At 39.8% G+C, this 57,671-nt stretch carries 48 protein-coding genes (1 of these 48 only partly in view); 31 read left to right on the top strand and 17 right to left on the bottom strand.

Annotated features, from left to right (window positions below; translation table 11 throughout):
• Positions 1 to 68: 68 nt before the first annotated feature.
• The gene (locus M0R21_03175; GenBank protein MCK9616817.1) at positions 69 to 359 is read left to right on the top strand and encodes a hypothetical protein; all 291 of its coding nucleotides are present in this window, start codon (positions 69 to 71) and stop codon (positions 357 to 359) included.
• A gap of 79 nt (positions 360 to 438) precedes the next feature.
• Here M0R21_03175 and M0R21_03170 read toward each other — a convergent pair whose 3' ends face one another.
• The 6 genes from M0R21_03170 to M0R21_03145 all read right to left on the bottom strand — a co-directional run bounded on the left by M0R21_03170 (position 439) and on the right by M0R21_03145 (position 6,618).
• Positions 439 to 1,596 (bottom strand): site-specific DNA-methyltransferase, encoded by a 1,158-nt coding sequence (locus M0R21_03170; GenBank protein MCK9616816.1) that lies wholly within the window; start codon positions 1,594 to 1,596, stop codon positions 439 to 441.
• 5 nt (positions 1,597 to 1,601) lie between these two features.
• Complete coding sequence (locus M0R21_03165; protein ID MCK9616815.1) at positions 1,602 to 2,384, bottom strand: restriction endonuclease; 783 nt, start codon at positions 2,382 to 2,384, stop codon at positions 1,602 to 1,604.
• A gap of 80 nt (positions 2,385 to 2,464) precedes the next feature.
• Positions 2,465 to 3,223 (bottom strand): succinate dehydrogenase/fumarate reductase iron-sulfur subunit, encoded by a 759-nt coding sequence (locus M0R21_03160; GenBank protein ID MCK9616814.1) that lies wholly within the window; start codon positions 3,221 to 3,223, stop codon positions 2,465 to 2,467.
• Between the two features lie 109 nt (positions 3,224 to 3,332).
• On the bottom strand, positions 3,333 to 3,635 hold the full coding sequence (locus tag M0R21_03155) for a four helix bundle protein (GenBank protein ID MCK9616813.1): 303 nt from the start codon (positions 3,633 to 3,635) through the stop codon (positions 3,333 to 3,335).
• Positions 3,636 to 3,647: 12 nt separating this feature from the next.
• Positions 3,648 to 5,588: a fumarate reductase/succinate dehydrogenase flavoprotein subunit gene (locus M0R21_03150; GenBank protein ID MCK9616812.1), complete on the bottom strand. Its 1,941-nt coding sequence runs from the start codon at positions 5,586 to 5,588 to the stop codon at positions 3,648 to 3,650.
• Positions 5,589 to 5,622: 34 nt separating this feature from the next.
• Entirely contained in the window at positions 5,623 to 6,618 is a 996-nt protein-coding gene (locus M0R21_03145; GenBank protein MCK9616811.1) for a GyrI-like domain-containing protein, read from the bottom strand.
• Between the two features lie 139 nt (positions 6,619 to 6,757).
• On the opposite strand from M0R21_03145, the gene M0R21_03140 reads away from it, so the two are divergent.
• Positions 6,758 to 7,591, top strand: coding sequence for a hypothetical protein (locus tag M0R21_03140; protein MCK9616810.1), 834 nt, complete (start codon positions 6,758 to 6,760; stop codon positions 7,589 to 7,591).
• A gap of 110 nt (positions 7,592 to 7,701) precedes the next feature.
• Positions 7,702 to 8,973 carry an aspartate kinase gene (locus M0R21_03135; GenBank protein ID MCK9616809.1) on the top strand — a complete coding sequence of 424 codons (1,272 nt, stop codon included), beginning with the start codon at positions 7,702 to 7,704 and terminating at the stop codon, positions 8,971 to 8,973.
• 54 nt (positions 8,974 to 9,027) lie between these two features.
• Here M0R21_03135 and M0R21_03130 read toward each other — a convergent pair whose 3' ends face one another.
• Together M0R21_03130 and M0R21_03125 are read right to left on the bottom strand one after the other, a co-directional pair.
• Positions 9,028 to 9,405 carry a RidA family protein gene (locus M0R21_03130; GenBank protein ID MCK9616808.1) on the bottom strand — a complete coding sequence of 126 codons (378 nt, stop codon included), beginning with the start codon at positions 9,403 to 9,405 and terminating at the stop codon, positions 9,028 to 9,030.
• Positions 9,406 to 9,515: 110 nt separating this feature from the next.
• The gene (locus M0R21_03125; GenBank protein ID MCK9616807.1) at positions 9,516 to 12,167 is read right to left on the bottom strand and encodes an LPS-assembly protein LptD; all 2,652 of its coding nucleotides are present in this window, start codon (positions 12,165 to 12,167) and stop codon (positions 9,516 to 9,518) included.
• Between the two features lie 277 nt (positions 12,168 to 12,444).
• On the opposite strand from M0R21_03125, the gene M0R21_03120 reads away from it, so the two are divergent.
• The 4 genes from M0R21_03120 (at position 12,445) to M0R21_03105 (ending at position 16,997) form a co-directional block, all read left to right on the top strand.
• The gene (locus tag M0R21_03120) at positions 12,445 to 13,731 is read left to right on the top strand and encodes an N-acetylmuramoyl-L-alanine amidase (protein MCK9616806.1); all 1,287 of its coding nucleotides are present in this window, start codon (positions 12,445 to 12,447) and stop codon (positions 13,729 to 13,731) included.
• Positions 13,732 to 13,739: 8 nt separating this feature from the next.
• A complete protein-coding gene (locus tag M0R21_03115) occupies positions 13,740 to 14,753 on the top strand; it encodes an MlaD family protein (GenBank protein ID MCK9616805.1) in 1,014 nt (337 codons plus the stop codon).
• An 11-nt stretch (positions 14,754 to 14,764) separates the two neighbouring features.
• Complete coding sequence (gene ade / locus M0R21_03110; GenBank protein ID MCK9616804.1) at positions 14,765 to 16,402, top strand: adenine deaminase; 1,638 nt, start codon at positions 14,765 to 14,767, stop codon at positions 16,400 to 16,402.
• A 295-nt stretch (positions 16,403 to 16,697) separates the two neighbouring features.
• On the top strand, positions 16,698 to 16,997 hold the full coding sequence (locus tag M0R21_03105; GenBank protein MCK9616803.1) for a metalloregulator ArsR/SmtB family transcription factor: 300 nt from the start codon (positions 16,698 to 16,700) through the stop codon (positions 16,995 to 16,997).
• Between the two features lies 1 nt (position 16,998).
• Here the strand turns inward: M0R21_03105 and M0R21_03100 are convergent, their stop codons facing one another.
• Together M0R21_03100 and M0R21_03095 are read right to left on the bottom strand one after the other, a co-directional pair.
• Complete coding sequence (locus M0R21_03100; protein ID MCK9616802.1) at positions 16,999 to 18,684, bottom strand: Ig-like domain-containing protein; 1,686 nt, start codon at positions 18,682 to 18,684, stop codon at positions 16,999 to 17,001.
• Between the two features lie 53 nt (positions 18,685 to 18,737).
• Positions 18,738 to 19,361, bottom strand: a complete 624-nt coding sequence (locus tag M0R21_03095) for a polysaccharide deacetylase family protein (GenBank protein MCK9616801.1) — start codon at positions 19,359 to 19,361, stop codon at positions 18,738 to 18,740.
• 192 nt (positions 19,362 to 19,553) lie between these two features.
• On the opposite strand from M0R21_03095, the gene gpmA reads away from it, so the two are divergent.
• Positions 19,554 to 20,303, top strand: coding sequence for a 2,3-diphosphoglycerate-dependent phosphoglycerate mutase (gene gpmA, locus M0R21_03090; protein MCK9616800.1), 750 nt, complete (start codon positions 19,554 to 19,556; stop codon positions 20,301 to 20,303).
• A 754-nt stretch (positions 20,304 to 21,057) separates the two neighbouring features.
• Positions 21,058 to 21,552, top strand: a complete 495-nt coding sequence (locus tag M0R21_03085; GenBank protein ID MCK9616799.1) for a HAMP domain-containing histidine kinase — start codon at positions 21,058 to 21,060, stop codon at positions 21,550 to 21,552.
• 5 nt (positions 21,553 to 21,557) lie between these two features.
• On the opposite strand, the gene M0R21_03080 is transcribed toward M0R21_03085, so the two are convergent.
• Together M0R21_03080 and M0R21_03075 are read right to left on the bottom strand one after the other, a co-directional pair.
• On the bottom strand, positions 21,558 to 21,818 hold the full coding sequence (locus M0R21_03080; protein ID MCK9616798.1) for a hypothetical protein: 261 nt from the start codon (positions 21,816 to 21,818) through the stop codon (positions 21,558 to 21,560).
• A 36-nt stretch (positions 21,819 to 21,854) separates the two neighbouring features.
• Positions 21,855 to 22,820 (bottom strand): proline iminopeptidase-family hydrolase, encoded by a 966-nt coding sequence (locus tag M0R21_03075; protein MCK9616797.1) that lies wholly within the window; start codon positions 22,818 to 22,820, stop codon positions 21,855 to 21,857.
• A gap of 332 nt (positions 22,821 to 23,152) precedes the next feature.
• On the opposite strand from M0R21_03075, the gene M0R21_03070 reads away from it, so the two are divergent.
• A complete protein-coding gene (locus tag M0R21_03070) occupies positions 23,153 to 23,638 on the top strand; it encodes an RNA polymerase sigma factor (protein MCK9616796.1) in 486 nt (161 codons plus the stop codon).
• 14 nt (positions 23,639 to 23,652) lie between these two features.
• Positions 23,653 to 24,807, top strand: coding sequence for a hypothetical protein (locus tag M0R21_03065; GenBank protein ID MCK9616795.1), 1,155 nt, complete (start codon positions 23,653 to 23,655; stop codon positions 24,805 to 24,807).
• Positions 24,808 to 25,456: 649 nt separating this feature from the next.
• Here M0R21_03065 and M0R21_03060 read toward each other — a convergent pair.
• Together M0R21_03060 and M0R21_03055 are read right to left on the bottom strand one after the other, a co-directional pair.
• Positions 25,457 to 30,058, bottom strand: a complete 4,602-nt coding sequence (locus M0R21_03060; protein MCK9616794.1) for a C25 family cysteine peptidase — start codon at positions 30,056 to 30,058, stop codon at positions 25,457 to 25,459.
• 307 nt (positions 30,059 to 30,365) lie between these two features.
• Positions 30,366 to 31,337: a hypothetical protein gene (locus M0R21_03055; protein MCK9616793.1), complete on the bottom strand. Its 972-nt coding sequence runs from the start codon at positions 31,335 to 31,337 to the stop codon at positions 30,366 to 30,368.
• A 113-nt stretch (positions 31,338 to 31,450) separates the two neighbouring features.
• Here M0R21_03055 and M0R21_03050 point away from each other — a divergent pair, with 113 nt between their 5' ends.
• From M0R21_03050 to M0R21_03030, 5 genes are all read left to right on the top strand, one after another.
• Complete coding sequence (locus tag M0R21_03050) at positions 31,451 to 32,608, top strand: methionine aminotransferase (GenBank protein ID MCK9616792.1); 1,158 nt, start codon at positions 31,451 to 31,453, stop codon at positions 32,606 to 32,608.
• Positions 32,596 to 33,390, top strand: a complete 795-nt coding sequence (locus M0R21_03045) for a nitrilase family protein (protein MCK9616791.1) — start codon at positions 32,596 to 32,598, stop codon at positions 33,388 to 33,390. The genes M0R21_03050 and M0R21_03045 overlap by 13 nt, the downstream gene beginning before the upstream one ends.
• A 98-nt stretch (positions 33,391 to 33,488) precedes the next feature.
• Positions 33,489 to 34,061, top strand: a complete 573-nt coding sequence (gene thiF, locus M0R21_03040) for a sulfur carrier protein ThiS adenylyltransferase ThiF (protein ID MCK9616790.1) — start codon at positions 33,489 to 33,491, stop codon at positions 34,059 to 34,061.
• 30 nt (positions 34,062 to 34,091) lie between these two features.
• Positions 34,092 to 34,298, top strand: a complete 207-nt coding sequence (thiS, locus tag M0R21_03035) for a sulfur carrier protein ThiS (protein ID MCK9616789.1) — start codon at positions 34,092 to 34,094, stop codon at positions 34,296 to 34,298.
• Positions 34,298 to 35,632, top strand: a complete 1,335-nt coding sequence (locus tag M0R21_03030; GenBank protein ID MCK9616788.1) for an MATE family efflux transporter — start codon at positions 34,298 to 34,300, stop codon at positions 35,630 to 35,632. Before thiS ends, M0R21_03030 begins: the two co-directional genes overlap by 1 nt.
• A 50-nt stretch (positions 35,633 to 35,682) precedes the next feature.
• Here M0R21_03030 and M0R21_03025 read toward each other — a convergent pair whose 3' ends face one another.
• Positions 35,683 to 36,618 (bottom strand): metallophosphoesterase, encoded by a 936-nt coding sequence (locus M0R21_03025; GenBank protein MCK9616787.1) that lies wholly within the window; start codon positions 36,616 to 36,618, stop codon positions 35,683 to 35,685.
• 245 nt (positions 36,619 to 36,863) lie between these two features.
• Positions 36,864 to 37,229 carry a helix-turn-helix domain-containing protein gene (locus tag M0R21_03020; GenBank protein MCK9616786.1) on the bottom strand — a complete coding sequence of 122 codons (366 nt, stop codon included), beginning with the start codon at positions 37,227 to 37,229 and terminating at the stop codon, positions 36,864 to 36,866.
• Positions 37,230 to 37,630: 401 nt separating this feature from the next.
• Here M0R21_03020 and M0R21_03015 point away from each other — a divergent pair, with 401 nt between their 5' ends.
• Positions 37,631 to 38,677 (top strand): EFR1 family ferrodoxin, encoded by a 1,047-nt coding sequence (locus M0R21_03015; GenBank protein ID MCK9616785.1) that lies wholly within the window; start codon positions 37,631 to 37,633, stop codon positions 38,675 to 38,677.
• A gap of 557 nt (positions 38,678 to 39,234) precedes the next feature.
• On the opposite strand, the gene M0R21_03010 is transcribed toward M0R21_03015, so the two are convergent.
• The gene (locus tag M0R21_03010) at positions 39,235 to 40,005 is read right to left on the bottom strand and encodes a hypothetical protein (protein MCK9616784.1); all 771 of its coding nucleotides are present in this window, start codon (positions 40,003 to 40,005) and stop codon (positions 39,235 to 39,237) included.
• Between the two features lie 276 nt (positions 40,006 to 40,281).
• Between M0R21_03010 and ung the strand changes: the two genes are divergently transcribed.
• The 14 genes from ung to nrfD form a co-directional block, all read left to right on the top strand.
• Positions 40,282 to 40,959: a uracil-DNA glycosylase gene (gene ung, locus M0R21_03005; GenBank protein ID MCK9616783.1), complete on the top strand. Its 678-nt coding sequence runs from the start codon at positions 40,282 to 40,284 to the stop codon at positions 40,957 to 40,959.
• A 266-nt stretch (positions 40,960 to 41,225) separates the two neighbouring features.
• Positions 41,226 to 42,452: an outer membrane protein transport protein gene (locus M0R21_03000; protein MCK9616782.1), complete on the top strand. Its 1,227-nt coding sequence runs from the start codon at positions 41,226 to 41,228 to the stop codon at positions 42,450 to 42,452.
• Between the two features lie 18 nt (positions 42,453 to 42,470).
• Positions 42,471 to 43,757, top strand: coding sequence for a hypothetical protein (locus tag M0R21_02995; protein MCK9616781.1), 1,287 nt, complete (start codon positions 42,471 to 42,473; stop codon positions 43,755 to 43,757).
• 202 nt (positions 43,758 to 43,959) lie between these two features.
• Complete coding sequence (gene secDF, locus M0R21_02990) at positions 43,960 to 47,157, top strand: protein translocase subunit SecDF (protein MCK9616780.1); 3,198 nt, start codon at positions 43,960 to 43,962, stop codon at positions 47,155 to 47,157.
• Positions 47,158 to 47,265: 108 nt separating this feature from the next.
• Positions 47,266 to 47,706: an IS200/IS605 family transposase gene (tnpA, locus tag M0R21_02985; GenBank protein MCK9616779.1), complete on the top strand. Its 441-nt coding sequence runs from the start codon at positions 47,266 to 47,268 to the stop codon at positions 47,704 to 47,706.
• 299 nt (positions 47,707 to 48,005) lie between these two features.
• Entirely contained in the window at positions 48,006 to 48,443 is a 438-nt protein-coding gene (locus M0R21_02980) for a hypothetical protein (GenBank protein MCK9616778.1), read from the top strand.
• Between the two features lie 128 nt (positions 48,444 to 48,571).
• Positions 48,572 to 49,342, top strand: coding sequence for a glycosyltransferase family 2 protein (locus tag M0R21_02975; GenBank protein ID MCK9616777.1), 771 nt, complete (start codon positions 48,572 to 48,574; stop codon positions 49,340 to 49,342).
• A complete protein-coding gene (locus M0R21_02970; protein MCK9616776.1) occupies positions 49,339 to 50,436 on the top strand; it encodes a glycosyltransferase family 4 protein in 1,098 nt (365 codons plus the stop codon). Before M0R21_02975 ends, M0R21_02970 begins: the two co-directional genes overlap by 4 nt.
• Positions 50,437 to 50,631: 195 nt before the next feature.
• Positions 50,632 to 51,888: a phosphoglycerate kinase gene (locus tag M0R21_02965; protein MCK9616775.1), complete on the top strand. Its 1,257-nt coding sequence runs from the start codon at positions 50,632 to 50,634 to the stop codon at positions 51,886 to 51,888.
• 1 nt (position 51,889) lies between these two features.
• Positions 51,890 to 52,459 carry a molybdenum cofactor guanylyltransferase gene (locus tag M0R21_02960; protein MCK9616774.1) on the top strand — a complete coding sequence of 190 codons (570 nt, stop codon included), beginning with the start codon at positions 51,890 to 51,892 and terminating at the stop codon, positions 52,457 to 52,459.
• Positions 52,460 to 52,472: 13 nt separating this feature from the next.
• The gene (locus tag M0R21_02955; protein ID MCK9616773.1) at positions 52,473 to 53,687 is read left to right on the top strand and encodes a hypothetical protein; all 1,215 of its coding nucleotides are present in this window, start codon (positions 52,473 to 52,475) and stop codon (positions 53,685 to 53,687) included.
• 325 nt (positions 53,688 to 54,012) lie between these two features.
• Positions 54,013 to 56,253: a molybdopterin-dependent oxidoreductase gene (locus M0R21_02950; protein ID MCK9616772.1), complete on the top strand. Its 2,241-nt coding sequence runs from the start codon at positions 54,013 to 54,015 to the stop codon at positions 56,251 to 56,253.
• Positions 56,250 to 56,786, top strand: a complete 537-nt coding sequence (locus tag M0R21_02945; GenBank protein ID MCK9616771.1) for a 4Fe-4S dicluster domain-containing protein — start codon at positions 56,250 to 56,252, stop codon at positions 56,784 to 56,786. The genes M0R21_02950 and M0R21_02945 overlap by 4 nt, the downstream gene beginning before the upstream one ends.
• Positions 56,787 to 56,798: 12 nt before the next feature.
• On the top strand, positions 56,799 to 57,671 hold the 5' portion of the coding sequence (gene nrfD, locus M0R21_02940) for a polysulfide reductase NrfD (protein ID MCK9616770.1). The gene runs 69 nt beyond the window's last position; 873 of the gene's 942 nt are visible here — the first part of the coding sequence; the start codon lies at positions 56,799 to 56,801; the stop codon falls past the right edge of the window.

Below are 57,671 nucleotides of genomic sequence, written 5' to 3'. Positions count from 1 at the left end.
AAAATCTGCCTGCGAAGCGCCCTAAGGAGTAGGGGGACAGGTTATTTTTATGTCTGAACCTTGAAAAGATGGGTACAGATAGACGCAATACATATGCCGACCCGGAAAAAATATATCCCGACAGGCTGTTTGTACATTCTGATATTGAAAATACCTGTCCGGACAGGTGGCACCACCTATTGCGACCTTGCAAGAGCCTATCGGGACAGGCCATCCGACGTATCGCAATCTTAAAAGGACGTGTCAGGATAGGCTCTCTGGTGTATCCCGACCTTGATGGAGCGTGTTCGAATCCTAAGATTACCTATCCCGATGGGTCAACAGCATATCAGAACCGTGATATTGTAGGTTTGGACTAAGGGAAAGTACGTTTGGACATTAAGTTAACCGGAGCGAAAGAAGGAAAAGCAGGAAGAAAGAGAGAATAGTTAGCTTCATTTAAACTGCTTGTACGTTATGGCAAGCGATTTCTGTTTTTTCTATGAGCAGTTGATAATTTGTTTGAGGAGTAAAAAGGTCTCCCGAAATATCGTTTAGTTTGCTCATAGTTACTTTAAGGGCTTCTTCCGACTGATCAATGCCTATCCAATGCCTGCCATTAAGTTGTGCTGCTTTTAGGGTAGTACCTGAGCCACAAAAACAATCGAGCACAATGCTGTTTTCATCGGAAGATGTTTTTATTATCAAATCCAATAAATCAGCATTTTTTTCGGTAGGATACACTGGGTATTGAGGGTCTTTAAACTCCCAGATGTCCTGTATCCGCTTTCCTTCCTGTTCGTCGAAATAAATTTTTTTCCGGGGGTTCCCATTATCACTCCACTCAATGAGTCCCTCCTCATCCCATTGTTCTAATATTTTCACATCACTTCTCCAGTGCCTGCCTTTGGGTGGAAGTATGTCTTTGAAAGGCTTGGAAGAATTTCCTTTTTGTGTTTCGCCGGGAGCATGCAACGGTATAGTAGTATAGCGCCTTCCTTCTTTATCTTTTTTGGGGAAAAGACGAATCTTGTCTTCTTCTGTATAATTGCTTTTAGGTTCGTTCCAGATCAGGTTATCCGTTTTTGAATAAAAAAGAATAAGGTCTTTTATATTGCCGTAGCCTTTCCGGCTAAAATTTTTCGGATTACATTTTATTCTTGTGATATCGTTTCTAAAATTTTCTATTCCGAAAATCTCATCCATCATCACTTTTACATAATGTCCGATTTTATAATCAATATGCAAATAAATAGAGCCACGGTCGGATAAAAGCATTTTAAGCAAAATAAGACGTTCGCGCAAAAATTCGATAAAATCAGCCCCTTTCAGGGTATCTTTGTATGCAATTGTATCATTTGCGCTGTTGCTAATAGTATTAGCCCTTCCTTCCGAAATGGTGAAAGTATTATTGGTTGCAAATGGGGGATCAATATACACCAAATCAATTTTTCCTGCCAGATTGTATCTTGTGATGAGTTGCTTTAATGTGTTTAAATTATTTGCACGGATGAGCAGATTTTTTTCAGAACTGTTATTTACCTGTTCCAATTCAATATCAGGAATATCGTTGAATATTACCTGTTCTGTTTTTTTATGAATATAATGTAGCTTCACGACAATCAAATTTGATAAAGAAATTCACGTAAAACCAAACTACTCATGATGTGAAGATCGGCATGGATGGTAGCGATGTCTTTATACATTTTACTATTATTTCTGATGTAAAGTACACCATCCAGTATGGCTATTTTTATTGCGTTTACATTTTCACTTGTAACGGTGCTGATGGCATCGTTGAACTGGGCGTTTTGATGCCCGCCATAATCTGTAAGAAATTTGGCTTCTCCTATAACGTATTTCCCATTGAAACGGGCAATAAAATCAAGCCCTTTGTTGTGCTTGTAGTTTAATACTTCCGATGCAAAATCCATTAACTGTTTATCACTACCATTTAAAATTGCATCTTCATTATCGTTGATAAATTCATCAAAATTTACCGGTTGAATTCCTAACGCTTTACTGTTTACCCAACGCTTGAAAAAAGGTCCGATTTGCCGGTTGGTTTCCTTTGGCTCGCTACAACGTTCGTAAATCTTGTTAAGTCCCATCTCATAAAGCCGTCCGCATATTCTGTTAATAGTTTTCGGATTACGATCAATAGAAGTTCGGTCTCTTTTCAAATAAGCGATATAGCTGTCTTTAATGGGAAAAAGGTCAAGATTGAGTAGTTCGGTTATCAGCGTTTTATTATTTTTCTTTTCGAATGCCTTTTCTATGTTGTTCCAGGCATTCGTATCTATATTCCTTATGCCTTCCGGGATAGTGGGATATACCTGAAAAAGATCATCAAGATACGATCTTTGATTGGCATATTCTATGCTTAAGTCTGTCCAGTAATTCATTTGTCAAAATTAGTAAAAATAAAGCACCCCGCCACTAACGGCGGGGATATCACTATCAATATTTATTTATAGATTTCTCCCTAACCCACTTTTTTATGTGCACACACTTTTGCTTTGATAAACTCACGGTTCATCCTGGCAATATTGATTACCTTGATGTTTTTGGGACATTCGGCTTCGCAGGCATAGGTATTGGTACAGTTGCCAAAACCTAAGCGGTCCATCTCGGCCACCATGTTTTGTACCCGTTGCATGGTTTCTACTTTGCCTTGCGGCAAAAGAGCTAAGTGTGCCACCTTTGCCGACACAAACAACATAGCCGAAGCATTTTTGCAGGCAGCAACACAGGCACCGCAACCTATGCAGGCAGCGGCATCCATTGCCATATCCGCTTTTTCCTTGGCTATGAGTATGGCATTGGCATCGGGCATACCACCGGTATTCACCGACACAAACCCACCCGCCTGTATTATCTTGTCGAAAGCATAACGGTCCACCATCAGGTCTTTAATCACCGGGAAACCTCTGGCACGCCAGGGTTCTATCACAATGGTGTCGCCATCTTTGAACTTACGCATGTGGAGCTGGCAGGTAGTGATGGCATCGTCAGGCCCGTGCGGGCGCCCGTTGATGTACAGGCTACACATCCCGCAGATACCTTCGCGGCAGTCGTGGTCGAAAGCTACCGGCTCTTCACCTTTTAGTACCAATTGCTCGTTTAAAATGTCGAGCATCTCCAAAAAGGAAGTACTCGAAGGAATATTGTTTATGAAATAGGTAGCAAACTTTCCTTTTGCTTTGGCATCCTTCTGCCTCCATATCTTTAGTGTAAAGTCCATTTGTTTAGGGGTTAGAATTGGGAATTAGGGGAGTTTCAGTTCAAGTTTTTTGATCAGGCTGGATGGCATTTTTCCAACCTCTGTTATTTTATTCAATAAAGAATACAATTCATTTTGAGATATATTTTAAATTAGCAGCTATTTCGAGTTCTGTTTCCAGCTCAAATAAGGAACCTTTAGCAACTCTTAGAAATTGGACATAGGATTTGATATTTTCGCATCCCCAGTCTTCTGCAATATTTGCAGGAATAGAAACGGCAGCTCTGCGAATCTGACTGGATAAACCAAAGATTTCGTCTTTTGGAAATGAGTTGGTAAGGGAATAAACTTCTGTTACCAAAAGCATTCCCTTCTTCCAAACCTCTAAATCCTTATATGAAACAATCTTATTCATCCCTAACTCATAGCTCATAGCACCTAACTCCTACTTATAATTTCTCTGTTTCACTTCAATGGATTCGTAATTCAGAGGTTCCTTGTTCAGCACGGGTTCGTTGTTGTCGCCAGTATATTCCCAGGCAGCTACATACATAAAATCTTTGTCGTCGCGCATGGCTTCTCCTTCCGGGGTTTGATATTCTTCGCGGAAATGTCCACCGCAACTTTCCTGGCGGTGCATGGCATCTTTTGCCAGCAGTTCACCAAGTTCAAGAAAGTCGGCAACACGACCGGCTTTCTCCAGTTCCGGGTTCAGTTCGTTGGCAGTTCCGGGAATCTTTACGTCGTTCCAGAAAGCTTCTCTTACCTCCCGGATTTTTTCAATCGCTTGTTTCATACCAGTTTCATTACGTCCCATGCCCACGTTTTCCCACATTATCTTACCCAATTCCTTGTGGAAATGGTCCACCGTTTTGCTGCCTTTGATGTTTAAAAGCTTTTCAAAATGCTCTTTTACTTTGTTTTCTGCTTCCGCAAACTCAGGCAGGTCGGTACTCATTCTCGGCACATGGATTTCCGGGGAAAGGTAATTTTGAATGGTGTAAGGCAAAACAAAGTATCCATCGGCAAGTCCCTGCATGAGTGCAGAAGCGCCAAGACGGTTGGCTCCGTGGTCGGAAAAATTGGCTTCGCCGATGGCATACAATCCTGGGATGGTGGTCATCAGCTCATAGTCCACCCAGGTTCCGCCCATGGTGTAATGTACCGCTGGGTAGATCATCATGGGATTCTCGTAAGGATTTTCATCCACTATCTTTTCATACATCTGGAAGAGGTTGCCATAGCGTTCCTCTATCACACTCTTCCCCAGTCGCTGAAGGGCTTCGGCAAAGTCGAGATAGACGGCAAGACCGGTTTCTCCAACACCATAACCGGCATCGCAACGTTCTTTGGCAGCGCGGGAAGCAACATCGCGAGGTACTAAGTTTCCAAAGGCAGGATAACGTCTCTCAAGATAATAATCCCGTGCATCTTCCGGTATGTTGTTTGCCTTAAGCTTTCCTTCCCTGACTTTTGCAGCATCCTCCTGATTTTTCGGAACCCAAATCCTGCCGTCGTTACGAAGGCTTTCGCTCATCAGCGTAAGCTTGGATTGCTGTTCGCCGTGTACAGGAATGCAGGTTGGATGTATTTGTGTGTAACAGGGATTTGCAAAGAAAGCACCTTTTTTATAAGCTTTCCAGATGGCACTGCAGTTGGAACCCATGGCATTGGTAGAAAGAAAAAACACATTGCCATAGCCACCGGTGGCAAGCACCACGGCATGTCCGAAATAACGTTCCAACTTGCCGGTGATGAGGTTACGGGCAATGATGCCGCGGGCACGTCCGTCCACGGTTACCAGTTCCATCATCTCGTGACGATTGTACAATTCCACATTGCCTTTGTGAATCTGACGGCTTAATGCACCATAAGCGCCAAGCAGAAGTTGTTGCCCGGTTTGTCCACGGGCATAAAACGTGCGCGAAACCTGTGCTCCACCAAAGGAACGATTGTCGAGCAGCCCGCTGTACTCACGGGCAAAGGGAACACCCTGTGCCACGCACTGGTCGATGATGTTGTTGCTGACTTCTGCCAGACGATACACGTTGGCTTCCCGTGCGCGATAGTCGCCACCTTTGATGGTATCGTAGAAAAGACGATAAATACTATCGCCATCATTCTGGTAGTTTTTGGCTGCATTGATACCTCCCTGGGCGGCTATGCTGTGGGCGCGGCGAGGGCTATCCTGGTAACAAAACACCTTGACTTTAAATCCCAACTCTCCCAGCGATGCTGCTGCCGATGCACCGGCAAGACCGGTACCTACCACTATCACATCCAGCTTTCGCTTGTTGGCAGGGTTTACCAGGTTGATTTGGGCTTTGTAGTTCGACCATTTTTCTTCCAGTTTCCCTTTGGGTACCTTCGATTCGAGTTTCGACATACGTTTTATCAATTAAATATTAAATACTTTAAGTTTATTCAATTGGCATATAAACTTTAGTGAGAATTTTATCCGGATTTTTTTCAGCCATAGGATCGGTAATGTAAGATTCCCAGCAAATGCCGGTATTTTTTTTGTTATTGGCTTTTATCCAGCGCATCACTGCCATTTGTCCGATGTCAGTTCCATCATAGGGTCCATAATAATCGGCAACTACTGCATTGGTAGCTTTCATTTCTCCGTTTTGGATTCTGCCTTCCGGTTTTACCACTTTATCCACAGGAATACCGCATTCCATGTCGAAACTTGTTGCAGTACAACTGTGATAGATGGTGAAAGGAGGAGCGATTTCTTTGGCTCCGCTTTTGGTCAGGAAAACCATCAACTCCCCGTAAATTTGTCCCATCTTTGATCCGATGGTAGCCATGCTGCTGGTATCGCGTATGCTTATAAAAATAGTTTTTGGAATACTAACTGCTTCAACTTTAACAGGAGGAATGCCTTCGCAAAGCGTTTTCAGGTTGCTTAATCCTTTTTCAAAATCTTTGCCAACCATCTTATCAAAGAAAAGACCCATCCAGCGCATGAAAGGGTTATATCCCAGGTCGCTTTGCATCCACCAGACGATTTCTGTGCCTTCGGGAATTTCTTTAAAACGGAAACCTCCTTTGGTTGGTTTTGGCGAATTCATAAAATACATGTCGTTGCAAATAGAATCATACATAGCAGCTTCGGTAATTATATATTTGCCGGTTCCTAACTGTTCGTTTTTGCTTTCCCATGCGTAAAAAGCACCTTTTCCTAAGGTCAATGGGCTATAAGTGATCTTCATGGTAGTGTCCATCTTATGCCAGTGCGACCATTTTTCCCAGCTTTTAAGATAGTTAACATGGAAATAAACCAGTTCGCGCGGAGCTTTGATCGTTGCTTTCCGTTCGATGCAAACTTTGGATGGCAGCAGATAAGCTACTGCAATAAGTATTACTATTACTGCAAGTAATGCTAATAAAATACGTCTTAAAATTTTCATAACATCAAGGGTTTAAATTTCAAACCAAATCTACAAAATATTTCAACAGCCATAAGCTTTTTTAATTTTGTAATCATTCTTGTTAAACTTTTTATCTTTATGGCTGTCATAAGCATGTTAACTTTTAAAAATAAAGAAAATGAGAGGAAGAAGATTTATTTTAATAATGCTGACAATGGTTGTGTCTGGACTGATTTACACTGCCTGTTCAAAGGACGATAATAACACCAGTAGCGAAGCACAATCAGTAAAAGATTTTGCCACTGCAGAAAGTATTTATGATGACGTGGATCAGATAGCCCAGGAAGCCGAAGATGGCTCAGTTAATCTGTTTAAAGATGCTGATGCCGAATACAGCCTTTTGAGCAATTGTGTTACCATTACGCGCGACACAGTTTCTGTTCCCCATCTTATTACTGTTGATTTTGGCACCAAAAACTGTCTCTGTAACGATGGCAAATATCGCCGAGGACAAATTTTAATCTCCTACATGGGACGTCATCTTGTACCGGGTTCGTACAAAAACATCACTTTTAATGGTTATTATGTAAACAATAATCAGGTTTTAGGAACAAAAACCATTACCAACATGGGAAGAAATTCAAATGAAGACCTTTGGTGGAGCATTCAGGTGGATGGCAAAATTATTTATGCCACCGGCGATTCTATCCTGTGGACTTCCAACCGTAACCGTGCGTGGGTAGAAGGAGAAGGCACCTTACACTATCGCCTCGATGATGTATATTCCATCACTGGGGTTGCTACCGTTACCCGCCCAAATGGAAATATTGCAAATTCCAACATCGTTACAGGCTTACGTAAAGAAATGGGCTGCCATAACTTTGTAAGCGGTGTCGTTGAAATTGATATTACAGGTAAGCCTACCCGTACATTGGACTATGGAAACGGCGATTGCGATAACCTGGCTACAATTACCATTAACGGGAAAACGTTTACAATAATTCTTAAATAATTATAGGGTCTTTTTTAGCCGAAGTGGGCTTCCCGGAAGGGTTGCCCGTTTTTTTTTACTTTTGCAGGAATATATTAATTCAACTTAGTTTGTAGTAACGGTTCATTCAAATGAAGATATTTAAGTTTGGGGGTGCCTCGGTAAAGAATGCGGAAGCCGTTAAGAATGTTGCGGATATCATTAAGATGTTTCCTTCCGATTCGTTGATGATAGTGGTTTCAGCCATGGGAAAAACTACCAATGCCCTGGAAAAGATTGCAAATACTTATTATTCAAAAGCAGTAACCGGGCAATCTGATTTTGAAGAGTTAAAAAACTACCATTTTGGGATCATCCATGAGCTTTTTCCATATCAGGAACATGCGGTTTACGACGACGCATTGCACTTGTTTGGAATGTTGCACAAACTGTTACTTACCAAACCTTCTTCCAATTTTGATGCAGAATACGATCGTATCATTCCTTTTGGCGAACTGATTTCTTCCTGCATCGTTTACCATTATCTGAACGAAGCCGGCGTAAGTACCTCTTTGTTCGATGCCCGTACTTTCATCAAAACGGATTCCACTTTCCGTGAAGGAAAAATTGATTGGATAAAAACAAAACAGGCAACCGCCGACATTTTATTGCCTTATTTTGATCAGGGTAAAAAAACAGGACTTACCCAGGGATTTATTGCAAGTTCACCGCGCAATCAAAATGTTACGCTGGGGCGCGAAGGTTCCGACTACACTGCTGCCATTCTTGCCTGGTGCCTCGATGCCGAAGAGGTGATCATCTGGAAAGATGTACCGGGGCTACTGAATGCCGACCCAAAATATTTCAGCAAAACCCGCAAACTCGACCATATTTCGTACCGCGATGCCATCGAACTGGCTTATTTCGGTGCAAGTGTAATTCATCCCAAAACCATTCAACCTCTTCAAAACAAAAATATCCCACTAAAGATAAAATCATTTATTCACCCTGATGAGGAAGGCTCTGCCATCGGCAGCGAAACGGATGCTGCCTCCCGTAGCATACCTTCTTACATTTTTAAACCCAACCAGGTGCTCATCTCCATTTCGGCAAGGGATTTTTCGTTTATTGCCGAGCAAAACCTGAAAACCATTTTCGGGCTATTTGCTATGCAGGGAATAAGAATTAACATGATGCAGAATTCAGCCATCAGTTTTTCGATATGTACCGACAATGATGCCCGCAGGATAAATCCTTGTATTGAACAGTTGCAAAAAGACTTTGCCGTTAAGTTCAACGAAAACCTGGAACTGATTACCATACGGTACTATACCCAGGAAGTGATTGACAGGGTGGTAGCCGGGCGAAAGGTGTTGCTGGAACAGCGCAGCCGACTTACGGCACAGATGGTGGTGAAGAATTAGGTTTTAAAATATTTTTTTAAGGGTAGAAATAGGCTTACCTGAGCATTAAAATTTTTATTTAACAGCAATAGTTTCAATTTCCACCATCACGCCCATTGGCAGGCGAACTACACCATAAGCAGCACGTGCAGGTGGGTTTAACTGATAATATTTGCCATAAATCTCATTCATGGCGGCAAAGTTATCCATATCACTGAGCAGGCAGGTGCTTTTTACCACGTTGGCATAAGTGTAACCGGCAGCTTCGAGTATAGCACCTATGTTTTTCATTACTTGTTCGGTTTGTTCCTTAATACCACCTTCTGCAATCTTTCCGGTTTCGGGATTGATGGGAATTTGTCCGCTGATGTAAAGGGTTCCGTTGGCTTCCACTGCCTGGCTGTAAGGACCGATAGCTTTCGGTGCTTTATCTGTATTGATAGTGTTTTTCATGGGGATAAGCATTATTGTAAATAAATTTCGGTTGTCAAAATTACAAAATCCTTAGATATTTTCTGAAGGGATAATCGCAGTTTTTCTGAAAATTCATATAAAATCATTAATTACTCCCACCTATCGCGGAAGTCTTTTTTCTTGGTGAGTTTCAAATCCTGCAACACGGAAGCTTTTACATTGATCTGGAAGTTCCAGCTTTTCATACCGCCTATAGGTATCCAGTTCAGGCGCATTTCCCAGCAGTGCAGGTCGCGGATAATGTTTACCGAAGTATAAGTTATTTTACTGTTTTTGAAGTCGTATCCCGACATTACTGATAATTTCCATTTGCTGGTAATGCTCAGGTCGCCGGAGAAGGAAAGACTTTGGATTATCTCATGCTTCATTGCGTTTTTAGTCGCATTAAAGTTGCTTTGGTAGCGAAAAGTATAATTAATGTTAGCACTCCAGGCATTGTTCCAGTTGATGTAATCGCCGGGTTGCGAAATTATTTGCTCAATCTCCGGGTTGAGAGGAACTTTTTCCTGGAGTTGCTGGGCTTCTTTTTTCTGGAATTGCTGCGAACTGATGTTCCAGTTCAGACCAAAGTTCCATGAAGTATTTACAAGCCGAAGCAAGCGGTGATTTTTATCCCATTCAAAGACATTGATGTTTCGTGTGTGGGTACTGTCAAGTGCATAGGGGTCCCATTGTGAACCATACTGTATCTGAACATTTTTGAAAAGCCGTGTATGCCCGTTCATATTGATTCTTGACCATCGCATAGAATCCTTGGCAAGATCGTAAGATGTTGAAATGGTAAAGTTTTCAATAAGAACAATTTTTCGCATCCCGGTAACGGTGTCTTTTCGTGAACGGACTTTCATTTCAAGGTTATTGCTCAGGCTGAAATTCAGTGACCCCGACTTTTTGTCGGGAGGAGAACCAAAAATGCCATTACTGAAAACGCTATAGCGTTGGATATTTCCGGTTGTATCTTTTTGCACTTCTTTATAATATCCCCATGATTTTGCTCCGAAATCGGGGCGGTATGAAAATCCGACATTGGGAGTAAGTACATGGCGGATGGCTCTGACGGGTCCTTTTTTAAACTGAAGCATTCCGTACAGTTTTGTAGAAAGGGAAGATGAAAAATTAAAATCTATTGCTTGCCTGAATCCGCTTATTGTATCCGTTTTTACATAGCCAACCACGGTATCGTTATTCTGAATCAGGGTATCGTTTATCCAGGTTTTTTGAATGTAGTTTCCGTACATCTTGTCGTTAAAGCCGACAGCATTTGTAAGGTTAAAATATTTTAAAATTTTAATGCTGCTGCTTATCGGAATGCTATGCTGCATTCCGTAACGAAAATCGTCATACATTTTCTGTTTAAAAAGCAGGGAATCGTAAGTGCTGACTTCATTTTTGGCATTCATCCGGTAATTTATCGAAATATTTTCGTACCAACGTTGTTTACCGGAAGCTTTTTGTTTGCGGAAAGGATAAAACTGGTTAACGGAAAAGGAAATATCAGGTAATGATAAAGAAATAGTCTTATTAATAGTATTTTGCGTATGGTTAAGGTTAGCAGTGAAGAAATATTTTCCCGCTTCTGTGTATTGATAAGAAATGCTTGAATTGAAAGTATTCGAAAGATAATTGTTAGCACTAACCGGATTGTAACGGTTAAACTTATTGCTTTGGATATTTACATTTGCCGAAAAATTGCTTTTAGGGCGTGCCTTTGGGTCTTGGCGGTGCGACCAGAGAATATAAAAATCCCTACTTTTGCTATAATCAGGTGTACCTTCGGTACCTAACTTATTGATGGCATATCCGAAATCAAGGTTCCCATTGAACTTATAGCGTTTTTTATAATTGAATTTAGGTTTAACCGCCCAGCTTCCCCGGGTATAAATGTCCCCTCTGACCTCCAAATCCATATAGTCACTTATGCCCCAGTAATATCCTCCATTTTCAAAGAAAAAACCTCTACCCACAGCTTCACCGTAGCTGGGAATGATAATTCCCGAAGAACGCCCTTTCTTGTTGGGAAACAAACCGAAAGGAAGTGCTAATGGAAGCGGGACATCGGCTATGCTCAAATAAATGGGTCCTGTTACAATTTTATTGTCCGGGATCACTTTCGCCCTCGTATAATGCAACTCAAAGTGGGGATGGTCGAGATTGCAGGTGGTATAACCGCCCTTGTGTGCATTGGTTGTATTGTCTTCCAGCTTTTTAACCGTTTCTCCATGCAGAAAACCTTCCCCTTCTTGGGTAATTACGTTGGCAATAATTCCTTTTTTTGTTTCAAAATTATATGTTAGAATTTTGGATTTAAAGCTTTTATCGCCATCTTTAAAAACTGGTGTCCCGGTTTCTTTTTCAGTAGAATCTGTAACTCCTTTTGCAAAAGCGGTAGTTTCTTTAAAATTTATTTCGATGTAGGCTGCTTTCAGGTTGGTTTTTTCATAGTTTATCTCAGCTTCTTTATACAGGAAGACTTTCTGGATATCGAGATCGAAAGAGATGGAGTCAATAGCATTGTATTCTACTTTTGCATTGAGTTTATCCTTTTTTTTGCTAACTCCCGTACTGTCTTTCAGAAGGGTATCGGCGGCAATACGTAAAGTATCGGGTGAAGCACGCAGGAGGGTATCCTGTGCTTCGGCTGCAATTGCAAAACCGGCAATGAAAACCAATGTAAACAAAACACGCTGAAAGTTGTGTGAAAAATGTGCAAACGAAAAAATTTTATTCTGGAAATTGTACAAATCAGACGTATTTAATGTTCAGCATAAGACAAAAAACGAATGCAAAAGTATTATTTTTTCTGCAACCGACATCGAACACTCCGCTGATGTAATTGAAAAACGATAGTTCAACCTGTTTTATTTTGATTTTTTCTAACACATATACAGTATGTTTTAAAATTCAGTGCGAAAAAATGCTTCCGGATGAATAAATTATTTTGTCAATTTCTAAAAACTGTATATTTGACTGCTGTTGAAACTCATATAAACGTTACCGTATTTACCCAAAAACTGATTCATGAAGTCTGCAAAAATACAACCCATAGCCCACGGTATTTTCCTGTTTTTCTTACTCTTTTTTTTTGGTTGCTTCCCGAAAATGCTTTTTTCAGCCAAGGGAAAAGAATTTAAAGTAGTGATTGATGCCGGACATGGAGGTAAGGACCCTGGAGCAGTTAGGGGAAAAATTGCAGAAAAAGACATAACACTTGCTATTGCATTAAAAGCAGGCAAATTGATAGAAGAAAATTATAAAGATGTTGAGGTAATTTATACCAGAAAAACCGATGAATTTATCGAATTGCACCGCAGAGCCCAAATTGCAAACGAAAAAAAAGCGGATCTGTTTATTTCTATCCATTGCAATGCAAACCCATCTTCTTCAGCGTATGGTACTGAGACCTTTGTGATGGGATTGCACAAAAGCCAGGCGAACCTTACAGTAGCTAAAACCGAAAATTCTTCCATACTTTTCGAAAACGATTACTCAAACCAGTACGATGGTTTTGACCCAAATTCTGCCGAAGCGAATATTATTTTTACTCTTTTTCAGAATGTCTATATTGACCAAAGCCTCGATTTTGCGGCAAGCCTCCAGGAAAAATTTCGTGAAAAAACAAAAATGAACGACAGAGGTGTAAAACAAGCCGGTTTTTTAGTGCTTTACAAAACTGCCATGCCCGGAGTACTCATCGAAACCGGTTTTTTGAGCAATCCTAAAGATGTTGAATACCTGACCAATGCTGCAGGTCAGTCTGCCATTGCCCAATCTATTTACAATGCCTTTTGCGATTACAGGAAAAAATTGGATAAAGAAAAAGAGGATATTTTGTATGCAAGCAAGGAAAAACCCTTGACAGAAACCAAAGAACCGAAAAATAATAAAAAGCAGGAAGAAAACTCTAAAGAAAAAAATCAGGTTGTAAAAAATACCGAGCCTAACAAACCGACTCCTGTGGAAAATACAAAAAGCAGCCCTTCGGTTGTATCAGAAGACGAAAAACAGACGTCTGCGAAAAATGAAGGGAAAACGCCTGATAAAACAGTGTATTTCAGGATACAATTTACTACATCGCCCGGCGAAAAGCCTCTTACTTCACCTGAATTTGGAAAATTACAGGATGTGAAAATGTATTTTCATAACGGTTTGTACAAATTTACCACCGGAAACGAAACTGCTTTTTCCGAAGCAGTCCACCTGCTGAAAAAAATCAAAGCTACCGGTTTTAAAGATGCTTTTATCGTGGCATTTATCAACGAAGAAAGAGTAACAATTACTGAAAAAATGAAAAATTTGGGGAAATAGTTGTATTTTTGAAAAATTTTTTTAAAAACTGCAACTTGAAATTTCGTCGCGAAACCAAAATCGGAATAGTGTTGGTGGTAACCGTTTCCCTTTTTATTTGGGGGTTCAATTTCCTGAACGGCAAAGATTTTTTTTCACGAAGCCGCACAATTTATGCTGTTTACGATAAAGTTGAAGGCTTAGTAACTTCCAATCCTGTATTTGTAAAAGGAGTGAAGGTGGGTATAGTAAAGGATGTGTTTTTTGTATATAAACCCCAAACTCATATCATTGTAAAGTTATCACTTACAAGCGATATTCCGATACCTCATAATTCGATAGCAAAAATATATAGCTACGACCTGATGGGCTCAAAAGCCATAACAATTGAACTGGGTAATTCTGCACTCATGGTGCAGAATGGAGATACTCTTCCTTCTTTAGTACAGGGCAGTCTTTCGGAAGAAGTTAACCGTCAGGTACAACCCCTGAAAAAGAAAGCCGAGGACCTCATGCTGTCGGTAGATTCCGTTGTAACGGTAATAAGGGCTATTTTTAATAAAAATACACGTGAAAACCTCTCCCAGAGTTTTGAAAGCATAAAAAATACACTTGCAAATCTGGAACATACAACTTATAATCTTGATACTCTCGTGGGAACGCAAAGGAATCGTTTGGCAAACATTTTTTCAAATATTGAATCCATTTCGGGCAACCTGCGGGCTAATAATGAAAAAATAACCAATTTGATTCGCAATTTTTCAGCATTAAGTGATACGCTGGGGCAATCCAATATTTCTAACACTTTATTGAATGCCAATAAAGCCGTAAATGATTTTGCACTGGTCATGGAAAAAATAAACCGTGGCGACGGCACACTTGGTTTGCTTGTTAACGACAATAAACTTTATAACCAAATTGACGGAGCCGCCCGCCAACTCCAGGAACTTGTGGATGATATTAAACGCAATCCAAACAGGTATGTTACCATTTCGGTTTTTGGAAGAAATCCGAATAAATACCCTTATCAACCGAATAAATAATTGCAATTCAGATGAAAAAAAATACTTCTTTTTCCCTTTCGGGAAATATTGTTGATGTGGTTTGCTCGAGAATTTTCAAGGGTACCCTTGTAGTGAAAAATGGAAAAATAGTCTCCGTTACTGAAAAAAATACGCCCGAAAACCATTTTATCCTTCCTGGACTTATTGATGCCCACGTACATATCGAAAGTTCAATGCTTTTACCCTCAGAGTTTGCCCGTCTTGCAGTAGTACATGGTACGGTGGGTACGGTTTCCGATCCTCACGAAATTGCCAATGTTTTAGGCATGAAGGGCATACAATTTATGATAAAAAACGGTAAATCAACTCCTTTCGGGTTTTATTTTGGTGCGCCTTCTTGTGTTCCGGCTACCCCGTTTGAAACTTCCGGTGCAAAACTGGGTATTAAAGAAACCGAAACTCTGCTGGATAATCCCGAAATAAAATATTTAAGTGAAATGATGAATTTTCCTGGAGTACTCTACGATGATACGGAAGTAAACGGAAAACTCTCGGCAGCTAAAGTAAGGGAAAAAGTTATTGATGGACATGCCCCCGGAATTACCGGTAAAGATATCATAAAATATGCGGCAGCAGGTGTTAGTACCGATCATGAGTGCTTTACCCTTGAAGAAGCTCGTGAAAAAATTCAACAGGGAATTAAAATTTTAATCAGGGAAGGAAGTGCGGCAAAAAATTTCGACGAACTGCTCCCTCTTCTTGCACAATATCCCCAAATGGTAATGTTTTGTTCTGACGACAAACACCCCGACGACTTGGTGAAAGGTCATATCAATCAATTAGTAAAACGTGCCATTGACAAAGGATATAATATCATTGATTGTATTCGTGCCTGCACACTCAACCCTGTACGGCATTACGGCTTGGACTCCGGTTTGCTGCAGGCAGGCGATAATGCCGATTGTATTATCGTTGATAATTTGAATGATTTTACAATTCTTTCTACATTTATCAATGGTGAAAAAGTAGCTGAAGGGGGCAGAACATTGCTTTCTTCGGTACAAAATACCCCGTTGAATAATTTTAATGCTAAAGAAATAACTATTTCCGACTTGCAGGTTGTGGCTAAGGGCAAAACCATAAGGGTAATAAAAGCCCTTGAGGGACAGCTTATCACCGATGAAATACGTTGTAAGGCAAAAATTGAAAATGGATATGTGGTTTCAGATACGGAAAATGACATACTGAAAATAGTGGCTATTAACAGATACCAGCCTTCTGCACCCGCAATAGGATTTATCAATAATTTTAAACTTCAAAAAGGAGCTTTTGCTTCTACCGTTGCCCATGATAGCCATAATATTATTGCTATCGGTACTTCCGATAAAGAATTGCTTCATGCTATTAAGTTGATAATAAGTAGTAAAGGAGGCATATGCTGCGTTCAGGACGGAGAGGAAGCATTTTTACCCCTTCCTTTTGCAGGACTGATGAGCACTGAAGATGGTTACAAAGTTGCCGAAAATTACGAAAAAATTAACGAAAAGCTGAAAGCGATGGGTTGTCAATTAAACTCGCCATTTATGACCCTTTCATTTATGGCTTTGTTAGTGATACCCAATTTGAAAATCAGCGATAAAGGTTTGTTCGACAGTAAAAAATTTGCATTTACTTCCTTGTTTGTATGATGTTAAAATTAGTGCAATCCTGATCTTTCCTGGCGGAAATTTTGTTTATTTCCCAACACCGTTACAAAAGAAAATGGATGAATTTTTATAAAAGTATCTGATTATTAGATATATTAGTTTTGATTGTAATTGTTTGACATTCATTTAATTATTAAATTAATTGTTTTGTATATATATTTTTTTCATCTTTGTAACGCATAGAAAATAAAAAAAACAACACATTCATGGTAATTATTCAGAAAATGTTATATGAATAATTTATAATTATCTTTACTTTTGCAAAAAAATATCGGGAATGAAGAAATTTTTATTAGACGTAAATAAGTTAGAAAACGCAGCAAGTAAACTCAGGGCGATGGCACATCCTATGCGGGTGGCAATTATAGAAATGCTTGATACCAATGGAAAACTAAATGTTACAGAAATTTATCAGAAACTGAAAATAGAGCAGGCTACAGCCTCTCACCATCTGAATATTTTAAAGAATAAGGGTGTTCTGGTTTCACGGCGTGAAGGAAAGCAAATATATTATTCGCTTAAAAGTGAATCACTTACCGAAATAATTCATTGTATTAACCGTTGTGGCGAACGATAAACTATAAATCCCAGTTTTCCACAATATCCCAATTTGCTCTTATCTCCAGTAATTTATTGTATAATACAACCTTTTCCGGTTGTATTTTTTTAATATAGTTTCCAGTATCCCATTTTCTGTTTTTATTGGAGTCGTACACAGCTTTTATCTGGTATTTACCGGGTGGCAGAAATTCAAATTTAATCGGTGTATCTCCATTAATCATATGTTGTTCAATAACTTTATCTTTTTCGTTCAGCAATTGTACAATAAGATTCCCTGTACCCGGTTTAAGTTTTATATTCATAAGCAGACTTCCATATTCCGATAATAACCTTGTCTTGAATGGGAAAAGAATACTGTCGTTTTTTTGATGAAAAATATCTTCCACTGCATCCTCAGGTACAATCAGTTGATATTGCGTATTTTCTTTCCATTTATGCAAAACATGGGCTTTTCGGTGTACTGCATCCGTAAACTCTATCTGAATAGGTAGGGTGTCTTTTTCCTCCACCAATTTACATTTCTCCCAATTGTATTGCAAAAGCGGCTGTGAAAAAACAAGGCTGAGAGGGATTCTGCGTTCATAAAAAGTGCCATTATTTAGCAAAAGTTCAACGGTAAGAGCGTTAGGTTTTTCGATAGCTTCGCTTTTGCCTTTTCGGGTTCTCACTTGCATCTTTAACGAAATATTCAGTGTATCAAGTATTTTTCCATTATCGGCAACACAAAATCTGGCGGAATCGTTTATGATTTTTGGAAGCCAAAATACGATGGTATCCTTGCCCGGATTTATTTCGCGGATACAGGTCAGGAAAGAAGAATCTTCTTTAAGTGGCAATATTTCGAGGTTTTTAACAGGATTTGAGAAACAGAAAGTAAGCTGACCATGGCGGGTTACAGAGGCTTTGAGTATTTTTTGCGTCGAATCAGCTTGTTTGAAAAGCTGTAAAGTGCCAATGTTTAACATCTTGACTTTTTGCAATGTGTCGTGCGTAAGGGTATCTGTTTGCATAACAGAAGTATCCAGCGTAATTTTTTGCGGGGCAAATCCTATGTCTTCTGCTATTCCATCACAAAGAAAATTATTGTTCGCATCTTTTAGGGCAACAATATTATATAATCCCGCGGCAATATTTTCAAATTCAAAACTGCCGTTTTCGTTTGTTTTTGCAACATAATAAGGTTTTTCTTTATACACTACGGAATCGCCGGAGCTTTTGTATAAAAATACAAGTATCTCTTTTTTAGGTTTAGTTGTAAATGCATTGACAACCAAGCCTTTCATGCGAAGCGAATCAAGATATTTGCCTGTGGAAAAAGTATAGGTCAAGTTACTGAGTGGGTTATTTTCTGTGAGATCCTGTACGGCATTACCGAAAAACAGTCTGTAGGTTGTATTGGGTTTCAACGTATCATTCAGAGATATAACCAATGACTTCCCTTTTATCAGAATGTCAGGCTGATTTTCAAAAGGAGGTGAGGAAAGAAAACTGGTGTTGACATCTTTAAGTTGTACGAATTCATTAAAGGTAATTTGAATGCGTTTGGCAGAAAACCCGGTGCTACGGTCATTAGGGTGCATTGCTTTTATTTTCGGAGGAGAAACATCCTTTTCTCCTCCTGAGGGAGCAACTATGGTAGCGCAGCCAGCCATAAGGATAAGCCCAAACAGCCAGGCAAATAGTAAAAACGGACTTCTTTTCAAGTTGTGAAATTTGACGTTACAAATTTGCAAAAAATAAGCTTCATAGTTACCGTTCAGATAAAATCGGAAAGCAGACCGAAGGAGTACCCTTTTTCTTTCAAAATATCAATTACTTCACTCAACGCTGGCAGCATCTTTTCGCGGGCTTTCAGGCTGTCGTGGAAAACAAAAATGGCTCCGGGGCGTGCGGCGGTTATAATATTTTTAATACATCGTTTCACAGATAGCGATGGATCAAAATCTCCGCTGAATGCCGTCCACATTATGATGGAATAACTTTTCGACAAATATTTTATCTGCCTCGGCCGGATTTGACCATAGGGGGGGCGGAAATACTTGCTTTGTACCTGTTCATCGCACATTGCTATGTTGGTAAAGTAGTTTTCATCGGGTGTTCGAAATCCTTTGATGTGATTAAATGTGTGATTGCCAATATCATGACCTTTTTCTTTTACCAGAGCAAAAATTTGAGGATATTTTTTCACATTATCACCCACACAAAAAAAAGTAGCGTTTACATTTTTTTGTTCCAGAATTTCCAATACCTCCGGAGTAGCCTCAGGGATGGGTCCATCATCAAAAGTGAGGAATACAATTTTCTCTTTTACAGGAATTTTCCAAAAAATAGCCGAAGGACTTAACCAACGAACCACCGAAGGAACTTTTGTAAACAGCATCCGGATTTTCATTTAGCGAAAGTACATAAAAACAGTGAAGGTAAATTTGATGTATTTTTGTAAAAAAATTAGTCAGGACAAGTTATTCGAATGGATTAAAAATTTTCATACAAATTAAAAATGATATTTATGAATATTCTTTGCCTACCGGCAGGCAGGCATCTGACCAATAAATTATAAAATTAATAACAGATGAAGAAATTAGTGTTAATAAGGCATGGCGAAAGCCAGTGGAATAAGGAAAACCGTTTTACGGGATGGACCGATGTCCCCTTGTCAGAAACAGGGATTGTCGAAGCCAAGAAAGCAGGGAAGCTATTAAAAGAAAATGGCTTTCATTTTGAAGTAGCTTATACTTCCTACCTTAAAAGGGCTATCAAAACCTTATGGTTAGTTCTGGAAGAAATGGACCAAATGTGGATACCGGTAAAAAATAGCTGGAGACTTAATGAAAAACATTATGGCAACCTGCAGGGATTAAACAAAGCCGAAACCGCCGAAAAATATGGTGAAGAACAGGTGCATATCTGGAGGCGTAGCTACAATATTCCTCCGGCTCCCCTTTCGGAAAATGATTCCCGTCACCCACGATTCGATCCTAGGTACAAAGATTTATCTCCTGCCGAGCAACCTGCTACGGAAGCACTGAAAGACACTGTGGCACGTATAGTTCCGTATTGGGAAACCGAAATGCAGCCTACCCTGGTACAAAAAAATGAAGTTATAGTTGCCGCTCATGGAAACAGTCTTAGGGGCATTGTAAAATACTTGAAAAATGTAGGCGATCAGGAAATTATAGCCCTTAACCTTCCAACAGGTATTCCTTATATTTTTGAATTTGACAATAATATGAAATTACTACAAGATTATTTTCTCGGCGACCCCGAAGAAATAAAGAAAATGATGGAGGCGGTAGCCAACCAGGGAAAAGCCAAAAAATAAAAAAGAGCTGCAATGATGCAGCTTTTTTATTAAAATGTTTTTTCTGATTAAAAATAACTTGTTTAATAAAAATTTCTCCCTATATTAAGGATTATATCATATTTTCTTTAGCGTTTGCGCTTATGAATTTTACTTTGTTTAAATACCCATTTGTACATTTCAAATACTTGTTTCTCATTTTCTTCTTTTCCCTTTTAACAGAGAAAATTACCGTCCAGGAAGTACTAAATATAGATAGCCTTAAACAACTTCTTGCAAAAGCAGAAGGAAAACAAAAAATTGATTTGATAAATACACTGAGCTGACAGCTAAAGTATTCTGATATGACTTCAGGTTTTAGTTATACCGAACAGGCAATTAAAGCATCTAAGGAAATACAGTATAACAGGGGCTTGATAGAAAGTTATCAAAATAAGAGTGCGTTGAAGCCGAATGGCTTTTACAGGAAAGCAGATTATCCGAAACGGAAGCCCGCTTTAACCTTGTTCGGAAAGAGCAGGAAAACCAAAAGCTTAAAATGGAAAACCAGCTAAAGGCAACCACCATTAAACGGCAACAGTTACTGATTTTCTTTGTGCTTTTAATCATTACCGTTTATAGCTCAAGGCAGCGGCAAAAGAAGGCAAAAAAATATCTCGAAGAAAAGAACCACCAAATTCAGCTATAAGCCAATCAACTCAGAGAAGCCAATCTCACAAAAGACAAATTTTTTTCCACTATTGCCCACGATTTAAAGAACCCCCTAAATATCATCATCGGATATAGCGAATTGCTGATTTCAAATGCCGGGGATTATTCTTCGGCGGAAAAAGATGAGTTTATTGAACAGATTGCCCATGCTGGCAACCAGATTGATAAATCGCTCGAAAGTATCCTGAACCTGAACTGGGCTCGTGCAAACATGAGAAAAATGCAGGCAAAGCCCCAAAATACAAATCTGTCGGAAATTTCTGCCCAATTAATTTCTATTCTGGCTTCTTTGTTTCAAAAGAAAAACCAAAAAATTACCATGGAAATTGACGGGAAAGTGATGGTGTGTATTTCCGATAACGGAGTAGGCATCAGTAACGAGAACCAAAAAAAATTATTCCGTCTCGATGAAAAAATTTCCACACCAGGCACATCTAACGAAAAGGGAACGGGATTGGGTTTGTTGCTATGTAAAGAATTTATCGGGAAAAATAACGGCGAAATTTGGGTAGAAAGCCAAATCAACCAGGGCACATCCCTTCCCGTAACTAAGGCGTAGTTCTGTTACCTAAGCCATAATATTAAAAAGGTAGCTATGGCTACTACAACAGGTACAACAATGCAAATACGCAGGGTGTCTTTTTTCAGACTGTTTCTGCAAAAAACAATTTTTTCCTTTACATACAAGTCGTCAGGACAATAAGTAAGTGCTTTCAGAAAACATTCCTTAGCATTACTGTACAGTTCTATTTTCAAAAAATCTTCGCCATGGCGGATAAAATCATCGCATTTTATATTACCAGATTCGTAGAGAGAAGTATGCATACCGTTTTTATTTTATCTTTTCAAAAGTAAAAAATATTATTCATTTTTGTGAAGGAAATCACGTAATATTTTCAAAAATTCGTCTTCTTTTTCTATGTGGTGCATATGTGAGGCATCCTTGAAAACTACCATTTCGGAGTTTGGAATATTTTGCTGATAGAAACGGGTGGCTTCGGGGGTGGCTTCATCAAATTCGCCACAGGCGAGCAATACAGGTACTGTGATGTTTTTTAATTTGTTTATTATATCAAACTGTTTTAAAGTTCCCATTACAGAAAATTCACTTGGTCCCCACATGTGCAAATAAACTTCTGTCCCCATTTTTTCAAAAGTATGTTGCACACATAAGGGCATAGGTTCCAAACGGCAAACATGGAGGCTGTAGAAAGTATTCATGGCTTCCTGGTATTCAGGTGAAGTATAATTGCCGGTAGCTTCAGCTTTTTGTATAGCCTGTTGTTGTGTGTCGGGCAATTCCTCCAGGTACGCCCGGCAATCCTGTGCGAAACGGGTAGCACTGAAAGCAGAACCTCCAAAAACAATACTTTTTACACCTTGTGGTTTTCGTTGCATGTATTCGGCAATCAGCATTGTTCCCCATGATTGGGCTAAAATATGAAATTCATTTAACTGCAAAGCTTTGCAAACAGTTGCAAATTCTTCTACAAATCGCCTGATATTCCAGAGAGAGGTATCTGCCGGTCTTTCTGAATTTCCGCAGCCCAATTGATCGTAGAAAATCACAGGACGTTCGTCGCTAAGTTTTTCAACGGGTTCCATATAGTCGTGCGGAGCACCGGGTCCTCCGTGTACACAAATAAGAGGAATTCTCTTTTTGTCGGTTCCGGCAATTCTGAACCATACTTTTCCTCCATCTACTTTTATAAAACCTTCGCGAACATTACCATCTGATAAGGTAATTTCCAACTGTGGATTTTGTGAATACGAATAGGCTACGGTTAATAAAACCATGCTTAAGCAAACGGGGGCAGATAGCTTCATAAATTGAAATTTTTAGAGGATCACACTATCAAAATTAATGAAAAATCCAAAACCTGTTTTTTTTATTTTTCATCCGTAAATAATTTTAAATTAAGGTCGGATGGAACTCGCATGTGAGATTTTCATCCGTGTTTGTGTTTAACGAACATACTCGTTTCAAAAGATTTATTAAAAAATTGAACAAGAAAAAATGAACATGCTGATAACCCGGGGAATAAAATATTATTCCTGATAAGTATGTGCTTTCAGCAAAAAAGTATAAAAATGAATTTTTTTGTAACTTTATCCTCGAATTATCGTCATAATACCAAAAGAAACCTATACAAGCGTAAATGACAACACCTGAGTACAACCATTGCGTGGACCAGTTTTCTGATGGGGTTTACCGCTTTGTACTTAAGAACATCAGAGATGAAGAAAGCGCCAGGGATGTGGTACAGGAATCGTTTACCCGGATGTGGGAAAAAGTAAAGGAAGTGTCGTTTGAAAAAGCAAAATCATATTTGTTTACAACGGCTTATCATACTATGATTGACATGTTGAGAAAGGAAAACCGGCTCACCTCTTACGAAGAACAAAGCCATGGAAAGGAAACCATCGAAAACAGCTATTCCGATTTGAAAGAAGTGCTGAACCTGGCGGTGGAAAAACTTTCCGATGTACAGCGTTCCGTGTTGTTGCTGAGAGACTATGAAGGATATTCCTACGAAGAAATAGGAAGAATAACCGGGCTGAGCGAATCGCAGGTAAAAGTGTATATTTATCGCGCCAGGGTAGCCCTGAAAGAATATATTCGTAAACCGGAACTTGTAATTTGATAATGAAAACATCCATGAATATTCACCGCGGCAACTACGAAATTTACTTCCTCGATTACCTGGAAGGAAGACTTTCACCCAAAGAGGTGGAACGTTTGCTGTTTTTTATGGAAGATAACCCCGGACTGAAAGCTGAATTGGAAGGGCTGGATACCATTACGCTTTATCCTGACGAAACAGCACATTTTACTACAAAAGATGCCTTAAAAAAAAATGTGATTTCTTCTGTGGATGCAATTAACGAAAACAACTACGAGGAATTTTTTATTGCATCGCTCGAAGGAGAGAAAACCCCTGCCGAACAGAAAAATCTTAAGCTTTTCATCGAAAAAAATCCCGGGCTGAAGAAAGAATATGACCTTTTGGCACAAACATTCCTTATTCCCGATACTAACCTGGTTTACGATCGTAAGCAACAACTGAAAAAATTTGTTATTCTCAGCCTTTCGCAACGGCAGTTGTACCGTGCTACTGCTTTTGCAGCCTCTTTGCTGCTGCTTGCAGGTTTGTTTTTCCTGCTTAACCGCGAAAAACCCCTGGTAACCACTCAGTATTCTCTTGCTGAGATGAAACAAAAATCGGAAGTCAAGTCATCGGCATCTGCACAGCAGAAAAAAACTCCTGCTACCAAAATCCGAAAAATACCAAGAAAAGTCATTATAAACAGGACTTCTCTATCTGAAGTATTGCCGGCTTTGTCTTCGCAGGGTAATGATGAAAACGCGGCTGCCATACAACGCACCGAATCAGCTCCACTGCAAACTATGCCCGCCTTAACAGCACGGGAACTGAACAATAATATGCCGCTTAATCCTTTCAACTATGATTTTGGATACAGGAATTATTATACTGCAGTATTTTACGACCTGCAATTGGTAGCAGCCATACAGTTCAATCAGTCGCTGGCAGCAGAGCAGAAAAAAGCACGTACTCCCATTGAATATGCCCGGATGGGTTTGAAAAATCTTTTTTCATCACGTGATGCCGAGGATGTTTCAGGGGAATACAAAGTTTCTTTTTGGGATGTGGCTCATGTCGGACTGAAGGGATTTAATGCCGTTACCGGCAGCAATTTCGACCTGAAAAAGCAACAGGATACCGAAAGCGGTACCATAGTTACCGGCTTTACAGGCAATGAAATCGGCATTTACAATACCCGGCAACGCTAAAGCCAGAGATTAGATTAAGAAGGAGTTATATACTCATAACTCCAATCTCCTGACTCTATGATGAAAGAAAATATGCTAATGTGTTAATAAGTTTATGAGTAGATTGTTATTCAAAACTTAGAAGTAATAGACATTTTTCAGGATAAGTTTTAGACGATGGTTTCTAATGGACATTTTTCAGGGTGTTTATTTCAACACTTTTAGTGAACAGTAGTTTAAATTTATATTCATTATTTTCGCAATGTCTTTTGTGGCGAGATTCATTTTCAGATATGCACACAGCCTAAGCTTATTTTCAGTAAAGTTTAACGGTAAATCCTTTAATAGTATTCGTTTTTTATTGCAGATTGCTATGTAAACCCCAAGGTAATTTTTTTCCGATTCTGGCTTCTTTATGTAGTGCAAAGCTTGTAACTAAGCGCCTCCAAGTACATAGAAACAATAATTTCATACTTAAAAATGATATCTTATCATCTGGAAAACAGAAGCCCCCATCTGGCAGAGAAATGGTTTCGATCAATGTTAGATGATGAGCGAAACAATGCATTCCTGTTTCGGAATACGAATCACGGCTTAGTATGCTTTTTCTGCAAATAAAAAAAACCCGGCATCAGAAACCGGGTTTTTTTAAAAGGTAAAAAGGTAAGTTTTATTTTATCACCACCTTTGTTACGTTGTAAATACCTTTTCCTTCAATAATCAGGGTATAAATACCTTTGTTAAGATGATTAAGGTTGAGATTTTGTGAATAACCGCTTTGAATGGCAACATTATTTTCGGAGTAAACCATGTTTCCGGTAATGTTCATCAGTTTAATGTTCACAACTTCGGGTTTAACAGGAGAAATATCCAGTTTGAAATTACCATTGTTGGGATTTGGATAAACTTTAAGACTGAATTTAGCCTGTGGTTCATCAATACCTATAGTAGAATAGATTTTTACTTCTTTGGCGTCAGAGAAAGCACTTTCGCCGCAGTCGTTTACCGTTTTAACACTTACCAAAGCAGTGCCACGGAAATCCTGGTTCCAGGTTACGGTAGCAGTTAAGTCCTGTTCGGCTATTGTTCCTGCGTTGGAGGGTTCGAGCATCCAAACATAGCTTAGAGTGTTAGGTACTTCGGTGATAGAAAAATCGAGGGAGGTGGTGTAAACCAAATCCAGTGAATCAATGTTACCAACGGCAACCGGCATCGAAGGAATTTCGGGCAAAGGTTTAATAGTAACTTCTCCCAAGCCTGTTGCTGAGTTCTGGCAGTTATTGGCATCGCTCACCGAAAAGAGTCCGTAAGAAGTGGTTTCATTTGGCTGAACAGTCCAGGTGTAGGGCGAGGTTTCAATGGTCAGTGATTGTGAATCAAGTGTAAGAACCTGCCACGGGGCTGCTCCGGTGAGTTGAATGGTCAAATCAAAAGTATTGCCCGGGCAAATTTCGCCGCTGCCCGAAAGTTCGGCAGTGGGTAAAGGATAAATAGTTATTGCCAATTCTCCGCTTACATCAAGGCAGGGAGCATTAGCGACAGCGGTAAGGGTAAGTGTTACCGTTCCGGCGGCAATGTCTTCGGGACTGGGAGTGTAAACTGGGTTAATCAGGGTAGCATCGTCGAAAGTACCTGTGCCAGTGGTAGTCCAGTTTATTGCTGAATAATTTTGGGCGGTAGCTTCTGAAAGACTTACAGTAGCACCAGCACAAACAGCGAGGTTGTTACCGGCGAAAGCAACAGCAGATTTGTTGATAAACAAAGTCATGTTGTCAGAGGCATCGGCTTTAACGGGTTCGTAAGCAGTTATTGTCAGTACTACCGAACCGGCGACTATGTCTTCAGGGCTTGGTGTATAAACCGGGTTCAAAAGACTTGCATCGTCAAAGGTACCGGTTCCGGATGTAGTCCAAAGTACTGAAGTAAAGTTAGTGGCGCTTCCCTGAGGTTGGTAGGTGCTTCCTTCGCAGACAGAGGCATCCAAACCGGCAAAAGCGGTAGTAACAAGCATAGGAGGCAATACGATGAAATCAAGATATGCGGCATCAGTTCCATTTGATTGTGAAACGTCTTTCATATATTCCCACTTGAAAGTATGCTGCCCGGCAGTAACCGGATATACAACTCTTGTCCAGTCAACTTCGCCTGACCATTGATTAATAACAGCTCCGTCAAGATAAAATTTAAGATAATCGTAATCTTCTTCAGAAGAAACCTTACAGAAGAATGAAATGCTATCATCAGCCATAACGTTATAGTCAAGAGTTATTATGGTTGATTGGTAGTCGCTGATGTCGCCTGATTTTGCGCAAAATGTTCCTTCGTAAGGAGTTTCGTCAGAAACAGCCCATTCGGCATCGCCGCTGGTAGCCCAGTTGAATCCGGTCATTCCACCACTTTCCCAATCTTCGAGGATCAAACCTATTGTTAAGGCAAAATCTTTATGAGCATTGTAATTACCTGAAACAATGTTGTAGTTGAATGGGGCAACGGTTCCAAGGGGAGCACCACTGCTAACGGTAACATTGAAAATTGCACCTATTTCGCCTAAAGCAGCGAGGGTATCAATTGAATATTCGGCTGAATTAACAGTAATGAAGGGGCTTGAACTGAATAATGAAGCAGTCAGGTTGTAGATATCGCTATGACCTTTGTTGTTATTTTTCACAATGATATTGGCATTTTCGCCTGGGTCGAGGCGACCATTTCCATTTCCGGCTTGTTCTTCAACTATCACTCTTCCGGTAGTAATTATCGGGGCATAAGCCTTCACGCTGAAATAGCTTTCCCATGTGTTGGTACCATCGGTAGCTGTTACTTTGAAAAGTATATTATGCTGGTCGGGAACGGTATCGGAAATGCTGATGGCAAAGCCATTTTCAACGCTTACAATTTCGTTGGCAGGAATGTTTCCATAATTTTCTGTTGCATCGGTAATAGTAGCATAAATATCTTCGGTGCTAATGGTTAAGTTAACGTTTTCTGCTTGTTCGACACCAACATTTTTCACTGAAAGGCTAATCATTGGGTTTTCGCCAAAGTCGGCAAGACCGTTGTTGTTGCCATTTTCGTCGTTCAGGGTATAAGAATCTCTTACAACATAAGGTCCGCTTGGGGGAACAATATCAACAAGAGCTGTATAGCGATAATAATTTTGTTTAGTAACAGTAACCAGCATCTGGTTGGGAGGTAATTGTCCGGGGATGTTTATAGCTACTGGTCCGCCCTGGGAAACTCCGGTACCAATTATTTCACCATTAACCGTAAGGGCAATAAAAGCACCTTCATCGGCAGTAACATCGAAAGAAGTAACTCCGGCATATAAAATAGGATTGTGAAGTACAGTGAGGCTTTGTGGAACTTCGGAATACAGGCGAAGGAAAGCATCGCCGTGCATGTGGAAAAGACGTTGGGTAATGGTTTTATACTCGGGTATGCTAGGCCAGTTCGATTCTTCTAGGAAGAATTTTCCGGCTGCCATTCCAAAGGCGGGTAATAGTCCGCGCGATTCGATAGCAGTTCCGTAGTCGGGCATGAAATCGGTCCACATATTGTCGTAAATACCCCAAACATAAGTATCATTTACAAAAGAATAAGAAACTTCGGAAGGAGCAATGAAGCCTAAAGCACCTGAGTTTTGTCCGTTGTATTTGTAATGGTGGAATGCTTCGCCGAAGCATTCGGAAGAATAATCATATTTACCAGTAAGGCAGTTGATTGACATCACAAAGGTAAGATCTGTATTGGTTAATCCACTGATGTTAGTTGTACTGTAATCAGGTTCACCCCATCCGTCTTCGTATCCATGGTCACGGTGTTGCAGAATAAATGCGCCGCTGTTTATTGCATTGTTAACCATGGTGGCATTACCGCCTGTCCAGCCACCAAGTTCTGATGGAGTAGCAGGGATATACCCTAATCCGTTAGGACCAAAGTAGTTTATAACCATACTGGTGTTTTCGTTAGTTGACCACGGGTCGGTATTAGGATTTCCACCATATACGGCATTGATACGAACAGGGTCTTTTCCAAGAACATATTTGAAATAACCACCTACTGTTTCTGAGCAAATCTGAAACCAGCGTTCGGTTTGCCAGCCCAGGGCAGTAATAGGATGCTGATAGAAATCGGGATTGGTTGGAGGGGCTTTTTCGTAGTTAAGAACTTTGGTAACCATAGTTTCCAATTGTTCTGCGTTGTTTGCCGTAATACGGGCAAAAACCATTTCGGGTAGTTCGTCGCCATCCACGTCAGCATAAATGTTGTCGCACACGAAGGTTTCACCTTGTTCTGTTGTTATCGGAGCCAAAACATTTTTGGAAGCATCGTTGCCATGGTCGCCTAAAATCAGAACTGCTGCAGGCGGAACTTCCCAGGTGTTGTAAGCATTGTTAATGTAGTTTTCGATTACTGTGGCAGTGGTTCCTCCGATTTCGTCGAGAGAAACAACGCCAGTGGTAATACCCTGTAGTGTACGAAATTTCTTTAGAGAGTCAGCCCACTGTGCATATTCTTCTCCATTGGGTCGGATAATCAGGTATTCCCATCCGGTTTCCTTGGCTGAGTGTTTATTATAATTCATTTTGGGCAAAGATGAGTAATTCATCAGTGCATCACTCAGAATGGGGTCCCACCAGTAGCTGCGGAGACGATCCTGGCCAAAATGTCCGTTACCACCTTTAAAGCTTACTTCAACTTTGATGTCGCGGTAAACTATCAATTCCTTGGTTATTGGATTGTACTGAAAAGGTGTGATACCCAGCATCACAACATCAACTCCGCGTATTTTTTTGGGGGCAGAAATCTGAATTGGCTGAGCAGGATAGAATGCGTTTGTTGAATAAATTTTGGCATCCTTTTCGAAGCGGGCAGGGCTGCGGTCGTTATCCTTTTGCGGGACGGGTGCAGGGGCTATTTCCACGTTTTGGAAAATTTCAGTCCGGCTCGAAATTATTTTTAACTGGGGTGTTGCTCCCTGGGGCATTGCAATATACCGACCATTTCCCGGAATATTGGGTGCGCCGGCATTGTTTTGCAAAAAATGTCCCTTGAGCTCGATGTTTTGCATTGGCTGACCGTCAATAGTGGTGCCGTTTAATGCAAATTCTGTTACCGAATAGCTTACCGCTACCCCCGTTTTTTCCTGGCTTAGCAGCGAAAATCCCTGTTTGCCCCAACTGTCGGAGTAAGTGGTTACATTGCGTTGTGCCATCAGAAACGAACTGAACGACAGCAGCAATATAAGCAGATAGAAAAAGGTAGATTTTTTCATTTGTACATATTTAATTGATTAATAATTATATAATGGTTAATTTGATTTCGTTCTTCTTGGTATTCAGTTTAAAATGTCGAGATGTGAAATTTTTAATATTTTTTCAATCCCTTTTTCTTGTATAAAAGAAACACAAGATAAACCCTGGCAAATATATACAAAAAGTTGAATTACAAACAATGAATATGTTTTTTTATGGAAAAAACTTTACCTGAAAAATTTCGTATGTCATTTTCATAGACTCATTGGGAAAAGCCTGAAGTTTAATATTAAAAACAGGTAAAAAATACGCTTGTCGGAGTAAATGCTACTTAAAATGCAATTTCGACACCCCACCCGAAGCTGTGCCTATCCATAAGTCGTCATTTTTATCTGTTGCTATGGCTGTAATCCAATTTTCTGCAAGACCCTCTTTTCGGGTATATACTTTAAAATTAATTCCGTCGAAACGTGTTAATCCTAACAGTGTACCCATCCATATATATCCTTTTTTATCAAATGTAAGGGCATAAACATGGTTTTCAGAAAGACCGTTTTCGTAGTTGTAGTTAGTCCATACATTTATATCACATTTGTTTACGCCGTTTAATGTCCCAAACCAAGGATTATTATTTACATCTATTGCTAATGAAAGAATATAATTTTCGAGGGGGTTTTGATGAATATATGATATCCAATGTACATCGTCGTAAAAAGAAGTACCATATTCAGTACCAATCCATTTTATATTGTTATTGTCAACGGCGATAGAAAGCACTTTGTTGTTTACCAGTGTGGTATCCGCTTGTTTTACGATATTGGTAAAATGCAATCCGTCAAATTTTGACAGTCCGTGTGGGGTGCCAATCCATAAATTCCCGAAATTATCAAACGAAAGGCAGTTGATATAATTATCAATCAAACCATCAACGGTATTATAGGTTTTCCAGTTGCTGCCGTCGAATCTTGATAAACCGTCGCCTGTTCCAAACCATTTGTTATTATCAGAATCCACAACAATCGCGTTTACATTATGATATGCCAATCCCTGTGCCATGGTATAGGGAGTCCAGGTTATTCCGTCAAAAGCCGATACCCCGTACTCGGTTCCAAACCATACTACCTGGTTGCTGTCAATTGCTATGGAATGTATTTCGTTACTTATTAATCCATTAGTAGTCGTGTAGGTTGTCCATTCTTCCGAATTGAGAGATGTGTTGTTATCGTCGTCCTCGCAGGAAGACAGTAAAAAAAACAATCCAAATATAAAAAATAGATGATAAAACCCTTGCTTTGCCATTGTTTTATTTTTATTCACCAAATGTACAATTATTTTTTGTATTCCATACATGGCGATAATAAAAATGGTTTTGTGTAAAATCTGTACTTTTGTTCCGAAAAATATAAAAATGTATGGAGAAATTTCCAGGATCATTTGCTTCCAAACAACCCGGTTTATCTACTTCAATATTTGCCGTAATGTCAGGATTGGCAAACGAATGTAATGCTATTAATCTTTCGCAGGGTTTTCCGGATTTTCCTATTTCCGAAAAGTTAATTTCTCTTGTAGAAAAATACATGCGTAAAGGCATGAACCAATATGCCCCCATGCAGGGAGTTTTGTCTTTGCGGGAAGGAATAGCCGAAAAAGTGAAAAGCACCTGCAATGTAGAATACGACTCTGTAAAAGAGATAAATATCACTGCAGGAGGAACTCAGGCAATTTCCAGTATCATTGCTGCATTTATCCATCCGGACGACGAAGCACTAATTTTTGAACCGGCTTACGACAGCTATGCACCTTCGGTAATTCTCAACGGCGGAATTGTAAAATATGTTGAGTTAAGGCAACCTGATTTCCATATTGATTGGAAAGAAATCAAGAAAATGATTTCTAACCGTACCCGGATGATTATTCTGAACACCCCTCACAATCCATCAGGAAGTATTTGGAAGCCGGAAGACATGAAAGAATTGGAAAAAATTACTCAAAATACCGATATCATCATTTTAAGTGATGAAGTGTATGAACATCTTATTTTTGACGGCATACGCCACGAAAGTGTGTGTTTGTATCCGGAACTGGCGCAACGAAGTCTGATAGTGGGTTCCTTTGGTAAAACCTTCCACACCACCGGATGGAAAGTCGGTTTTGTACTTGCCCCTGAAAACCTGATGTCTGAATTCCGCAAGGTTCACCAGTTTGTGGTATTTTGTGTAAACACGCCCGTCCAGCATGCCTATGCCGAATTTATCCGCGATAAAGACAACTATGAAAGCCTTTCTTCGTTTTACCAACAAAAAAGAGATCTTTTTGCAAAACTGATTCAAGAAAGCAGGTTTAAAGTGGTTCCCTGTTATGGCACCTATTTCCAACTGCTCGACTACAGCCGCATTTCGGAAGAAAAGGAATTTGATTTTGCCGTAAGGCTTACCAAAGAATACGGATTAGGTTCGGTGCCGGTTTCGGCTTTCTATCATAAAGGAAATGAAAACAAACTGTTAAGGTTCTGTTTTGCCAAAACAGACGAAACATTGGAAAAATCAGCAGAAATATTATGCAAAATCTAACCATCAGCATCGTTCAGAGCGACCTGTTTTGGGAAAATACCCAGCAGAACCTCGACAATTTTTCGGAAAAAATCAGCAGGATAAAAGTTCCAACCGATCTGATCGTTCTTCCCGAAATGTTTAGTACCGGTTTTACCATTGAACCGGAAAACGTAGCCGAAACAATGGATGGAACAGCCATGCAATGGCTGAAAAATACTGCTTTAGAAAAAAATTGTGTAACTACCGGAAGCCTCATCATCCGCGAAAACGGGAATTTTTATAACCGTTTGGTGTGGATGCGCCCTGATGGCTCGTACGAAACCTACGACAAACGGCATCTTTTCCGCATGGGAAACGAACACCTGCGTTTTTCAAATGGGAATAAACGCCTCGTTACCGAAATCAATGGCTGGAAAATCCGCCCGCTCATTTGTTACGATCTTCGTTTCCCTGTTTGGGCTAAAAATTCTTATTCCGAAGGACAATACGAATACGATTTAATCATTTACGTTGCCAACTGGCCCGGCAGACGCAATTTTGCTTGGAAACATCTTCTGATGGCACGCGCCATCGAAAATCAGTGTTATGTTGCCGGGATAAACAGAATAGGAACAGATGTAAAAGGAGTTGCCTATCAGGGTAATTCCATTGTACTCAATTTTAAAGGGAAGCCTGTAATCAAATTACCCCCTGCGGTGGAAAGCATAGAAACCGTTACGCTTAACTACAGCAAAATGCAGGAATTTCGCAACGAATTTACCGTGGGACTGGATTGGGACGGTTTTGAATTTAAGAAGTGAGATTTAAGAAGTTCGTTTTTATAAGCTTGGAGTGGTGAGTTTGGAGCAGGGTGAGCCAGAAACTTGAAATTTTAAATGAGAAACTTGAAACTTTGATCATGAACAATTACCGGGAAATACTGAAGAAAAAAACCGTTGGCATTGCGGGCTGCGGTGGGCTGGGTTCCAACTGTGCCATTGCATTGGCAAGAGTTGGTATAGGCAAACTTATCATAGCTGATTTTGATGTGATAGCAGAAAGCAACCTTAACCGCCAGTATTTCTTTTTTAGCCAGATTGGACAGAAAAAGGCTTTTGCTCTCAGAGAAAATATTGCATGCATTGATCCGAAAGTAAAAGTAGAAGCTTACGACATCAAACTGGAGCCGGATTCTATTGTATCACTTTTCAAAAACTGTGATGTGGTGGTGGAAGCTTTCGATCAGGCTGCGATGAAACAGATGATTATAGAAACCGTTCTTGGCGAAATGCCTGGAAAACCCATCGTTTCGGGCATGGGACTTGCCGGCTGGGGAAAGAATAACCTGCTTACCACCCGGAGATTTGATAATTTGTACATTTGCGGTGATATGGAAACGGAAGTTTCGGAATACCTTCCGCCATTGGGTCCGCGTGTAGGCATTGTTGCAAACATGGAAGCAAACCAGGTGATGGAACTGCTTCTTGGATAATTTTTTAATAAAATTATTTTTTTTAAAACCATGAATATCATTCTTAACAATAACTCAGAAACTTTCACCGGCATAGAAACACTTACTGTGGACAAGTTGCTGAACTTAAAGAAGTTTTCTTTTAAAATGCTGGTAATTAAAATCAACGGGAAGCTGATAAAAAAAGAAGACTATACAACTACAACCATTGCCGAAGGTGATGATGTGATGGTTTTGCACCTGATAAGCGGAGGGTGATGGAACGGAAGATTCCTTCGTACCGCGACATCTGGAATATTTCTTACCCTATCATTCTGAGTCTGGTTGCCCAGAATGTGATTAACGTTACTGACACTGCCTTCCTTGGCAGGGTGGGTGAGGTGGAATTAGGGGCTTCTGCCATTGGTGGGCTATTTTATATCTCCCTTTACATGTTGGGATTTGGCTTCGCTGTTGGCGGGCAAATCCTCATAGCACGCCGCAACGGAGAACAAAAACTGTACGAAACTGGCAAAATTTTCGATAACAGCTTATTCTTCCTTCTTGCACTGGCTTTGTTTTTATTTCTTTTCATAAAATTTCTATCCCCTGTCATTCTGAAGAAGTTCATTGCCTCAAGTGGGGTATATGTGGCTACTCATGAGTTTTTGCGTTACCGAATCTATGGACTGTTTTTCGCCTTTATCAATGTTATATTCAGGGCATTTTATATTGGTATTACCAAAACAAAGTTGCTTACATTCAGTGCTGTGATGATGGCAGTTGTAAATGTAATCCTGGGATGGTGTCTTATTTTCGGCAACTGGGGTTTCCCTAAAATGGGCATAGCTGGAGCAGCCATAGCCTCGGTGATAGCAGAAGCCAGTTCGGCAGTATTTTTTATCGTTCTCACTTTTCTTACGGTTGACCTGAAAAAATATAATCTTTTTCGTTTCCGGAAAATCGAAATACCGGTGATAAAAAAGACACTGAACATCTCAGTATTTGTGATGCTTCAGAATTTTGTTTCATTAGCAGGATGGTTCGTGTTTTTTATGATAGTGGAACACATGGGCGAACATAATCTTGCCATTTCGAATATTATCAGGAGTATTTATCTTGTATTGATGATTCCTTTATGGGGGTTTAGTTCGGCAGTGAATACGCTGGTGAGTAATTCGCTTGGAGAAGGAAAACCCGACAAGGTTATTCCTGTCATTAGAAAGGTTATCAGGCTAAGTTTGCTTTCAACACTGGCTATAATAGTGGTTTCGGCTCTTTTTCCACACCAGATTATCGGCATTTATACTTCGGACCAATCACTTATTAACAGTACATTACCTACGTTGTATGTAATACTGGGTGCAATGGTATTGTTTTCTGTTTCCCTTATAATTTTCAGCGGGGTGTCGGGTACTGCCAACACAAATATTGCCATGCTGATTGAGCTTTTTACTATAGGGGTTTACCTTTTTGCAGTATACCTACTGGCAGTAGTTTACCGTTTCCCTATCGAAATTGTGTGGTGCTGCGAATACATCTATTTTATTATCCTCGGCAGCCTCTCGGTGCTGTATCTAAGGACAGGGAAATGGCGGCTCAAGGTGGTATGACTTTGAATTACGAATTAAAAATTACGAATTACGAATTACGGTTTAATTTTTCATTGTCGTTTTAGGGTGAAAAGGGTAACTTCGCTATGGGAATTAAAACGAATAGGAATACCTGAAGTACCACAACCTTCGCTGGTGTAACCTTTCATCTGTTTGTATTGCCACAAACCTTTGTAATACTTTTTGCCATTGTAAAGGTGTCGGATAAGAGGTTTGCCTCCCGGAAGACAAATCTGTCCGCCGTGGGTGTGCCCGCAAAGATATAGTTTGTAACCGTTTTCGGCGGCAAGATCGAACAATTCGGGAGAATGTACCAAAGCTATTTTAAAACCATCTCCTGCAGATTCCAAACATTGAAAAGCCTGATCGGTATAATAATAATGTGGGTCGTCGGAACCGGTAAAGGTTATCTTCTGCCCGTTACGTTCTATAAAATGACTTTCATTGGCAAGTATTCTAATCCCCATGGCTTCCATAGGTTCTACCATCATCCAGGTATCGTGGTTACCAAGGGTGGCAAAAATCCCGTCTCTGACTTTCGCAGCAGAAACGATATACTGCATCGGACTTAATATCTGACGATATGCTCCATGCGTTTTCAGACGATAGTCGCCGGTAAGCACACAGGCATCGCACTTTATTTTTTTGATGGCGTTGGCAATAAGCTTTTCCAGACCAGGAAGCGAATCGAGATGGAGGTCGGTAAGATGAAGGATACGGTAATCATGAAATTCAGTAGGGAGGTCGGGATAAGTAAGGGTTACTTCGTTCAACTGGATGTGGGAGGCATGCAAAAAGCCCCTTTTGCGTAAGCCAACCAGGAAAAGCAGAAAAGAAAAAATTGCCAGTAGTCGTTCAAAGAGTTGCCAACGGCTTTTTCGTTGACCTTTTCCGCGCTGCTGCTTAAAATGCTGCGTTTCGAGTACCGAGCGGGTAACCGTCCATACCAGGCGGTACTGGTTTTGCATATCGTGCGAAGCTGCCAAAGGATATTTTTTGTAAAGATACGGAAATTGTTAAATTGTTAAACTCTTCCAGGTGCTTCGCACACTGAAAGGTTTTTCGTAATTCGTAATTTTTAATTCGTAATTGTCATTGGAACACGGATGAGGCGGGTGCGGCGGATTTAATTTGGTAAAGAGAAAATCCCGTAATTCGTAATTCGTAATTGATTTCCGTAATTCGTAATTGATCTTCGTAATTCGTAATTGATCTTCGTAATTCGTAATTTTTAATTCGTAATTGATTTCCCTTCCAGTAGCCGGTTGATTTGTTTTAGATAGGTGTTTTCCTGCTCAAGCAACTGCATCCGAATTTTCATTTGGTCCATTTCCTGTTTTTGCGACGCAAAAGCACTGCGCAGTGCTTCCAATTCCTGTTTATTGGATTCGGATTCGGTGGTTGCACCATAATACGAAAAAAAATTGAAATTAAGTGCTGCGGAAATACGCTGAAGCAGATTGATGGAAATCTGATTACTCCGTATCATCTTGTAAAGGGCATCAGGGGTAACGCCTACCAATGCAGCCAGTTTTTTTACAGTTATCTTGTTATTGTCGCAGTATTCCCTGATGATGGTTCCGATTAATATTTGCATGGCGATTAAGATTAATGATAGCACAAAGATATAAATAATATGATTACTATTTGCTACTATAATATATAAATAATAAATAAGACGATTTAAATATTCTATAATAGAAAAATTATAATCGAAATATTTCATATTTGTTTCTAAAATAGTTAGACTCTTTATAAAAAGAAATTTATTATTTATTACTATAGTATTATTATCTGCTAAAATAGTTAATATCTTTACTAAAATAGTTAGATTATAAACTATGTACTGTTACTGTAAAAAGTTCATATAACTTTGTTTGTGTTAGGATATTTTGCCCTTTAATGATATTCATGGCATAGTTATTCCTACAAAATCCTGTTTCTGTTTAGCAGAAATCCACAAAAAATTTAGATTTTTGTAAAACAAAACCAGATGTTATGATTAACCAGATGCTGATTTATTATTTCTCCGGAACAGGCAATGCCCGTAATGTTACACGCTGGCTGACCGAAGTTGCCACGGAAAAACAAATACCGGTATCGGCGTTTGACCTGGCTAAGATTGACCGTAAGAACATTCCTTCTCCACCCCAAAATGCGATGCTTGGATTTTGCGGACCTACCCATGGATTTAACTATCCGCCAGTGGTTATGTATTTCATCTTTCGTTTCCCGAAAGCCAACGGCAACACCGTATTCCTGGTAAACACCCGTGCCGGAATGAAATTATCCAGGTATTTCCTTCCCGGACTTAGTGGCATTACCCTGTGGCTTGCCGCGATGGTTTTATGGATGAAAGGATATAAAATTGTCGGTTTACGCTCTATTGACCTGCCGTCGAATTGGATTTCGCTGCATCCAGGCTTACGCGAAAAGGTTGTCCGGTCCATACACGAAAGGTGTAAACGCATCTCCGAAAAATTTGCCGGAAACATCTTCAGCAATAAAAAGGATATGCATGCTTTCTACGATATTATCCAGGATATGATTATTGCCCCGGTAAGCATAGGCTACTTTTTTATCGGACGCTTTATTTTTGCAAAATCCTTTTATGCCAACACCTCGTGCGACAATTGTAATGTTTGCATCCGGAACTGCCCGGTTAAAGCCATTATTACCGTGGATAAGCGTCCGTTTTGGACTTACCGGTGCGAAAGTTGTATGCGGTGCATGAACGAATGCCCCAAACGTGCCATCGAAACCGCACATGGTTTCATCATCGGGATTTTATGTTTTACCAATGCCATGGTGATCTGGTATTTCTGGAAACTGCTATCTTCTATCAACATTATCCCCGGCAATAGCTTTACCGCACGATTGTTTTCGAACATCCTGGAAATGGCAATCACTTTTGCCGTGGTGGTACTGAGCTATCGCCTGCTTCATTATCTGATGCGGCTTCCCGGCTTTTGCGAAGTGATGAAATATACCTCTTTTACCCGGTATAAGTTCTGGAGAAGATACAAAGGGATGAAAAATAGTTGAGTATTATTACTAACCTGAGTTCAGCGTAAGGTTGCAAACCATTTCTATAATTCTTCAGCATGTTACATTTTGCCAGGGATGTACTTGGTACGCTTGGTAAGGAATGGTGAAACGATAGGTACGTGTAAGGTGGTAAAACAGTTGTGAGTTCGGAGCTTGGAGCAATAAGTTATGAATGGTATTCAATCTTATCAATCCGCACAATCCGCACAATCCGCACAATCTTTTGGAATAGAACACGGATGACGCAGATGCGCAAAGGATTGAGAAGGGTTATAAAAATATGTACCAGAGCCTATAATAGCCTTATCAGAACCTTTTTTATAAACCACTAAGGGCATAAGGAGTACAAAGGATTTTTCCCCTTTGTGATTTTTAGCGATTTCTTATGGGTTACTAATATTACCCAACTCACTTCTATTTTCTTTTTCCCGGCGGGATAGAAAAATTTTCGCTATCCAGAATAAGGTAAAAACATGCTTCCCCGAATGCTAAACCCAAATCCAAGTGAAAAGAATAAAAAATAAAAATGTAAGGGGAATAAGTTTGCTTGTTACCTAATTGCCTCGTTTACCAAGGCTAAAGCTTAAATAGATGGAAGGAAACAGGTTTTTAGAGGGGTTAAAAGCCATTAATTGAATGGCTTGTGGGTAATAATCGAGGATACCTCCCACTTCGAGGCATTTTACAAAACGGTTAAATGTACCGAAATCGAAGTTTAAACCTGCTTTAAGATAAATACCAGGATGGAATTCCAGTTGGTCGAAACCGTCGCCATAAGGTCCCCTTCCGTAAATGTTTCCCAAATCGTGCTTGTTGGGGTTGTATTTTTCCGATTTTACTTTAATTGTGAAATAATTGCCTATTGTATCATCCACATACCAAATATAAAGATATACCGGACGGGTAATACCCACCGATATACCGGCAGAATAAAAATACCGTAGTTCTACCCCTCCCCAGTAAGGTTTTCGGTTCAGCAGGTTATGGAAACTGTAACCTGCACGTAGAATGTATAAATAATTTAACTTACCATACACAAAGGGTCTGGCATCGGAAAAATAAGGAATTACCGATTTTACTTCCTTACCGGTTTTCATGCCCACGAGATCGGCTTCCCACATACGTTTTCTTTCCACATCGAGATACTGCCCCTTGTGGAATGTAACTCCCCAGCCTCCGGAATGGAATGTAACCCCACCAGACCATTCTTTGCGAAAGATTACATTATCACTAATACTGTCGAATGCAATAGCCGATTGTGCAAATGCAGGGGGGCAAAGCACAAAAAAAAAGAGAAACCCCAATATATTACCCGTTCGTTTCATGCCGGGTGTTTTTGTTTTTTAGGTCAGGCAAGCAAGATTTTTACCTTTTTTCGCTTTGAAATTTTGAGTATTCGCGGTAAGCAGGGCATTTTTCACGGGTTTTACACGAAACAGCCACTACTGCCAAAAAAATCAATAAACTTAATACTACAACTACTTTTTTCATACTTTTACCAAAAGATATTTTATTAATACTACCGGAGTGATGGGTATCTACACCTAATAACTTTAAAGTTGCAAATATATTATTTTCTGTTTTAAAACAATGCATAAAAAATGAGTAATAGCACACCCCAAATTGAAGAAGGCTGGATGAAAGTATTAATGCCTGAATTTGAAGCTCCTTATTTCAGTATGCTTAAGGATTTTTTGGTGAACGAAAAGAAAACTTATGCGGTGTATCCTCCCGGATCGCAAATATTTGCAGCCTTCAACCATACTCCTTTTGATAAGGTGAAGGTGGTAATTTTGGGGCAGGACCCTTATCATGGCATCGGGCAGGCACATGGAATGTGTTTTTCGGTAAACCACGGGGTTCCCAAGCCTCCTTCACTAATCAATATTTTTAAGGAACTCGAAAGCGACCTGGGAATTCCGCCTGCCAGAAGCGGTAATTTGCTGAAATGGGCGGAAGAAGGAGTTTTTCTTCTCAATGCTATTTTAACGGTAAGGGCAAACCAGCCTGCTTCGCACCAGGGAAGAGGTTGGGAGATGTTTACCGATGCTGCTATCCGTGCATTGTCCGAACATAAAAAAGGAATAATTTTTCTGTTGTGGGGTGCTTATGCACAGGCAAAACAAGCACTTATCAATACTGAAAATCACTATGTTTTAAAGGCAGCACATCCTTCTCCGCTGGCAGCAGCCAAAGGGTTCTTCGGTTGCAGGCATTTTTCAAAGACCAACGAAATTTTAACGGAATTGCACCAAAAACCCATTGATTGGAGATTGTAGCCATACATAGAAACTATATACATGTTAATGGTTTTTTATAAATTTTTTTTAACAGTTTTGCCTTATCATATGAAGTTCCTTATCTTTAATAATATAATTGATATATAAATAATTATATTTTTTAGTTGATATTATTCTCCCGTAATTTTCTAAACGAAGTCGGTTTTCATTAAAAAACATTTTAAAAAATTGATTTTGTATGGAAACTATTATATTATATTTGCGATAATTAATAATATCTAATTTTTAACTTAAAAAATGCGAATATGAGAAAAATCTGCATCGCTGTTTGTCTTGTTGCTTTTACTTGTTTTCAGGCTGTTGCCGGAGGATACCAGGTTAGGATACAGGGACAAAGGCAGACCGGTATGGGATTAACCGGCACGTCGTTGCTTATGGATGCAAGCAACATTTTCTACAACCCGGGTGGCTTGGCATTGCTGAAAAACAAAAGCAGCATTTCGCTGGGTGCCAGTGGAATTTTTTCGAATGTAACATTTCATGCAAAAGGTTCCGATTATGAAGCAAGAACCGATAATCCGCTTCGCACTCCTTTGTACTTGTATGTTAGCCATAAAGTAAGCAAAAAATTTACCGTGGGCTTTGGATTATACACACCTTACGGAAGCACAGCCAAATGGGATGAAGATTGGGAAGGCAGATATCTTATTCAGGATATTTCACTCAAAGCCTTCTATTTTCAACCTACAGTATCGTATCAGTTAAACGAAAAACTGGGTATCGGACTGGGACTAATTTATGCCACCGGCGATGTTACCATTCACAAAGCATTGCCTTATAATAGCCAAGATGTAACAGGCCAGCTTGAGTTGAAAGGAAAAACAGCCAATTATGGTTTTAATGCAGGCATTTTTTACAAAGCTACCGATAAACTAAATATAGGTTTGGATTATCGTTCGAAAATTACGATGAAACTTCGCGACGGAGATGCTACTTTTACCACGCCCGAAGCCATTCATCAACAAGGGATACCCGAAGATAATAAATTTGATGCCGACCTTCCTATGCCTGCAAACTTCGACGTGGGAGTATCGTACCAGGCTACCGAAAAATTACTTGTAGCCCTTGAATTGAACTGGGTAGTGTGGAATGTTTATGATTCACTGAGTTTTAAATTTAAAGAAAGTGGTGAAAAGCTAAATTCGAGCAACCCCCGTAAATACCACGACAGTTTCATTCCCCGCCTGGGTTTGCAATACCGTCTTTGCGACAAAATACAATTGCGTGCCGGAGTGTATTATGACGCAACTCCTACTAATAAGGACTATTTCAATCCTGAAACCACCAGCCTGAATACTATTGCTTTTTCGTTGGGAATGACTTATTGCCCCATGAAAAACCTGGGTATTGATGTGTCGTACCTGCAGTTGAACGGATTGGAAGAAGAACGTTCGTATGAACCCGGAAATTTCACAGGAACTTACAAGGTTACCAATATCATTCCTGGTATAGGTATCCATTATAATCTTTAACCTTAAATATCTGATGTTATGAAGTACAAAACTTTATTATACATTTTGCTTTTTGCATTTTTTGCAGCCTGCAAACCCGAAATTGATGATTTTGCTCCCTCGAAAGGTGATGCCGATTTTACCCGCTATGTTGCCATTGGCAGTTCGTTTACTGCAGGCTTTGCCGATGGAGAATTGTACAAAACCGCACAACAGTATTCCTACCCCAACATCCTGGCTTCTCAGTTACAAAAAGTAGGAAGTGGAACTTTTAACCAGCCTCTTATGCTTGATGATCTCGGATTTGGTTCTAAAAAAGTGCTAGGTTATTTTACCGATTGCCTGGAAGCCACTTCCCTTAGCCCATTACCCGCCGGAGGTACTCCCAATGTACAGAATTTTGAAAGCATAAAAAGCCAGGGTCCTTTTAATAATATGGGCGTTCCGGGTGCCAAATCATTTCATTTGTTGGTAGAAGGGTATGGATTGCGGAATCCTTATTTTGGCCGTTTTGCAACAGATGCCTCTTCAACCACTGTACTGCGCGATGCTATTGTGCAAAATCCTACTTTCTTTTCGTTAGGATTAGGCGACTATGATGTGCTTAGCTATGCTTTGGCAGGGGGAGAAGCCGACAGCATTACCAATCCCGTAGCTTTCGGACAATATATAGGATATATTCTTCAGCAGCTTACTGCTAACGGAGCCAAGGGTGTTATTGCCAATGTCCCTGACATCACCGGGTTTCCATTTTTTACTACCATTCCTTACAATGGATTAGTACTGAAGGAGCAAGCAAAGGTTGATGCTTTAAATGCTGCCTATGCTGTTTTAGGCATCAGTTTTCAACTTGGGGAAAACGGGTTTATTATCCAGGATCCGGCTGCACCCGCGGGGTTACGGCAAATACAAGCGGGAGAACTTTTGCTGCTAACTCTTCCTCAGGATTCTATAAAATGTGCCGGCTGGGGCAGCCAAAAACCTATTCCTATAAAATACGTGCTCGACGCTACGGAAATTTCAGAAATTACTTCTGCTATTACGGCGTATAACCAAACTCTGACTACCCTTGCCGGGCAGTTTGGTCTTGCCTATGTTGATATGAATGCTTATATAAAGAATATTGCAAATGGTATGGTGCTTGATGGGGTAACCTTTACCTCAAAATTCATTACCGGAGGATTTTTTTCTCTTGACGGAATCCATTTCAATCCCCGGGGAGCCGCCTGTACAGCCAATTTTTTCATTGAAGCCATCAATCTAAAATATAATGCAAATATTCCAAAAGTCAATGTTACAAATTTTCCTGGTGTAATTTTCCCATAATACCAGCAAAATAAAAATACTGCAACCGCCGGGAATTATTCTTTGGCGGTTTTTTGTATTCCTTTTTTAAATGGCTGATAATGACTTATTGTAAGGCAGATAAGTAAAAAGTTTTTCCGATAAATTGTTAATTTATAAAGGATATTCTATATTTGCAGACTCAAAAATGAAAAGAAAATAAACTTAATAAAAACAATAAAAAATGCGAAGTAAAGGTGCGATTAAAGTATTTGCAATTTCTTTTGCCCTTGTATGTCTTTTCCAACTTTCATTTACATTTCTTACTACTAATGTAGAAAAGAAAGCCCGGAATTATGCCATTAGTGAAACCAGCAAGACAATTGCCAAAAAATTAGCCAAAGGAGATGCAATAAAAGAAATGCTGCTCTTCGACTCAGTTTCTCTTGCCCGTGAGAATTACTATTTGGATTCAATGAAAAGTCAGGTGATTTACAATATTCTGGTAAGAAAATACACCTATCAGGAATGTAAAGAAAGAGAAATTAACCTGGGGCTCGACCTGAAAGGCGGGATGAACATTACACTCGAAGTTTCCGTAATTGACATTATCAGAGCATTGTCTGGCAACAGTACCAATCCTACATTCCAGAAAGCCCTGAACCTTGCTTCCGAACGTGAAAAAAACAGTACAAAAGACTTTGTTACTCTTTTTGGTGAAGCTTTTGCTGAGGTTGACCCCAACGCTAAGTTAGCCGCCATTTTCACTTCCCCCGAATTCAGAGACAGGATCAATTATAATTCGACCAACGTTGAAGTATTAAAAGTGATACGTGATGAATCTAATGGTGCTATTGACCGTACCTTTAATATCCTGCGTACCCGTATTGACCGTTTTGGGGTTACCCAGCCCAATATCCAGAAGTTACAGACTGCAGGTCGTATCCTGGTAGAATTACCCGGTATAAAAGATCCGCAACGTGTACGTAAACTTATGCAGGGAACTGCAAAACTTGAATTCTGGGAAACCTATAAATTTACAGAGCTGGCTCCTTTTTTCGAAGAAGCTAACAAAAAGCTCAAATCAATGGTAAACAGCGACGGCACTCTTACGTACACTGCCGATTCTACCGCCAAAAAAGATACATTAGTAAACGATACGACAGCAAAAACTGCTAACGTTACGAAAGAAATTTCTAAAACAACCCGGCCTTCTGACAAGAAAAAACAACCCCAAACGGCAAAAGATACCGTTAAGGGAAAACCTTCTCTTTTATCGAAAATTGACTCAGGAAAGGCAGATACATCTGCTACAGCAAAAGGGAAAAAATCTTTTGCGCAATATGCCAAAGATAACCCCCTGTTTGCCTATCTGACTCCTGCCTTTTATCAAGACAACAAAGGTCAGTTTTTCCCGGGTGAAGGTGCTGCTGTTGGATATGCCCAAATTAAAGACACTGCACATATCAATCATTTGATTAAAGTAGTGAAAAATGTATTTCCTAGGGATTTGAAACTGGCATGGACAGTAAAACCTAACCCCGAACGTCCTGAAGTCCTCGAACTGGTTGCCTTAAAAATTACTACCCGTGAAGGAATTGCTCCGTTAGGCGGAGACGTAATTACAGATGCCCGCCAGGATTATGACCAGAACGGACGCGTAGAAGTTAGTATGAGCATGAATAACGACGGGGCTCGTACATGGAAACGTATCACTGGTGAAAACATAGGGAAACAGGTTGCGATAGTTCTGGATAACTTCGTGTATTCCTATCCCAAGGTTAACGATGAAATTCCTAACGGACGCTCTTCTATTTCAGGAACTTTTACAGTAGAAGAAGGAAAGGACCTTGCAAATATACTGAAAGCAGGTAAACTACCGGCTCCTGCTAAAATTGTGGAAGAAGCCGTAGTTGGTCCTACACTGGGTAAAGAAGCCATCAACGCAGGTGTTTGGTCGTTTGTTGCGGCATTTGCCCTTACTCTGTTGTATATGATATTTTATTATAACCGTGCCGGTATGGTTGCCAATGTCGCACTTTTTACCAATATGTTTTTTGTATTTGGTATCCTGGCTTCACTGGGTGCGGTACTTACTCTTCCCGGTATTGCTGGTATAGTTCTTACCATCGGTATGGACGTTGATAAGAACGTAATTATTTATGAACGTATCAGGGAAGAAATCAGGGCAGGAAAGGGCATACGTCTTGCTATCGACGACGGGTACAAACATGCACTTACGGCAATCATTGACAGTAATATTACTACTTTGTTAACAGGTATTGTGTTGTACATATTTGGTTCCGGACCTATTCAAGGTTTTGCCACCACGCTTATCATCGGTACTCTCAGTTCATTGTTCTGTGCTATCTATATCACAAAACTCATTTTTGTTTGGATGATGGATAAAAACATCAAAATTGATGTATGGAACAACATAACCAAAAATATACTTACCAAAGTAAATTTTGACTTTATCGGGTTACGCAAAATATTTTATATCGTATCTTTCTCATTAATGGTTATCGGTGTCATATCTCTTTCTTTCCGTGGCTTAAGTTACGGTATTGATTTTCTCGGTGGACGCAGCTATGTGGTACGTTTTGATAAAAATGTGCGGACAGATGATGTTCGTGATGCTCTTACAAAAAAGTTCGGAACAACTCCCGAAGTAAAAACTTTCGGTCTCAGCGACCAGGTAAAAATTACTACATCTTATCTTATAGATAACCAATCTATACAGGCTGACTCCATAGTCGAAACCAAACTATTTGAAGGGTTAAAACCTTTTTATACTTCTTCTATCAGCCGCGAGGATTTTATGTCGCATTCAGAAAAGAAAGTACTTGGTAAACTCAGCTCGCAAAAAGTAGAGCCTACCATTGCATACAGTTTGCTGGTTAAAGCATACTATGCGGTATTCTTCTCTTTGTTGATTATTTTCGGATACGTGGCTATCCGTTTCCGCAAATGGCAATGGGGACTTGGAGGTGTGGTTTCATTATTCCACGATGCATTTATTGTTGTGAGTGTATTCTCCCTTTTTTACGGAATACTTCCTTTTACACTCGACATTGACCAACATTTTATCGCAGCCATCCTTACGATTATTGGTTACTCTATCATGGATACAGTAATTATTTTCGATCGTATCCGTGAATATACCAATATGTATCCTAAACGCGATTTGCATACGAATATGAACGATGCCATCAATCATACCCTTAGCCGTACCCTGAATACTTCGGGTATTACCTTTATGGTATTACTTGCCATGTTCATTTTCGGAGGGGAAGTTATCCGTGGATTTGCTTTTGCCCTTATGCTGGGAGTTGTAATCGGAACTTATTCCTCGGTATTTAACGCTACGCCAATTGCTTATGATCTCATTATGTGGAGAAGTAAAGTAAAGGAAAACAAAGCACTGCAAAGCAAAAAGTAAACTATTTAGCTTTAATCAAAAGAATTCCTCGGGGCTTGCCCCGGGGTAAAAGAGGGTAGTTTGAAAGCCTAAGGTTTTCGATACGCTTGAAAAGCATAAATTTGCTGAATGGATGAACATATCTACAAACGGCATAACAAAACACTTCTTTTGTATCATTTGGTTTTTCCGGTGAAATATAGACGGAAGGTGATAAGTGGGCCGATCGGTGAGGCGATTAAAGAGATCAGCCTGGAGATTGGTGATCGTTTTGAAATTGAGTTTGTTGAGATTGGCACAGATGAAGACCACATTCATTTTTTGGTTCAGGGGGTACCGACGATGTCTGTAGAACAGATTATAAGGATCATAAAAAGCATCACTGCCCGAGAGATTTTTCACAGATTTCCAGAAGTTAAGAAAGCATTGTGGGGTGGCAGTTTCTGGACAAGTGGATACTATGCGAATACGGTTGGTCAATATGGCAACACGGAAGTTATAAAGAAGTATGTTGAGAATCAGGGCAAAAAATACAATCAATTGCATACTCAACAGCTTAGTTTTTGGTGATCTTTTTTAAGATACCTCGGGGCTTGCCCCGGGGTCATTCATTAAAAAAGCCGCCTGTTTCCAGGCGGCTTTTTTTATTCTCCAAGGTTTGCAATGTACCAGTGGATAAAAATTATTTGGGGTAGATTGTTCACTTCCGTTCACCACTTGTTCATAATAAGCAAAATATACGGATGTTGATAAGCAAAATATATATTAAGTATATGTAAAACAGATAAATATAATTTATGGCACGATTGATGACATAATAAAGCCAACCAAACATGAAAATAAACCAAAAAACAATGGAGGATTAAACCATGAAAAAATTAATGCTTTTTGCCATTCTCGCTGTGGTAAGCTTTGCTACTTTTGCAGGCGTACCCAAATTCAGTTATGTCCTTACTTCTAAAGGCATAGTGTATGCTACAAAACTCAACATGGGTATGTACAACACCCGCATAGTAACCTCTGATGGTGAACGCAGGAGTATCAACAATGATGACATTTATGGATACTGCAAAAACGGAAACGTTTACATGAAAATGCCCGAAATGCAGGACAACAAGCCCACAGGTAAAACTGTTTGGATGGAATTACTTGCCGTAAGAAACGGGTTTTCAATTTACAAATACGACAGTTTTTTACCTTCCGGGCAAGCGGTAACCGATTTTTATATTTTTGAAGATGAGCGATATGTGCTGCAATTGGATGAAAAAAATACTGCCAATGTACTTTCTTTCTTCGGATTGAAATAATTTAACCAACCAAAACCATGGAAAACCGCTGTTGATCTATACAGCGGTTTTTTTTGTTAAATACAGCAAGAGCAGCATCTATTGTTTTTCGCCGATTTCTTCTTATTTTTGGAAATTATTTATTTTTTATGGTTCCGCTTTCTGTTGTCATCATCACCCTGAACGAAGAAAAAAACATCGGCAGATGTATTGATTCGGTTAAAGAAATAGCCGACGACATTGTAGTAGTAGATTCTTTTTCCACCGATAAAACAAAGGAAATATGTATTGCAAAAGCGATTCGCTTTGTGGAACAAGATTTTTTAGGATATATCGAACAAAAGAATTTTGCCAATACACAGGCTAAATATCCACACATTCTTTCGCTGGATGCTGATGAAGCCCTTAGCCCTGAACTGATACAATCCATCAAAAACATAAAAAGCAACTGGAAAGCCGATGGCTATACCATGTACCGGCTGACTAATTATTGTGGCAAATGGATATATCACTGTGGCTGGTATCCCGATACCAAACTCAGGCTATGGGACAGCCGGAAGGGCAAATGGACAGGTATCAATCCGCACGACCGGTTTGAAATGAGAAAAGATGCTGCTATTTTTCACCTTAATGGTAACCTACTGCATTATTCCTATTATACTTTTGACGATCACCTGCAACAGGTACAGAAATTTTCTACTGTTGCAGCCAAAGCAATGCACGAGAAAGGCATTAAAAGCAGTATTTGTAAAATTCTGTTTAAGCCTTTGGCAAGGTTTATAAAGATTTATATAGTAAAACAAGGTTTTCGCGACGGCTACTATGGCTACCTCATTGCCCGTGTATCGTCTTTTGCTGTTTTTTTGAAATATGTAAAGCTTTTTTCTTTGCAAAAAGGAACAAAAAGCAGCAGGCTATGACCATTATCCATGTTTCTACCCCAGACACCTGGCGTGGCGGTGAGCAGCAGGTGGCATATCTTGCCACAGAATTTGCCGTTTTAGGTATTCCACAGGTAGTGGTTTGTCCGCTGAATTCTCCGCTGGAAAAATTCTGCCGGGAAAAAGGGATTACGGTTTCGACTTTTCGCTGCCGCATCTTTTTCAAGCTCTGGCTTGCTTACCGGCTTACCTGCCTCTGCCGGAAATATGCCGGAGCTATTCTGCATACCCACGACAGCCATGCCCATACTGCAGCTGTCATTTCGGCTTTCTTTTTTTTGAACAAGGCTCCGTTGGTGGTTCACCGCAGGGTGGATTTTCCCATCGGGAAAAATGTTTTTTCACAGGTTAAATATAACCATCCTGGAGTAAAGAGAATACTTTGCGTGTCGGACAAGATCAGGGAAATCACTGGAAAGGACATCCGGAACAAAAAAAAGTTGGTAACCATTTATTCAGGCATTGACCTGCAACGTTTTGCCAAAGCCAATAGCCATGGTATTTTACGGAAACAATACCAACTTACTGAAAAAAATTTGCTCATCGGTAATGTCTCAGCAATTGCCCCACATAAGGACTATTACACTTTTGTGGATACGGCAGAGCTCCTTTCGCAAATTAATCCTGATTTCCGGTTTTTTATCATCGGCGACGGACCGGAAAAGGAAAATATTCGTAATTATATTTGTAAAAAAGGTTTGGAAAACCGCATCATACTTACCGGATTTTTATCCAATATTCCCGAAATACTGCCCGAATTGGATGTATTTTTAATTACATCGGAAACAGAGGGATTGGGAACCACTTTGCTGGATGCATTTGCCTGCCGGGTTCCGGTGGTAGCAACGGCAGCCGGAGGAATTCCCGAAATTGTCCGCGATAGAGTTACCGGATTGCTGGCACCCGTAAAAGCTCCTGAAAAACTTGCCAGCGCTGTTTTAACGTTACTCAACGAGCCACAATTAAAGGAAAATCTGATTGAAAATGCATTTTTGCTTTTACAGGATTTTTCCACAAGCGAAATGGCAAAAAAAACACTCCAAATTTACAAGGAGGTAATAAAGCATCAATAATCTATAAAAAAATAAACACAAATGCTTATTTTTGTAAAACAGTAGAAATTGTTACCGTATTGTAGTAAAAAATGCTTGAAGTATACAGATTAGTATTCATTGTATAAAAGATATTACAGCAAAAATACAAAACATAGAAATCAGAATTAGCCATTTTACTAAATTTGTTTTTAAATAACCTAAAAATAATATTTTATGAAAACAATTGACAATTATAATTTTACGACTAAAAAGGTATTAGTTCGTGTTGATTTTAACGTGCCATTAGACGATAGCCAGAAAATTACCGATACCACCCGTATAGATACGGCTTTACCCACTATTAAAAAAATATTGGCTTCCGGGGGAGCTGTTATTCTTATGTCGCACCTTGGCAGACCTAAAACCGGAACTGAAAATAAACTTTCGCTGAAACATGTGTTGACATACCTTAGTGAAAAGTTGGAAATAGCGGTGAAATTTGCTAACGATTGCATCGGACAGTCCGCCGTTGAACTTTCCGCCGGATTGCAGCCTGGTGAAGTACTACTGCTTGAAAATCTTCGTTATTATGCTGAAGAAGAAGGAAAACCACGTTTGCCCGAAACGATTACCGAAGAAGAAAAGAAAGCTGCAAAAGCAGCAATGAAGGAATCCCAGAAAAATTTCACAAAAAAACTGGCTGCACTTGGCGATTGCTATGTAAATGATGCTTTCGGAACGGCTCACCGCGCCCATGCTTCCACAACCCTGATTGCTGAATATTTTCCTAACGATAAAATGTTCGGGTACCTGATGGAAAGCGAAGTGAAAGCGCTGCAAAAAGTGCTTGATTATTCCGAACGTCCGTTTACTACCATTCTGGGCGGAGCTAAGGTTTCCTCCAAAATAGAAATCATCAACCACCTGATGGACAAGGTTGATAATCTTATTATAGGTGGAGGAATGACTTATACTTTTATTAAAGCCATGGGCGGAAAAGTAGGTGGCTCGCTGGTAGAAAACGACTTTGTGGAATTGGCAAAAAATATCCTGGAAGGGGCTAAGGTAATGAATGTTAATATTCTACTTCCTGTTGACAATGTGGTTGCCAATGCTTTTGCCAATGATGCCGAACGCCAGATTTGCTCTTCACACGAGGTGCCTGATGGCTGGATGGGATTGGATATTGGCCCGGAAAGCATAAAATTATTTGAAAAAACCATCATGGATTCCAAAACCATTCTTTGGAATGGTCCTATGGGCGTATTTGAATTGTGCAACTTTGAAAAAGGAACCAAAGCGATTGCGCAGGCGATTGCCAAAGTTACCACAAACGGAGCCTATTCGCTGGTAGGTGGTGGTGATTCAGTATCTGCAATTAATCGTTTTAAACTTTACGATAAAATTAGTTATGTATCTACTGGTGGTGGAGCGATGCTCGAATACATTGAAGGAAAAGTTCTTCCGGGTGTAAAGGCTATTTTAGAATAAAATGTCCGGAAATGTAACCGGAATCATTCTTGCCGGCGGTAAAAGCAGCCGAATGGGTAACGATAAGGCATTTGTTAAATACAAAAACAAATATTTGATTGAATATGCCATCGAAGCACTAACAGAAGAATGCTCTGATATCCTGATTAGTGCCAACGATGACATTTATTCCCAGTTTGGTTTCCTGGTGATTGAAGACATTTTTCCCGATACAGGTCCTATGGGCGGCATTTATTCCTGCCTGAAACATTCTTCCTGCGAAAGGAACGTGGTTTTGCCATGCGACATGCCAGGAGTGTCGGCTGAATTGGTACGATATCTTCTTAGCTTTGCCGAAGGTGAAAATACAATTGTAGCAGAATCAGTTGATAATAAAATAGAGCCTCTTTGTGCTGTTTACCATAAAACCACCCTCCCGGTTTTTGAAAAATTTCTCCGGCAGGAAGAATATGCGATGAATAAACTGCTTAATGCCTTGCAGGTAAAAAAAGTATGTATCAGTGAGGATATTTCTTTTTACAGGAGAAAAATTTTCTGGAACATCAATACCTTTGATGACCTTATTTGCTGAACATGGAAAAGGTATGATAAAAGAAGAAAAACCCCATCATTCACTTCCCGATATTTGGCTGAAAGCCTCCGTAATCGGTGGTTTGTGGGCTTCGGTGGAAATAATCGTAGGTAGTTTTTTGCATAATTTACGGATTCCATTTGCCGGCTCCATACTTGCTGCTTTCGGAGTGATGGTATTGGTTGCATTTTCAAGAATATGGAAAGAAAAAGGATTGTTTTGGAGGGCTGGTTTGGTATGTGCACTGATGAAATCCATTTCGCCCAGCTCGGTAATATTGGGTCCCATGATAGGGATCATGCTCGAAGCCCTGTTACTCGAATTTACCACAATTATTGCCGGAAAAAATCTTGCAGCAATGATAGTCGGAGGCGTTTTGGCGGTTTTAAGTGCCTTGATGCATAAAATTTTCAGCCTTCTGGTACTTTATGGATTCAATGTGCTGAAAATTTACCTGAATATTTTCTATTTTGCCTGTAAACAATTGGGAATTCAACACGGAGATCCATGGGCGGTTGTAAACGCACTGATAAGTATTTATGTTATTTTGGGTGTTTTAGCTTCAATTACTGGTTGGTTGATTGGAAACAAAGCCCGGAAATTTAAAAATGAACCTCAAAATATCTTAATAAAAAATGCGGATAACAGGGATATATTTCTTTTAAATTCTGAACAAACTTTTAGTTTGTTCCTGTTTATTTTGAACCTACTTTCGATACCTATAGGACTGATTTTGTTGGAATATACTAAACTGTGGATAGGCATGACTTTTATTGTCCTTTATTTGGCTTTTTGTATATTTTATTATAAATCAGTAATAAAAAGATTAAAAAAACGTATATTTTGGATTCAGTTATTAATACTGACGTTGCTGTCAGGAATATTTTGGAGAGAAACAGCATTTAAAGAAGGAATAATCCATTGGCAGGGAGTGATGGTCGGCATTGAAATGGATATAAGGGCTATTTTGGTGGTCATAGGCTTTTCTTCCATCAGCATCGAATTAAAAAATCCTCTGATCAAAGCCTTTTTATTTAAAAGAGGATTAAAAAATATCTATTTGTCTGTTTCTCTTGCATTCAACAGTCTTCCTGCTATGATACAGCAACTTGCAGCACCCAACACTTTTTTCAGGCATCCATTTCGTTCTCTTGCGAAAACAGTTCTTTATGCCGGCGAGTGGTTAGAGACCTTCAGGGAAAACAGTAAAAATATTTCTAAACAGTAAAATTTATATTTTTTCTAAATAGAAATATTATACACTTGATAATCATTTTTTAATAAATATCTATTTAAGATAAAATATTTATTTCCAACATATTGATACCGTTGCAGAAGCCTTTTCAGGCTTCGACGATACTCAGTCTGACAACTGATTAATAGTAGGTTGTAATTTTGGGCATAGTCGGAAAATAAATAAAACGCAACTTTTGCAACAGTCTCATATTTACAAATATTATATATATTTGGTAAGCAAAAGTTATTGTTATACCTTTGTTTTGAAGTTACTTAAATATATATAAATAAGTATATATATTATTATTCAAAAATATATGAAGACCAGGAGACAATTTATTAAAATATCTGCCATGGGCATAGGTGGACTTGCCCTTGCTGGTGGAGGCTTGCAATGGGTAAAGGGATCATCAGTTTTACAGGGAATTGCAGGAGGATTGCTCTCTTCCAAAAATACAGCATCGCGTACCCCGACTTATTGCGAAGTCTGTTTCTGGCAATGTGCTGGCTGGGTTTATAAAAATGATGAGGGAAATATTTGGAAAGTTACAGGAAATGAGGATGATCCACATTGTAATGGCCGACTTTGTCCACGAGGAACCGGTGGCGTTGGAATGTATTACGATAGCGACAGGCTGAAAACTCCTCTCATCCGAACTTCCGAACGGGGAAAACAGTTGTTTCGGGAAGCAACCTGGGACGAAGCCTTTGAGTACATCGCAAAGAAAATGAAAGAGATAGCTACTAAGCATGGACCGGAGAGCATAGCTTTATTTAAACATGGTTCCGGCGGCAGGTATTTTACAACCTTGTTAAATGCCTTTGGTACAACAAATATTGCCGTTCCTTCTTATGCCCAATGCAAAGGACCGAGGGAAACAGCTTTCCTTGCTACTTTCGGTACAGAATTGCATTCTCCGGAACCTCTCGACATCCGCAATTCAAAATGTCTGGTGCTTATTGGTTCTCACCTCGGTGAAAACATGCACAATGGGCAGGTACAGGAAATGTCGGATGCCATAGATAAAGGTTGCACAGTGATTACCGTTGATCCACGTTTTTCCACAGCCGCAGGTAAATCCAAATTCTGGCTGCCAATTAAACCCGCTACTGACATTGCCCTTCTTCTTTCCTGGATTCATGTTTTGATAAAGGAAAGCTGGTACGACAAAGCCTATGTGGAGAAATATACTAATGGTTTCGATGAACTTGCAAAGTATATTGAACCTTTTACACCGGAATGGGCGTATGGCATTACCACCATTGTTCCCGATGTAATTCGCAAAACGGCAAAAGAAATGTACAATGCTTCTCCGGCTGTTTTGGTACATCCTGGTCGCTACGCAACCTGGTATGGAGATGATGTACAACGTATTAGGTGTATTGCTATTTTAAATGCCCTGTTGGGTTCCTGGGGTCGCAGGGGTGGATTTTTCTTTCCTGATTATGTGCAGGTTCCTGAAATCTCTTTGCCAGAATTTCCAAAGCCCGCCTGGAGTTGGGAAGATGCCAATGCCGGACGTTATCCTTTGGCAAACGCCGGTGTTACCAATGCATTGGTGGAAGCTTCCATCCCGGAAAAAGGAAAGGATAAATTGATAAAAGGATGGTTTGTAATAGGTACAAATCTGATCAACACCCTTCCCGATAAGGCGAAAACACTGAAAGCAATTCAGAACCTCGATTTGCTGGTAACTATTGATACCATGCCGATGGAAATTTGTGGTTTGGCAGACATTGTACTTCCGGAATGTACTTATATTGAACGTTATGATGATATCCGGGCTGCGGAACAGCGTATTCCAGCAATCGCATTGCGCATGCCAGCTACCGAGCCACTTTACAGCACTAAACCAGCTGCCTGGATGGCACGCCAACTGGCAAAAAAATTAAATCTCGAAGCCTATTTCCCTTTTGAAACTATTGAAGAAGAGATAGATTGGAAACTTAAACGGTTGGGTACCTCACTTGAAGAAATGAAAAAAATCGGGGTGAAGGTTTTCCCTCGTCAGGAAGAAAATCTGTACCTGACCGAAGGCGCTGAAATGATTTTTGATACGCCTTCTGGCAAAATAGAATTGTATTCCACTTTGCTTGCATCTACCGGCTTTGATCCACTTCCGGTTTATACTTTTCATCCTGAACCACCACAGGGATTTTATCGTTTAAATTTTGGCCGTGCACCCATGCATACTTTCAGCCGTACTGCTAATAATCCGTACCTTGCTGATCTGATGGATGAAAATGTTCTTTGGGTAAATCCTAAAACGGCAAAAGAATGGAGTCTGAAAAAAGACCAGTATGTATATTTGCAAAATCAGGATGGAGTGGTTTCTTCTTTCTCGATAAAAGTACGTATTACCGAGCGAATTCGTTGGGATAGTGTGTACATGGTACATGGATTTGGACATTCTAATAAAAAATTAAGCCGTGCTTACGGACGTGGTATAAGCGATTCTGAATTGATTACCAATGTGATGACCGACCCCGTGATGGGTGGAACCGGAATGCGTGGGAATTTTGTAACCTTTAAATTAAATAAGGAGGTGAATGTATGAGATACGCAATGGCAGTAAATACAAAAAAATGCGTAGGATGCAGCGATTGTGTAGTAGCCTGTCAAACAGAAAATAATGTTCCGATTGGGTATTGCTGCGATTGGGTTGTGGAAATTACTGACGGAGTCTACCCGAAGTTGGAAACCGAAATCCGTTCCGAAAGATGTAACCATTGTGCCAATGCACCTTGTGTAAGGTGTTGTCCTACAGGCGCCAGTCATTACGAAGAAGGTGGCACTGTTTTGGTAACTCACCACCGTTGCATTGGTTGCGGAGCCTGTATCGCTTCCTGCCCTTATGATGCAAGATATACTCATCCTGATGGTTACGTTGGCAAATGTACATTTTGCCTTGAAAACAGGGTGAAGAATGGAATGGATCCCGCCTGCGTTTCTGTTTGTCCTACCAAATGTTTGTATTTTGGAGATTTGGATGATCAGAACAGCCCGGTTTCGCAGATGTTGAAAAACCATAAATGGAAAACACTGCTTCCGGAAGCTGGAACAGACCCTCAACTTTATTTTTTAATTTAAAATGAAGGTATTATGAAAGAAGAACTCATTGTCAGCGGTCGTATGAACCCTTATATTGACCCTCAGTTAAATATATGGCATTGGCAGATACCTCTTTACTTATTTTTAGGGGGACTTGCTGCTGGGATTCTTTTTTTTGCTGCGCTTTATACCATCTTAGGCAAAGAAAAAAACTACCATGTTACTACAAAAATAGCTCCATTTTTAACTCCAATAATCCTCATTATTGGACTTATAGCATTGTTTTGGGATTTAAAACATAAATTATATTTCTGGCAGTTGTATACCACTATTCGTTTGCAATCACCAATGTCGTGGGGAGCTTGGACGCTAATGCTGGTAACGCCTTTGTCTTTTATCTGGTGTGCATTAAATATTAAGGAAATTTTTCCTTCATGGAAATGGAAATATCTGTGGCTGCAGAAATTAGAAGATTTGTTCAGGAAATATATTCTTACCGTCTCCTGGATAATGTTGATTTCTTCTATTATTCTGGGCGTTTACACCGGAATACTTTTGTCTGCTTTCAACGCTCGACCACTTTGGAATACCTCTATTTTAGGGCCTTTATTTCTTACCTCTGGTCTTTCGGCTGGAGCAGCGGCGATAATAATAATGAGCAAATCATATTTAGAAAAAGTTAGTTTGGCAAAAATTGACCTTATGCTTATTGGTGTCGAGCTATTTTTGATAATTCACATGTTTATGGGCTTTCTGTCGAGCACACAGGTACAAATAGATGCAGCTCGTCTTTTTCTTGGCGGTTCTTGGACTGCTCCGTTCTGGTTATTTGTGGTTGTGTTGGGAATGATTTTCCCGGCTGTCCTTGAAATTCTGGAATTTCGTAAATTCAAAGTTCTGACTTACCTTGCCCCGGCTTTGATT

It is taken from the genome of Lentimicrobiaceae bacterium (genome assembly GCA_023227965.1).
In the GTDB taxonomy this organism is placed as follows: domain Bacteria; phylum Bacteroidota; class Bacteroidia; order Bacteroidales; family JALOCA01; genus JALOCA01.
Note: the sequence above shows the minus strand (reverse complement) of the source record. Positions and strands in the feature narration are given on the sequence as shown.

What these genes read in the sequence shown, in the direction of transcription:
- M0R21_03175 (MCK9616817.1), top strand. Translation starts at nt 69, where the DNA reads ATGGGTACAGATAGACGCAATACATATGCCGACCCGGAAAAAATATAT.
- M0R21_03165 (MCK9616815.1), bottom strand. Translation starts at nt 2,384, where the DNA reads ATGAATTACTGGACAGACTTAAGCATAGAATATGCCAATCAAAGATCG.
- M0R21_03160 (MCK9616814.1), bottom strand. Translation starts at nt 3,223, where the DNA reads ATGGACTTTACACTAAAGATATGGAGGCAGAAGGATGCCAAAGCAAAA.
- M0R21_03155 (MCK9616813.1), bottom strand. Translation starts at nt 3,635, where the DNA reads ATGAGCTATGAGTTAGGGATGAATAAGATTGTTTCATATAAGGATTTA.
- M0R21_03150 (MCK9616812.1), bottom strand. Translation starts at nt 5,588, where the DNA reads ATGTCGAAACTCGAATCGAAGGTACCCAAAGGGAAACTGGAAGAAAAA.
- M0R21_03145 (MCK9616811.1), bottom strand. Translation starts at nt 6,618, where the DNA reads ATGAAAATTTTAAGACGTATTTTATTAGCATTACTTGCAGTAATAGTA.
- M0R21_03140 (MCK9616810.1), top strand. Translation starts at nt 6,758, where the DNA reads ATGAGAGGAAGAAGATTTATTTTAATAATGCTGACAATGGTTGTGTCT.
- M0R21_03135 (MCK9616809.1), top strand. Translation starts at nt 7,702, where the DNA reads ATGAAGATATTTAAGTTTGGGGGTGCCTCGGTAAAGAATGCGGAAGCC.
- M0R21_03130 (MCK9616808.1), bottom strand. Translation starts at nt 9,405, where the DNA reads ATGAAAAACACTATCAATACAGATAAAGCACCGAAAGCTATCGGTCCT.
- M0R21_03120 (MCK9616806.1), top strand. Translation starts at nt 12,445, where the DNA reads ATGAAGTCTGCAAAAATACAACCCATAGCCCACGGTATTTTCCTGTTT.
- ade (MCK9616804.1), top strand. Translation starts at nt 14,765, where the DNA reads ATGAAAAAAAATACTTCTTTTTCCCTTTCGGGAAATATTGTTGATGTG.
- M0R21_03105 (MCK9616803.1), top strand. Translation starts at nt 16,698, where the DNA reads ATGAAGAAATTTTTATTAGACGTAAATAAGTTAGAAAACGCAGCAAGT.
- M0R21_03095 (MCK9616801.1), bottom strand. Translation starts at nt 19,361, where the DNA reads ATGCTGTTTACAAAAGTTCCTTCGGTGGTTCGTTGGTTAAGTCCTTCG.
- gpmA (MCK9616800.1), top strand. Translation starts at nt 19,554, where the DNA reads ATGAAGAAATTAGTGTTAATAAGGCATGGCGAAAGCCAGTGGAATAAG.
- M0R21_03080 (MCK9616798.1), bottom strand. Translation starts at nt 21,818, where the DNA reads ATGCATACTTCTCTCTACGAATCTGGTAATATAAAATGCGATGATTTT.
- M0R21_03075 (MCK9616797.1), bottom strand. Translation starts at nt 22,820, where the DNA reads ATGAAGCTATCTGCCCCCGTTTGCTTAAGCATGGTTTTATTAACCGTA.
- M0R21_03070 (MCK9616796.1), top strand. Translation starts at nt 23,153, where the DNA reads ATGACAACACCTGAGTACAACCATTGCGTGGACCAGTTTTCTGATGGG.
- M0R21_03065 (MCK9616795.1), top strand. Translation starts at nt 23,653, where the DNA reads ATGAATATTCACCGCGGCAACTACGAAATTTACTTCCTCGATTACCTG.
- M0R21_03060 (MCK9616794.1), bottom strand. Translation starts at nt 30,058, where the DNA reads ATGAAAAAATCTACCTTTTTCTATCTGCTTATATTGCTGCTGTCGTTC.
- M0R21_03055 (MCK9616793.1), bottom strand. Translation starts at nt 31,337, where the DNA reads ATGGCAAAGCAAGGGTTTTATCATCTATTTTTTATATTTGGATTGTTT.
- M0R21_03050 (MCK9616792.1), top strand. Translation starts at nt 31,451, where the DNA reads ATGGAGAAATTTCCAGGATCATTTGCTTCCAAACAACCCGGTTTATCT.
- M0R21_03045 (MCK9616791.1), top strand. Translation starts at nt 32,596, where the DNA reads ATGCAAAATCTAACCATCAGCATCGTTCAGAGCGACCTGTTTTGGGAA.
- thiF (MCK9616790.1), top strand. Translation starts at nt 33,489, where the DNA reads ATGAACAATTACCGGGAAATACTGAAGAAAAAAACCGTTGGCATTGCG.
- thiS (MCK9616789.1), top strand. Translation starts at nt 34,092, where the DNA reads ATGAATATCATTCTTAACAATAACTCAGAAACTTTCACCGGCATAGAA.
- M0R21_03030 (MCK9616788.1), top strand. Translation starts at nt 34,298, where the DNA reads ATGGAACGGAAGATTCCTTCGTACCGCGACATCTGGAATATTTCTTAC.
- M0R21_03020 (MCK9616786.1), bottom strand. Translation starts at nt 37,229, where the DNA reads ATGCAAATATTAATCGGAACCATCATCAGGGAATACTGCGACAATAAC.
- M0R21_03015 (MCK9616785.1), top strand. Translation starts at nt 37,631, where the DNA reads ATGATTAACCAGATGCTGATTTATTATTTCTCCGGAACAGGCAATGCC.
- M0R21_03010 (MCK9616784.1), bottom strand. Translation starts at nt 40,005, where the DNA reads ATGAAACGAACGGGTAATATATTGGGGTTTCTCTTTTTTTTTGTGCTT.
- ung (MCK9616783.1), top strand. Translation starts at nt 40,282, where the DNA reads ATGAGTAATAGCACACCCCAAATTGAAGAAGGCTGGATGAAAGTATTA.
- M0R21_03000 (MCK9616782.1), top strand. Translation starts at nt 41,226, where the DNA reads ATGAGAAAAATCTGCATCGCTGTTTGTCTTGTTGCTTTTACTTGTTTT.
- M0R21_02995 (MCK9616781.1), top strand. Translation starts at nt 42,471, where the DNA reads ATGAAGTACAAAACTTTATTATACATTTTGCTTTTTGCATTTTTTGCA.
- secDF (MCK9616780.1), top strand. Translation starts at nt 43,960, where the DNA reads ATGCGAAGTAAAGGTGCGATTAAAGTATTTGCAATTTCTTTTGCCCTT.
- tnpA (MCK9616779.1), top strand. Translation starts at nt 47,266, where the DNA reads ATGGATGAACATATCTACAAACGGCATAACAAAACACTTCTTTTGTAT.
- M0R21_02980 (MCK9616778.1), top strand. Translation starts at nt 48,006, where the DNA reads ATGAAAAAATTAATGCTTTTTGCCATTCTCGCTGTGGTAAGCTTTGCT.
- M0R21_02975 (MCK9616777.1), top strand. Translation starts at nt 48,572, where the DNA reads ATGGTTCCGCTTTCTGTTGTCATCATCACCCTGAACGAAGAAAAAAAC.
- M0R21_02970 (MCK9616776.1), top strand. Translation starts at nt 49,339, where the DNA reads ATGACCATTATCCATGTTTCTACCCCAGACACCTGGCGTGGCGGTGAG.
- M0R21_02965 (MCK9616775.1), top strand. Translation starts at nt 50,632, where the DNA reads ATGAAAACAATTGACAATTATAATTTTACGACTAAAAAGGTATTAGTT.
- M0R21_02960 (MCK9616774.1), top strand. Translation starts at nt 51,890, where the DNA reads ATGTCCGGAAATGTAACCGGAATCATTCTTGCCGGCGGTAAAAGCAGC.
- M0R21_02955 (MCK9616773.1), top strand. Translation starts at nt 52,473, where the DNA reads ATGATAAAAGAAGAAAAACCCCATCATTCACTTCCCGATATTTGGCTG.
- M0R21_02950 (MCK9616772.1), top strand. Translation starts at nt 54,013, where the DNA reads ATGAAGACCAGGAGACAATTTATTAAAATATCTGCCATGGGCATAGGT.
- M0R21_02945 (MCK9616771.1), top strand. Translation starts at nt 56,250, where the DNA reads ATGAGATACGCAATGGCAGTAAATACAAAAAAATGCGTAGGATGCAGC.